This window comes from uncultured Marinobacter sp. (assembly GCF_947488835.1).
Classification (GTDB): domain Bacteria; phylum Pseudomonadota; class Gammaproteobacteria; order Pseudomonadales; family Oleiphilaceae; genus Marinobacter.
Genome location: NZ_CANLBK010000004.1, coordinates 288,358 through 346,028, shown reverse-complemented (window position 1 = coordinate 346,028; position 57,671 = coordinate 288,358). Strand labels below are relative to the sequence as shown.

The following is a 57,671-nucleotide window of genomic DNA, read 5'->3' as shown; positions in this document are numbered from 1 at the left end:
GCCAATCAGCTGCATGCCATCAGCGCGAAGCTTCTCAAGTGTTGGCTCAATAACGTCTATCTCTTCCCGGCCAAGATGGCCGCCCTCCCCTGCATGGGGATTCAAGCCACACACGAGAATTCTTGGCTTCTCGATGCCGAAAAACTTTTTCAGGTCGGCATTGAGAATGGTGGCGACTTGAGTAATCCGCTCTGGTGTAACGGCCGCAGATACGTCCTTCAGGGGTAAGTGAGTTGTTACCAACGCCACTCGCAGCTCTTCTGTGGCAAGCATCATAACCACTCGCTCGACGCCGCAAAGCTCCTGCAAGAATTCGGTATGGCCACTGAATGCAATTCCGGCTTCGTTGATGATGCCTTTGTGAACGGGCGCAGTAACCATGCCGTCAAAATCACCCGCCAAGCAACCTTTAGCAGCAACCTCGAGGGTTTCAAGTACATAGTGGCTGTTGGCAACATCCAGTTTGCCCGCCTGAAACGATGCACAGCCCTCAACATGCAACACAGATAGCTCACCCGCATCTTTTTTGGGTGCCATGCCGGGCTGCCAAGGATGCAGATTAACGTTGAGGCCCAAAAGCCGGGCCCGAGCCTCCAGCAGTGGCAGGCTGGCGACAACCACTACACCTGCGTCACACGGTGCTGCCGCCAGTTGCAAGCATAGCTCGGGGCCTATGCCGGCAGGCTCGCCCGCCGTAAGGGCCAGAACAACCTCATCGCTCATTATTCTGCAGCTTCCTGAGAATCACTGGCCTCGTCTTCCGCTGTGTCGGTTGCATACTCGCCTTTTAATTCAACAAAGGCTTCATCCCGGATTTCCCGGAGCCAGTTTTGCAGCTCAGAGTCGAATTTGCGGCGATAGATAGTCTGGCGCGCCTCCGCCTCTTTCACTTCAACACTGATGTCTTTCTGGCGACGCTCTTCAACCAAAAGGATGTGCCAACCAAACTGCGAGCGGAACGGCCCTTTGAACTCACCAACTTCGGCTTCCTGCATGGCTTGCTCAAACGCTGGCACCATTTGCCCGGGGCTTACCCAGTCAAGATTACCGCCGTCAGAACCGGACACGGGATCGTCTGAATACTGTTTTGCCAACGCGGCGAAATCAGCACCGTCCTGCAGCTGCTGAAAGAGATCCCGAATAGTGGCTTCCGCCTCCGCATCCGTTACCGCTCCAGAAGGCCGAATCAGGATATGGCGCACAAGGTTCTGCTGTATGACCTGTTTCTGGGCACCACCGCGCTTGTCCATCACCATAACCATGTGGAAGCCGCTGTTGTTCTCGAGAACCTCCGAGGGCACGCCTACTTCAAGCGCTGGCACAACCGGCGCAACCAGTGATGGTAACTGGCGCTCGGCACGCCAACCCATATCTCCGCCTTCGAGAGCGTTGGTGGCATCGGATTCCGCAACGGCCACTTCACGGAAGTCGCGACCGTTCAGTATGGCAGTGCGGAGTGCTTCGGCTTTCTCGCGGGTAGCATCTACCGCCGCATCATCAGCGGGGTTATCCAGTTCGATAAAAATATAGGCCAGTCGATATTCCGCGTCGTTCCCGCCGCCGGACTCCAGCGCCAGAAGATAGTTCTCAACCTCCCTGTCTGTTACACGAATACGGTTGCCAACCTGCCTCTGCTGAACGCGGCCTGAGAGCATTTCCTGACGAATCTGTTCCCGGGCCTGGCGGTAGCTTACGCCTTCCGCTGCCAGCTGGTCTTCAAACTCGGCCAGACTCATGCCGTTATTCTTGGCAATGTTGGCCAGGGTTTCGTTGAGCTCGTTATCACTGATGCGCATGCCCATTTTCTCTGCCATCTGCAACTGAACAGACTCGGTAATCAACTGCTCAAGAACCCGCTCCTCGAGAAGGCGACGTGGAGGTAAGCCAGTGCCTTGAGCCGACAGGCGGCCGGTAATGGTGCTGACTCGCGCTTCCAGCTCGGATTGGAGAATCACATCGTCATCCACGATGGCGACCACCTGGTCGAGCAGCTTGCGTTCAGCATGAACCGAAAAAGACAGCGCCACTGCCAACAGCATCAGCAGTGCCTGAAAACCTTGGCGAATCGTCGCCTTCATAATCACCTCATAATGAAGAAATAAGCCTGCGGATAAGGTACCGGAATGGCACAGTTGCCGTCAGGGCAAAACGAATCAGCGGGTTCCGAAACGGCGCTGCTCGCGCTCATCGAACCCATATATAGCTTCAGAGATCGACGAAGAGGACCCGCCACTGCCACCCAGGCCTTTTAGCTGAATCTGGAACAGTATACGGCTGTCCAGCTGCTGATCATCTGTCAGGTAGTTCTGGTGAACCACTTGAACACTCCAGCAGCAATTGTTGTACTCGATCCCGGCCAAAGAGCCGACGGTACGATCGAGATCCGAATCGTACACCCAGCGGCCGATCAGACTAACACGGTCTGTTGCCGGGAGAACCGCCGCAATATCAGACTGATCCAGCTCCCCTTTGCTGTAAGTATGGCCAACACTTGCCAGATACCGGTAGTCCTGCGAATGGAAGATCAGCTGGCTGCGACCCTCTTCCGTATCACCGGTTTCAGGATCCCAGAGCCCCGAAGACCGGATTTGTAAGTTCTGCAAGGGATTCAACACCACTTCTCCGGCAAGCGGCGAACGGCTGCGATCACTTCCGCCTTCACCAAACAACGTCACCTCTCGATCCTCGAAGTACTGAACCTGACCAATGCTGAAGCGAGCCCGTTCCGCGCCGGTAAGCAGATCGTTGAACCGGCTTGTCAACGCCACAGTGAGCTGGTTGGCTTCGCCTACCCGGTCGCCGCCCACAAAACGATCAGGCTGGAACAGTTGCTCAAAACGAAAGGTCTGCACTGCAGTATCAAACGACGGGATGTAGTTCTGATCTGCTTCTGCATCAGCCCAGGCGTAATACAACCGGGGCTCAAGGGTCTGGTTGTAGGGCACATCAAACAGATTAGTCTGGCGATCAAAATACAGGCCGTTGTCCCACTCCACCACAGGCACCGTACGGTCAAACCCTTCCGTTCCGGCGCTATAATCTTCCAGCTCGTAACGCGTGTAGTCCAGGCTCACTGATGGGCGACTGAAACCCCAGAGGGCGCGCATTGGCAATGCCAATTCTGGCCGTGCACGAAAGCGCTGACCATTCGCTTTGTCGAGCCCCGTCAGCGTATCGTTGTCGCGATAGAACCAGGTGTACTGGCTCTCCAGCCCGGCCTCAAACAAGCCGGCTTTGGCGGTTCCGGCATATACAACACCCGGCAGCTGAGCGTATGGCCTGTCTGCTTGGGCAATTCGGTCGCTGACGGTCTGATAGTCATTAAGGTACACATCAAAATACTGGTTTGGCCCCTGATAGCGCACGCCTCCTATACGCTGCAGGTGCGTGGCCTGATTTATTGCCAGACTGCGGTTCAGGTCGCTCAGATAGTCTTCATCACTGACCACAGAAAAATCGCCATAGCCGTTCCAGCCACTCCCAAACTCTGCCCGGGTGGAGGCATCCAACGCCCAGCGCTGGCCGGATTCGCCAGGGTTGTCATCTGCATAGGCCGAATCATTATCTATATATCCCACCTGCAAGGTAGTCTCGCCAAGCCCACTGAGATATCGGCCTTCCACCTCATTGAACAACCCGCGGCCATGGATGTACTGCGGCGTGAACGTAGCATCGTAATGGGGTGCCAGATTCAGGTAATAAGGCGTAGCAATGTACGCACCACTACCCGCGCTGGAGGAACCAAATTGCGGGTACAAAAAGCCGGTCTTGCGCCGGTCATCAATGGGGAAGCTGGCGTAGGGCCAATAAAACACCGGAACGTCCAGGACCTCGAGGCGAACGTGCTTGGCGGTTCCAAAACCTTCGGTCTGATCCAGCTCGATTTCGGAGGCCACAATCGCCCAGTCGTTTTGCTGTGGGCCGCAGGTGGTGAGCATGCCGTCGTGAATTTCTACTCGGGAATCATCCACCCGGGAAAGACTTCCGGCACTGCCTCGCATTTCCGGGCCGTGCAGCAGAAAGGTCGCCGTATTGATGTCGAAACGCCCTGAGTCCACGCTGTACTCAGCGCGCTCCCCGGTCAACAAAAACCCGTCACCACGGCTCACCAAGGGGCCTTGAATCGTTAGCCGGCCCGCACTCTGTCTGTACCGGGCCTCAGAACCAGTGACATAAAAACCACCCTGGCGCACCTGGACATCGCCCTGCAGATAGAGCTCATTGTCTATTTCATAACGGGCGTTCAAGCCGCTGGCTTGCAGGGGTGATGCTTCATCAGAGCTTTCACCAAAAACAGCGGAGCCGATTTCGCCGCCACCCGATGGCAGATAACCGCCTGAGCAAAAGGCAGGCAATGAATTCCTGACCGCATCAGGGAGCTGGCTTTTTGGGCGCCAATCCAGCTCTGCCGCAGACGGAGCGAGTTCCTCAGCAGACACTCCGGTTGCTGTCATCAGGGCAAGCCCGGCAAACAGGCTCGCAAACCGGCGTTGCAATGTGCCTTTCTGCGGCTGCAGATAGTTGTCGGACATTGGCACGGTAGCAAGGTTCCTGTTTCAGGTGCGTGAAGGAGTATGGATAGCGCAACTGGGCGCCTATACACAAACAACAGCGGCCTAGTTTACACGTGCCCCGAAGGCTTGTTAACGGAAACGGAGCCGGATAAACGAAACTCCGCTGCAAATCCGGCTTAGCCTCTTTATACTCCTTGCAAAGAAGCCGACAAGAGAGCGCATTTTATCGGCGCAATTCAGGCTAACTGACGCTATGTTTCAATGCACACTTTTCCAGGATAACAGCCCGAGCTATGGATAACCGCCTGCAGACGCTGACCGCCTGGGTCAGCCAGTTCCCCGGCTTTGAGAACGCCGAAGCCCAACCCGTTTCCGGCGACGCCAGTTTCCGGCGCTACTTTCGGGTCTGCAAAACGGATGTAAACGGCAACCAAACCCCATTTATTGTTATGGATTCGCCCCCTGAACTGGAGGACTGCGGGCCTTTCGTTCACATTGGCAGGCACTGGCGACAGTCCGGAATTACAGTTCCCCGGATATTCGAAGCCGACCCGGTGCGCGGTTTTCTTTTGCTGGAGGACTTTGGCGACCGTTTGATGCTGGGCCAGCTAACCCCGGATACCGCAAACTCTCTTTACCAGGGAGCGCTGGACGAGCTTATCCTGATCCAGCAGATTCCCGAACAACCGGACTCCCCTCTGCCAGCCTATGATACAGCACTACTGAATCGTGAAATGGCACTGTTCCGCGACTGGTTGCTGGAAGGCTATCTGGGGCTGGAGCTCGACAACATCGAGAAGTCCATGCTCGACACCACCTTTGCATTACTTCGGGAGAGCGCGCTCGCCCAGCCAGAGGTAACCGTGCACCGGGATTACCACTCCCGGAACCTGCTGGTGCGGGGGCAGAGTAGTCGCCCTGGCGTGATCGATTTTCAGGATGCCGTATCCGGCCCGGTGACTTACGACGCCGTATCGCTGCTCAAAGACTGCTATATCCGCTGGCCGGAGGAGCGTATCTGTGAGTGGCTGGAAAATTTCCGCAAACAGGCCCTTGAAGCAGGCCTGCACCGTGCAGACCAGGACACCTTCCGCCAGTGGTTCGAACTGATGGGCATGCAGCGCCATCTGAAAGCCGCGGGCATATTTGCACGCCTTGCCATGCGCGACGGCAAGACTCGCTATCTGGAGGACATTCCCCGCACTGTCGGCTACCTGCTCACCGCCAGCATGCAGCAACCTGCATTGAGGCATTTCCATGACTGGCTGGCTGCGGTAGCTGTGCCGCGAATTGAAGAGCTGATTGGCCCAGTTCCGGCTCAGGAGCATATTCAGTGAAAGCGATGATACTTGCAGCCGGCAAGGGAGAGCGTATGCGACCACTTACCCTTACGACCCCCAAACCCTTACTCAGCGCTGGCGGCAAGCCGCTCATCGAACATCATCTTGAGCATCTGAACCAAGCCGGTTTCCGGGACGTGATCATCAACCACGCCTGGCTGGGTGAGCAAATTGAATACACCCTGGGCGACGGTGAACGGTTCGGCCTGTGTCTGCATTATTCACGGGAAGGCGAACCCCTGGAAACTGCCGGCGGTATTGTCCGCGCTTTGCCGCTGCTCGAATCTACCGACACCCAGTGGTTTATGGTTATTAACGGCGACATCTGGACCGACTTTGACCTGACCCGGTTGCAGCCGCCAGCATCAGACGAGCAGTCTTCTCTCGACGCAATTCTGGTGATGACAGACAACCCGGTGCATCACCGAAAAGGCGATTTTTGCCTGAACGAGAATGGCCTGCTTTCTGAAGAGTGTGCTGGCAAAGATGGCGAGAAGCTGACCTTTACCGGCATTAGCCTCCTGCACAAAAGGCTGTTTGAGGGGCTGACTGATCAAGCGGGCAAGCTTGGGCCCGTTCTGCGGACAGCCATGGCAGAAAACAGGGTAGCCGGGCTGCACCACATTGGCAGCTGGGTTGATGTCGGAACGCCTGAGCGTTTACGGGCGCTGGATCAGCAACTGGCGGCTCAGGAGCCTTAGCCCGATGGCGACTCATTCAGCGCAACCCGCCCTGCCGCCGCGAATGGAAGCCGAATTTTCCACCCTGCTGCATAAGCTTTCAGCGTCCAGCCACCAGGCACACATCCTGATTGGCCAAACCAACCTGCCCCGCTGGTGTCGGCGCCCTCTGTTTTTTCTTCTGGGTTACATTGCGAAATCGGAGGGGCGGGTTTCGGAGCTGGACATAGAATTTGCAGAAAACCTTATTACAGCGCTAAGGCTGTCAAAGCGCCAAAGACACAAGGCCATCAGCAGCTTTCAGCACGGCAAAGCATCGGAAAGCCTGCCGCCACTTACCGGGCTGACACTCAGGCTCAGCCATCGTGCCTGGCCCACCCCTGCACTGAAGATGGCGATATGCCTGTGCCATGCCGCCCAACTCAAAGGCCGACCAGGCAAACCCCGCCGTTACCGCTGCGAGGATACGATTGACCACATTGGCATGCCGGTCAGCATCAGCGAAGACATTTTCGATAGCTACGCCAGCCGGGTATGGGGTGATATCAGCAATGCGCCGTCCACACCAGTCAACCTCGAACAGGCCTGCACCTTGCTGGGTGTTACAAAGCGAGACCCTGTGGCAACCATCAAACGCGCATACCGGAAAAAGGTGTCCGAGTGCCATCCGGACAAACTGGCGCAACAGCAACTCACCTCCACCGAACGGGCGCTGGCCAAAGAGCGGCTGCTAGCCTACCAACAGGCCTGGGACTTGATTCGGCGTCGCCTCTGATGTCGCAGCATCCGCTATTGCCGTGCATCCGGTATTAACCAGGCGGCTATCCTGCCCGCAAGCGCTTTTCCATCCCGTGGCAAAAATTCCGTGCCGGAACCCACAGCCTGCAGACTAAAACCTTGCACCCCGGCCCTCGCCAAGCTCGCCTTTCGCTCCCCTCCATCACCGGATAAAGATAACTCCAGAATACGCGGCACAGCGGCTTTCTCCAGTGTGGCCGACAGCTGCCCCGCATCGCCTGGGTAAAATTTTGGTCCCACCCAGATCAGCGCAGGGGGCGCCCCCAGCTCTGCAGCGTAGGTCACCACATGATTACTGCCCCGTCCTATACCGACCACAGCTACCAGCTCATATTCACGCGTGGTGAGTTCCGCGGCTCCGGCCGCAAGCTCATCGCGAATACGCTCCCGATAGGCTGCTTCCTGATCTCCTGGGGCTTCCACCGCCATTACGTCAATCGTGGCCGGACTGTCAGCGTCTGGGCTCTGCCCTTCCGGTTTGGCCTCGGGTGCGATCCGGGGGCGCTCCAGTATTTTCTCAAGGGCAGCTGGCGGTGCTTCCAGCCCCAGGCTAAGCACAGCCAGTTTACGATAGGTCAATTCCCGAGCCAGAGCCCCAGCCAGTCCTGACTCCGCATTCTCGCCTTCATCCGCCAGAATGATCACAGCGCCTCGTGCTGGCGTTTCCATCTCGGGCCAGAACAGCGCCAGTGTGCGAGCGCCGTCCTCAAGCTCAAGCCAGAGTGCAGAGTCTGGAAAGCGCTGGCTCAAGCCCCACTCACCCAACCCGGACGAAACAACACCCCGCGCTTCGGTCGCTGCGGATGACGGGGGCTCAGCATCGGCGCCCTGATCCTGCGCAATTGCGGGTGTACTGCCAACTGCCAGCATAACGATCAACAGGCAACCGGAAATGCGCCAGCGATACATGCCTTTACTAATTATTCTGATTCGGCGCACAGTTCCAGCTCCTCTGGCTACGAAAACACGCTCTGGTACTGTTAGACTGTCATTATTATTAATGGCTGCCAATTGTTTGCGAGAACCGTGATGAATCCTTATCTGATTGCCCCATCCATTTTGTCTGCTGATTTTGCCCGTTTAGGCGAAGAGGTGGATAACGTACTGGCCGCAGGCGCAGACGTGGTGCACTTCGACGTTATGGACAACCACTATGTGCCCAACCTGACCATTGGGCCCATGGTATGCGAAGCCCTCCGTAAACACGGTGTTACCGCACCCATCGACGTGCACCTGATGGTGTCGCCGGTGGATGATCTGATCCGCATGTTTATAGACGCCGGTGCCAGCTATATCACCTTCCACCCGGAGGCGTCCCAGCACATTGACCGCTCCCTGCAATTGATTCGAGAGGGTGGCTGCAAAGCAGGTTTGGTGTTCAACCCGGCCACGCCACTGCATCACATGGACCACGTGATGGATAAGCTCGACATGGTACTGATGATGTCGGTCAACCCGGGCTTTGGTGGTCAGAAGTTTATCCCCGGCACCCTCGACAAGCTTCGGGAAGCCCGCAAGCGCATCGACGCCAGTAATTACAACATCCGGCTGGAGATAGATGGCGGCGTAAAAGTCGACAATATCCGTGAAATTGCCGAAGCCGGCGCAGACACCTTTGTTGCAGGCTCTGCTATTTTCAACACGGACGACTACAAAGCCACCATCGACGCCATGCGTCAGGAGCTGGAGCAGGCCCGCACCACGCTGGGGCACCAGGCACAAAACCAATGAGCCTCGCAGGACTGTTTAACGCCCGCTGGCCCGGAGTTGCCCTGTTCGATCTCGACGGCACCCTGGTAGACAGCGCACCAGACCTTGCCGCAGCGGTGGACCGCACCCTTGAGCAGCTTGGGCGCAAGCCCGCCGGGCTTGAACAGGTACGCCAATGGGTGGGCCACGGCTCTCCCATACTGATGCGACGTGCCCTGGCCGGCAAAGCCGACTGGGAGCCTGCGCGCCCTGCAGATGAAGCCCTGTTTGACGATGCTCTGGCGCTATTTTATGCGAACTACCGGGAACTCAATGGCCAACATGCGGCGGTATACCCCGGTGTGAAAGCCTGCCTGGAATCCCTGAGCGAACGCAACTGCCCTATGGCCGTGGTGACCAACAAGCCAGAACAGTTTGTTGGGCCGCTATTAAAGCAGTTGGGGCTGGACCACCACTTCAAGCTGGTGATCGGTGGCGACACGCTGGATACACGGAAGCCAGACCCAGGCCCCCTGCTCCATGCCATGAAAACCTTGAACGGCAGCCGGGGGACCACCGTTATGATTGGCGACTCTGCAGCGGATGTCAGCGCCGCTCAGGCTGCCGGTATTCCCTGTGTTGCTGTCACTTATGGCTATAACTTTGGCCGTTCGGTGCAGACACTGGGTGCAGACGCCGTAGTTGATTCCCTGAGCGAGCTTTTGTAACCTCTCAGCTCTTGGACTTTAATTTTTTTCAATTCGGGAGATTCCTGCCGTGCAGGGACTGAATCTGACTGCCGCGCGAGGCACCCTTACGACCCGCGCAACACGATGGTGGCGATGGCGTACCGGCTGAAAACACTCAGCCCGGCTGATAATGAGCACCTGCTCCTTTGATGCCACCACCCGACAGGCCAAACCTACAATACTGTTTGCCTGCTCGAACGCAGATCAGATCCCAGGAAACCCGACCATGAACTCCGAGCAATTCCTCAAGTTGGCACAAGCCGGCTTCAATCGTATCCCCGTGTATCGTGAAGTACTTGCGGACATGGACACCCCATTAAGCACTTATCTCAAGCTCGCCAGCGGGCCTTACTCCTACCTGTTTGAATCGGTACAGGGCGGCGAGAAATGGGGCCGTTATTCCATCATCGGCCTGCCTTCCCGTGAAGTGCTGAAAGTCTACGACCACCGCATCGAAGTAAGCCAGAACGGCAAAGTGGTGGAACAGGCCGAAGTGGAAGACCCGCTCGCCTTTGTCGACGAATACCAGAAGCGCTTCAACGCGCCAGACCTGCCGGAGCTACCGCGTTTTAATGGCGGATTGGTAGGCTACTTCGGGTACGACACAGTGCGTTACATCGAGAAGCGCCTGCGCCAGAGCTGCCCGCCCGACAAAATTGGCACGCCGGATATTCTGTTGATGGTATCGAACGAAATTGTGGTGTTCGACAACCTGCGCGGCAAACTGCACTTGATCGTACATGTAGACCCGGCGATTGAAGGCGCCTATGCACAGGCTCAGGCCCGCATCGACGAACTGGAAAACCAGCTGCACCGCACCACCGCCAACGCGCCCCGCACGCCAGAGCACCTGCGTGGCAAAGAAGTGGACGAAAGCGATTTTGTTTCCGGCTTCTCGCAAGACAAGTTCGAAGCAGCCGTGGATAAAATCAAAGGCTACGTGCTGGACGGCGACGTGATGCAAACCGTCATTTCCCAGCGCATGTCCATCCCGTTTGAAGCCCCTCCACTGAACCTGTATCGCTCGCTTCGGGTGCTCAATCCGTCGCCGTATATGTACTTCCTCGACCTTGAGGATTTCCACATTGTTGGATCGTCACCGGAGATTCTGGCGCGGGTGGAAGACGAAGAAGTTACCGTACGACCCATTGCGGGCACCCGCAAACGTGGCGCCACCGATGCCGAAGACAAGGCACTGGAAAAAGAGCTGCTGGCCGACCCGAAAGAAATCGCCGAGCATCTGATGCTCATAGACCTGGGCCGCAACGACGCCGGCCGGGTATCCGAAACCGGCACCGTGCGCCTGACCGACAAAATGATCGTGGAGCGTTATTCACACGTGATGCACATTGTCTCTAACGTGACCGGCCGCCTCGACAAAAACACCAGTTGCCTGGACGTACTACGCGCTACCCTGCCCGCAGGCACACTGAGCGGCGCGCCAAAGATTCGGGCCATGGAAATCATTGATGAAATGGAGCCGGTAAAACGTGGCGTGTATGGCGGAGCGGTGGGCTACCTGTCGTTCAACGGCAACATGGATACAGCCATAGCAATCCGCACCGCCGTGATCAAAGACAACACCCTGCACATTCAAGCCGGCGCGGGCATTGTGGCCGATTCGGTTCCCCGCATGGAATGGAAAGAAACCATGAATAAGGGCCGGGCCATCTTCAAGGCGGTTGCCATGACCTACAACGATTACGATCACTAATATCATAAACGGAACACCTGCCGGTCGCGTGGCTTGAGACAATGACAACCAACCATCTCGAACAAACCACGTTTGCGTTTCTCGACATTGAAACCACCGGCGGGAACTCATCCCACGACCGTATTACTGAAATAGGGATCCGCTTCTGGCGCGCGGGTGAGGTTGTGGGCGAGTGGCAAACACTGCTCAATCCAGGCATGCGCATTTCCCCCTTTATCGAGCAACTGACCGGCATTTCCAACGCGATGGTCACCGATGCACCCGCGTTTGAAACCATAGCCGATACTCTCGAAGAGAAGTTGCGCGACACAGTGTTTGTTGCCCACAACGCGCGCTTCGATTATGGATTCATAAAATCGGAGTTCCGCCGGCTCGGGCGGCTTTTTTCAGCGCGGGTTCTGTGCACGGTGAAGCTGTCCCGGCGCCTGTATCCGGAGTTTCGCAGGCACAACATGGACACGCTGATTGAACGCCATGGCTTGGCACAGGTGCAGCGACACAGGGCCATGGGCGATGTTGCAGCCATGCTCGAGTTTTTCACCCACACAAGGGCGGAAAAAGGCGACACTCAAATGGAGGCGGCCATTGCCACCCTGCTGCAAAGGCCGAGCATTCCCTCACACCTGCCACCAGACACCCTGAGTGATTTGCCACGCGGCCCAGGGGTCTATCGATTTTACGGCGAAAACGACGTGCTTCTGTATGTGGGCAAGAGCACCAATATTGCCCAACGAGTGGCTTCGCATTTTTCCGGCGATCACAACACCAGCAAGGGCGTGCGTATTTCCGAAAGCTTGCGCCGGATCGAATACACCGACACCGCCGGCGAACTCGGAGCACTGTTGCTGGAACTTCGACAGATCAAAACCCTCAGCCCGCTTTTCAACCGGCGATCACGCGCAGCGAAAAACCTGGTGAGCATCGAGCTGGCACCGAACAATTCCGGTTACCTGCAGGCGCGGCTGGTGCGGGAAATAGAGCCGCATCGGCTTGCCAGTTATTACGGCCTGTTTCGAAGCAAACGCGATGCCGAGCGAGCCTTAACCGGCATTGCCACAAAAAACGAACTGTGTAACCAACTGCTGGGCCTGGAGCCCGAACGCGAAGGCCCCTGTTTTCAGCGCGCGCTAGGGCGATGCAAAGGGGCCTGCGAAGGAATTGAAGACGTAACCCGTTACAACCTGAGGGCACAGATCGCCTTTCATCAACTGCGTTTACAAACCTGGCCATGGAAAGGGCCGGTCGCTATCGTGGAGAATCGGGATGACGGGGCTCAGCCCGATATTCTGGTGATCTATAACTGGATTCACGTGACCACGGTGCATGACGAACAAGAGCTCTATGATCTCTCCCTGTCTGGCCAGTCGGTCACCTTTGACCTGGACTCCTACAAGCTACTGGTCAAAGCACTACTAGGCAGCTCCAATACCAGCCACGCCCTGATCGAGCTACCGGCCGTAGGAGCGCCGGATGTTCTTATGCCCTGAAATCAGTGGCTTAACCAGTAACTGCTACAAAGCCTGATCCACAGCTTTATTGTTGTTCTTACATCACTTGCGATCAACTGGCGCAAGTTCGTTATTCTTTTTGCAACACTGGGACATTAGCTGCATTTAGCCTTAAACACTGCCGAACTGGTCCTCTGAGGACTGTTCATGGCTGTATCATTCCGCTAATTGTCCGTAATTTGCCGTGCTTCTTCGGACAGTGGTGGCACTGAAGCAACCGCGCCGTTTTGATAAACGTTGTCGGCGATACCCAGTTTTTTTATAGCGCTGCTGAACCGTCTCCAACACGGGCTTTAAGGTGTGGTGTTTCTGAACTTCGCCGAAGACTTGGGCACCGATGATGATCTGGCGTTTCTTGTACACCGTGGCCACGCCGTTATAGCCCTGGATCTGCTCCTGATAATTGATGACGACCATGGCATCCTGGTCGTAGTTGTAGTGCTTGAAGCGAGGCCTTCCGACGGCTCCGTGTCTGTTTGCTCAATCCTATCAAACCGAGGCGCGATTTCGGGGTTTTTCTACAGCCTCAACGCTTGCAGCAGGGGCGCGACGTCAGGAGCGTCCCTTGCCTGCATTTGTTATATTCAATCATTCGTGACCTTCCTCGCGAATTTACGAATAAGGTGCTTATCGTTAACATCAGCAAATAACCGTTTTATTGCCTCATGATCAGGCTCGGAAGATTTCATGAATTTTTTGCCGTAAACGCCATACTGACAATCCTTTTGTTTATTCTCAAGATCTCGTAGTACTAAACGCACTTTCTCACATGCATCAACATATCTGAGCGCAATCCCAGGTAAGTCGCGGGTCTTTATGTTAGATATGATATACCTGTGTATCACGCGATTTCTTAACTTATACAACGAATTCAGCTCTTTGTGGTCATTGTCTTTAATGACATTATATTTAAGAGCATCATCATATATTTTTCGCTCCATCAAGCCTCGTTCATCTTCTGCTTGAAAAAGATATTTTATTGGGACCTCGTCCGTCTGATTCTTCAGTTGAATGGCGATGACTATGCTCAACCTTAGAAATGCATCAATCTGATTGGCGGAAACGGCAATCACTTCGACAAAGGAATCTGATTCTATCGCGTTATCCAGAAGGTCATACGATGCAGCCAACGCTCCTTGGAATCGATCAAACTTTTCCATATCAGAGGCTAGCTTTCGGTCTCCGGGAGGGACAATAACCACAGATTTTAAAATTTTATGAACTAAGCGGAGTTCTTTATTTATCTTTTCATCGTTATCAAGACTTGCATCATGGATATATTTACCGATCAAAGCCTGATCTGCTGAAGCCCCATAAAACATGTGAACACAGAACTCTGAATCATCCATCCTGGAAGGTCGCCATCTAAGCTCGGGCACACCGTTCGGATACTCACCTGCAAGTTTAGGTGCTATTTCCTCTAGTGGATAACAGCTAATCTGAAAGCACCCGTTAGCGTTTTCATAGGGCTGAAAGCTGTATGGGGACTTTTCCTCTTCGCCTTCCACAACAGGGTTGAGGTATTGCCACTCTGTTGGAATTTGAATCAGGAATATCCCGTTGGGCTCTGTCCAATGCTTCATTCAGCATACCTGTGAAAAATCTAACGCCAGCAATAAACGGCGCCCTGACAAGGGCGTCCGGTGGAGGCCCTTCGGGCCGGAACGAATTTGATTGCCTTGTTAACTGGCCTGATAACGAGCACGCAGCTCCGACCAAGCTGAGCCAATCATGATGCTGCTGATTACTGAGAAAAAGACGGTCAAGAGGTTGCCCGCCATTTCGAGCGCTGGAAAATCAAGCATAGCACCGTCCATGCTTGCAGCTATGGCGGCCAGAGATCCATAGAGGAGAAGCCCTACCCCACCGCATAAAAGCTTGAAGGGTTTGGCCTTGAGTAACGAAAACATTATGCCCAGCCCGCCAAGTACCCACACCCCAGCTAAAATAAAAAATATCTCAGCACTCATTTCAAATCATCTTCCTCGACTTCAACTTTTAGCCTTTGGCCGCACAGTTAACAGCTAATTATACGAACGAGTTCTTATATCACGCATTCGTAAAACTCCATTAGAACGCACGCCCAAAAACAAAACCTTCTTCAAATAAAACAGCCACTTGAGGATTTGCCACCACGGCTACCGCCGGATTTATACGCCCTTTATTAGCTACTACCGATTCCACCATGGCCGTATAATTCCACCCTTCCCGTTTCAAATTTCAACCCCTATCAGCTAGTTACCGTATTTTCCCCTGATTAGTTCTGGAGTTTTGCGAATGCGTTCGTATAACTCCGCCTCTCCAAATTCGAACCAGCGCTTCACTCCAGCAACCATATCAAAAGCTTACTAACAGCGACGCCTTTTTTCAGTAAAGCCTGAGAACTGGCTCCCAACCAATACAGTAACCTTCACCAGAGCCAACCAGCATGGTGCGAATTGCCACGCCTTCAACCACTCGCGCGTTCATCATGCCCACCAGCGAACTCAGTGTGCTAAAGCACGGCATTTTCTCTTCAGCCACAGGCTTATTAAAGGCCTCCCAGCCCGCCCGATATTGTACCCAAGGCGGGGGACTGCAATAATCCTCTGCTTGTTTGCGCCAAACCTCAGGCAAGGTGTGCTGTATATCTCCTTTTAAACAGCGCCGCCCGCATGGCGAACACATCCACTGCTAGAACATACGGTCCCGATCGCTATGCTGCTGATGATTGATAACTACGACAGCTTCACCTACAACATTGTCCAGTATTTTGCCGAGCTGGGTACCGACGTTCAGGTGTACCGGAACGATGAGATCACCATTGACGAAATCGAGGCACTGAATCCGGAACGGCTGGTGGTTTCACCCGGCCCCTGCACACCTGACGATGCGGGTATTTCCATGGAAGCGATTCGTCATTTTGCCGGCAAGCTTCCAATTCTGGGCATTTGTCTGGGCCATCAGTCCATAGGGCAGGTATTTGGCGGCGATACAATTCGCGCCGGGCGCGTGATGCATGGCAAGGTGTCCGCGGTTTATCACAAAGACTCGGGCGTTTTCCGGGGTTTGAATAACCCGCTGCAAGCCACCCGTTACCACAGCCTGGTGATTGATCAGAACACCCTGCCGGACTGCCTGGAAGTAACCGCCTGGACTCGCAACAGCGACGGCAGCATGGAAGAGATTATGGGCGTGCGCCATAAAACCCTGGCCGTTGAGGGCGTGCAGTTCCACCCGGAATCCATCATGAGCGAACAGGGCCACGAACTGCTGCGCAACTTCCTGCGAACCCAATAAGAAGGCAACAGCTAATGAACATGAAAGACGCACTGAACCGGGTTGCCGAAAACCTCGACATGTCCCGGGAAGAAATGAAAAGCGTGATGCGCATCGTGATGAACGGCGAAGCCACCGACGCCCAGATCGGCGCTCTGCTCATGGGTTTGCGGATAAAAAGTGAAACCGTCGATGAAATCACCGGCGCTGTGGAAGTCATGCGCGAGCTGGTTTCCGGCGTAACCATCAAAGCCGAGCCACTGGTTGATATCGTGGGCACCGGCGGTGACGGCGCCAACCTGTTCAACGTTTCCTCTGCCTCCGCTTTCGTTGTTGCTGCCGCTGGCGGCTTTGTTGCCAAACATGGCAACCGCGCAGTGTCCTCCAAAAGCGGCAGTGCCGACCTGATTGAACAAGCAGGCATCAACCTGAGCCTTACGCCTGAACAGGTCGCCCGCTGCGTAGAACAAATCGGCGTCGGCTTCATGTTCGCCCCAAGCCATCACGGTGCCATGAAACACGCCGTGGGCCCGCGCAAAGAAATGGGCTGCCGCACTCTGTTCAACATACTGGGCCCCATGACCAACCCGGCGGGCGTTAAACGGCAATTGGTTGGTGTATTCAGCCGAGCCCTCTGCCGCCCCATGGCCGAAGTACTGCACAAGCTGGGCTCTGAACACATTATGGTGGTGGCCTCCAAAGACGGCCTGGATGAAATCAGCCTGGCCAGCGTTACCCATGTGGCAGAACTGAAAGATGGCGAGATCACCGAATACCAGATAACCCCGGAAGACCTCGGCATAAAGAGCCAGACTCTGGTGGGGCTGTCCGTGGATACTGCAGAAGAGTCCCTGAACCTGATCAAAGCCGCCTTCGGCCGAGGCCACGATGAAATGGCCGAAAAAGCCCGCGACATGATCGCCCTGAACGCCGGCGCCGCCATTTATGTAGCCGGCCTGGCTCCGACCGCCAAAATGGGCGTGGAAATGGCTTTGGACGCAATGGGCTCTGGCCTGGCGGCCGGAAAACTCGCGGAACTGGCAGACTTTTCACACTGCTTCTGAGCCAGGAAATTCTAATGAACAAGCAAAACGACAAAACCCCCACCATCCTGCGCAAAATCGTAGAAAGAAAGTGGGAAGAAATCGACTTTCGCAAACGGCAAACGAGCCTGGAAGATCTCACGGCCATGTCCGGCGACCAGCCTGCGACAAGGGGCTTCGCCAACGCCATGCGTCAGAGAGTTGAAGCCGGCACACCAGCCGTCATTGCCGAAATCAAAAAAGCCTCCCCCAGCAAAGGCATACTGCGCGACCCATTTGAGCCCGCCAAAATCGCCGAAAGCTACGAAAAAGGCGGCGCTGCCTGCTTGTCAGTACTTACTGACCACGACTTTTTCCAGGGCCACGAAGACTATCTGATCGCTGCCCGCAATGCCTGCAGCCTGCCCGTCATCCGCAAAGACTTCATGGTCGCGCCTTATCAAGTGTACGAAGCCCGCACCATTGGTGCCGACTGCATCCTCCTCATTGCCGCCTGCCTTACCAAAGACCAGATGCAGGAACTGGAGGGTATCGCCCATGAAATTGGGCTGGATGTGCTGGTCGAAGTGCACAACAGCGAAGAAATGGATGACGCCCTGACCCTCAGTACGCCGTTGGTGGGCATCAACAACCGCAACTTGCACACCTTCGACGTGTCGCTGAACACCACCTTCGATCTGCATCAGCGCATTGGCCCTGACCGTTTGGCCATTACCGAAAGCGGCATTATGACCCGCGCAGACGTGCAGGCCATGACCGAGCGCGGTATTTACGGATTCCTCATTGGCGAGTCGTTCATGCGCGCGCCAGAGCCCGGCGAAAAGCTGCAAGAACTGTTCAGCTGATTCATCGAACCACGGCAACCCCATGACCCACTCCGGCGACCAAGCCAACGATCCGATCCTGGCCGGCCCCTATTGGCCGGCCTTTTTCCGCTATGCCCTACCCTCAGTGGCCGGATTGCTTGCGCTGACCACCGCCAGCATCGTGGATGGCATTTTCATCGGCAACTTTGCCGGTGCTGACGCGCTCGCGGCGCTAAACCTGCAAATTCCCTGGTTTACGTTAATGTTCGGGCTGGCATTGGCGCTGGCCATTGGCGGCACTGTGCGGGCCGGTCGTTATCTGGGTGAAGGGAACCGGGCTGCCGCGTCTGCTATCTTCAGCAAATGTATAACGGTAACTCTGGCGCTGGCTTTAACCGGCGCACTCGTCGGGCTGCTGTTCCACGAACCCATTTATCGATTGCTCGGGGCTTCACCCAACATCTTCTCGCTGATGTCCGAGTACTATCTGGTGATCATCTGGGTGATGGTGCTGCAGCTGGTCACCATGGTGCTGTATTACTTTGTGCGGGTAGACGGTTTTCCAGGGCTGGCCACCACGGCTCTGGTGCTGGGTGCGGCTGCCAACATCGCACTGGATGCGTTGCTGGTGGGATATCTCGATTACGGCCTGCGCGGCGCAGCCATCGCCACCGGCATAGCTCAGGTGCTGCAGCTCTCAGTGTTGGCGCTGTACTTTGCCAAGCCCGCGCGCAAACTGACGTTCCGGTTGCGGCAACAGAACTGGCGCGAAGTGATCAAAGCCTTCGCCAATGGCGTATCAGAGTGGATCAACGAGATGTCGGTCGGGCTGGTGATGTTGTTGATAAACTGGCTGCTGATGAGTTCGCAGGGGCTGGCCGGTGTAGCCGCGTTCACCGTGGTGAATTACCTGATATTCCTCAGCTTGATGATGTTTTACGGCATTTCAGACGCCATGCACGTGTTGATCAGCCACAATCTGGGGGCCGGCAACGCCGAGCGCATCCGCCGGTTCATGGGCTGCGGTGCCACGGTAATTATAACTCTGGCCCTGGCACTGGTGGGCACTATCTGGCTATTCGGCAATGATGTCGTTCGCCTGTTCCTCGACACCGCCGCAGACCCTGCCACGGCGCAGCTGGCCGATCAGTACCTGGTCATCCTCTGGCCGCTGTTCCTGGTGAACGGCATCAATGTATTGCTATCAGTGTATCTCACCGCCACCCACCAACCCCTGCCCTCCGCGGTGGTGGCCTTCTCCCGTAGCCTGGTTCTACCGGCTTTGTTACTGGTGGGCATCGCCCGCTTTGCGCCAGACTGGCCGCTGCTGTTGGCGCTGCCGATGGCGGAATGGCTGACCTTTGGCCTGGCGTTGGCGCTGTTTGTTCGTTTTCGACCTCAACGTTTGATCATGTCACCCACGGCCTGATACCAAATGTAAAAGATGTAAATAAGTTTCAATTGCGCATAATTCTCATTTAGATTTACTCTAAATTCTGACTTTGGAGTGTCGACATGGGACCGTCCGCCCGCGCGATTGCCGAACAAGCCAGCTTGCAGGCTTTTCTTCATGGCTATCTGCAAGAGATAGACCCCGGCCAGTGGCGGGAAAATACAGTTTCAACGCGCCCATCTGGTAAATGGACTTGCGAGCTGTCGCTTGAAACCCAGCGCTCCCGCCTCGCCATCGACATCCTTTACCATTCCAACCTGGGCCGCCACCGCTACGGCAAAGTGCACCAGTGGCTGAACGGTCGTTATTGCTGGGCCGAGATTGAGCCTTTTCAGGCCATGTGCTTGCTAGTACGGGAGCTCTACGCTCGTTCGGCGGGCATGGTGCCAGAGCTCCGCAAACTGCGGGAACTGGAGCTACTGCACCGGCTGACCGACAGCTACGGCGTGATGACCCGCTATATTGCCAAACGCCGGCACGACCCGCGCCTTTACCTGAACCGTTTTCTTGAGACCGAGCAATCCCTGCTGTTCGGCCACGCCAGCCATCCCACCCCAAAAAGCCGACAAGGCATGTCGGAATGGCAGCAAGACGCTTACGCCCCGGAATTGGCGGACCAGTTTCAGCTGCATTACTTCATGGCTCAAAAATCTTACGTGGTAGAAGATTCCGCAGCCGCTGTGCCAGCCAGCGCGATGGCTGAGATGCTGATTAACGGCGGCCACCCCACTCTGAACCTGCCCGACGACCACATTCTGATACCCGCCCACCCGCTGCAAGCCCAGTGGTTATTGCTACAGCCCGCTGTCCAAGCCGCCATTCAAGCTGGTGTAATTTTCCCTCTAGGGGCGCTGGGGCCGGAATTCTCTGCAACGTCTTCCGTGCGGACCTTGTACAGCGAGCAAACGGACTGGATGCTGAAGTTCTCCATTCCGGTCAAAGTGACCAACTCCTTGCGGGTTAACAAGGTTCCCGAACTTCGCGCTGGCGTAGTGATGGCACGGCTGCTGGCACAAACCGGTTTTGCCGAAAGCGAGCCTGGGTTCCGTATCCTGCAAGACCCAGCCTACTTAACGGTAGGCCTCCCCGGGCAGGCCGAAAGCGGGTTTGAAGTGATTTTCCGGGAAAACCCGTTCATTGAGGGGCAGAACCAGGATGTGATCAGCATTGCGGCCCTGACGCAAGACCCGCTACCGGGGCGCAATTCCCGATTGTTAAGCCTGATCGAAGGCCTGGCACTGAATGAAAACCGAAGCCTGGCGTCGGTCAGTCAGGACTGGTTCCAGCATTACTTCTCCTGCGCCATCGCACCCGCTCTTCGGCTCTATGACGAGCACGGTATCGCGCTGGAAGCCCACCAACAGAACAGCCTTCTTGACCTACGGGGCGGTTACCCGGACACCTATTATTACCGGGATAACCAAGGTTACTACCTGTCGGAAAGCCGTCGCGAATCACTGACCGCTCTTTGCCCGGATGTTAGCCAAACCCCGGAACTCTTCTATCGGGACGCGATGATTCGCGACCGCTTTTGCTACTACTTGATCGTGAATCAGCTGTTTTCGGTGATCGCACGCTTTGGTGTGGATGGGCTGATTTCTGAGGCGGCGCTGCTGCGGCAGTTGCGCGGTTTCCTGCAGTCAGAACTTTTGCGGCTTGATGGCCCGGCGCGCCCCTTGGTGGCCATGCTGCTCGAAGCCAGCTGCCTACCCTACAAAGGCAACCTGCTGACCCGCGTGCACGATGTTGATGAGCTGAATGCCAAATTGGAAATGGCCGTGTATACCAGCATTCCCAACCCGCTGTGCCGTCGCGCCCAAGCCGCATCTCCCAGCGAACATCGCAAGCGATCTGTTGAGGTGCACCATGGCGCTGCGTAACCCGGTTGCCGAGGCGGCCCTGACACCTGTGCGTTCGGAATCACCCAGGCAACGGGTGCTTCGGCAGTTGTTGGAAGCCTTGCTGTTTGAAGGCATTACTCCCTGCTGCAACACCGATTTCCGCAGCGAGGGCTGGCAGCGGCTGAACTTTCCGGTGGGCACTTTGCTGGCCCGCTGCCGAGGCCGGGTACGGGGGTTCAGTCGCGTTCGCCTCGACATCAAATCCCTGAGTTTCAGCCGTAAGCAACGTCCGGTGACGGTGGAATTGCCTGATCTTATTCAGGAGCTACCCGGCTCCCGTTCGCAACACCAGTTGCTACTAAAAGAACTGAACGCGACCATCGCCAACGAGGAGCAACTACGAACCAGCCATCAAACCCGCACGTTAAACGATCGGCGCACCCTGCACGGCGAAGCTCTGGACCGGGCCATTCACGAGGGGCACCCCTACCACCCTTGTTTCAAAAGCCGGCTGGGGTTCGGGGCGGACGATCTGATGCGCTACAGCCCGGAAACAAGCACCGGCTTTCGGTTACACTGGGTGGCCGTACCCCGCAAGCATCTGGTCAGCCAGCTACACACTTCAGACCTGACCTTCTGGCAGGCGGAACTGGGCGAGGAAATGGCCTTTTTGCTGCGCGCGTCCTTTCATCGAGCGGGCATTGACTGGCAAGACTATGGTGCGGTGCCGGTTCATCCCTGGCAATGGCAAAACCTCAGCTCGGGCGCCGGGGCCAAGCAGCTTGAGGCTTTTGACATCCGCGGTCTCGGGCCGCTGGGCGATCGTTATCTGCCAAGCCAATCCCTGCGCTCGCTGTTTAACCTGACTCATCTCGCCAAGGCTTGCATCAAGCTGCCGCTGGGCATACATAACACCTCATCCCGCCGGCATCTGGAGCCTCATTCGGTGCCATCGGCACCCGCCATCAGCCAATGGCTGGAAGCAATTGTTGAATCAGACCCCCGGCTGTCTCGGGATTATCCCCTGCGGCTTCTGCCAGAGTACGCCAGCCTGAGCTTCATCGCACAACCTGGCTCCCTTCCCGGGCAACATCCGCTTGAAGGAGAGCTGGCCGCCATCTGGCGCACCAGTCTGGACGCCCGGCTAAACGAGGGCGAACAAGCGGTGCCGGTGAATGCGCTGTTTCAATGGCAACCTGATGGTCAGCCGTTCATCCAGCCTTGGGTACAGCAGTACGGCCTTGAACCTTGGCTGAACGCCACACTATCGGCTCTGGTGCTGCCGGTCTGGCACATGCTGGCCGCCCACGGCGTTGGCCTGGAGGCCCACGCCCAAAACAGTCTGCTAGTGATGCGTGAAGGCTGGCCCAACGGGCTCTTGTTGCGGGATTTCCACGACAGTGTGGAGTACGCCCGGAGCTACCTCGCACCCACCACACCAGAGCCGGATCTAGGCGAACGCCAAGCCGGTTACGACCAAGCACCGGATGATCTGTATTACCGGATGACCGGCCCCGAAGCCCTGAGGGAGCTGGCTGTGGACACCCTGTTCATCTACAACCTCAGTGAATTGGCCCTGCTGCTCGAAGACGCCTACGGGTTTGCAGAAACCCGGTTCTGGGCGCAGGTGCGCAGGCTGCTGGACCAATACGCCCAACAACACCCGGAGCTTCAGCGCCGACTGGCGCAGCTTGGCTGGGACCAGCCGAGACTGAAAACCGAATCGTTATTAACCCGAAAGCTGCAGCCGAACACCGGCAACCTGAGCCATTGGGTACCCAACCCCTTGGCCATCACCCTGACCGGCTCCCCCACGCCTTTCACAGATCACCAGCAAGCGAGGCTATCGTGACCAACACTTTGTTTTACGTTGATAACACCCCATACAGCCAAGACGATTGTGACCGCATTGTGGCGCCACTGGTCGACTCGGGGCCATTCCAGAATCCGGCCAGCTGCCGCCTGGCAGTGTGCTTGCAAGACACCGCCCACTGGCTGGCCCTGTGCCTTTGGCTGAAACCACTGGGGGCCAGTGTGCTGCCCATTCATCCCGGCACGCCCCGACAAGCGGCAAAATCATTGGCAATCGACACCGGCTGCAGCCATTTTCTGTTCGGTGACAACCTGCGCGATGCCGCCCCGAAGGCTCTCGGCGCATCGGCTAATCCGAGCCAGAGCAACGGCGGCGAGTTGATTCAACTCAGCTCTGGTACTACCGGCAAACCCAAGACCATTACCCGCTCCTGGCGCGATATTGACCGAGAGCTTACCGCCTACGTTGACCACTTCACCGAAGCCCAGTCACTCACGCCCGTAGTGGCGTGCCCGGTCACCCATTCTTACGGTTTAATCTGTGGCGTGTTGGCGGCATTGGAACGGGGCGCCACACCCCATGTGGTGACCAACCTGAACCCCCGGTTCATTTTGTCCCGGCTGCGCTCAGTGCCGGAACATCTGCTTTATGCCTCCCCCACACTGGTCAGTTTGTTGATCCGGATATTGCCGCCAAGCGAGACGCTGCATACCGTAATGCTGTCCGGCGCGCCTTTGCCCGCCCCAGTATTAAATCAGCTTCGGGACCGCTGCCAACGGCTGTGCCAGCAATACGGTTGCTCAGAGGCCGGTTGTGCTGCGCTCACGGCGAACGTGACCGTGCCCGGCTTGCTGGGCACGCCCCTGCCCCATGTCTCACTGGATGCGGGCACCTCCGCAGAGCAGCCTGACGACGTGCTGATTACCATCAAGGGCAGTGGCCAACTGATTAATACCCGGGATCTGGGCTATTTCGATGCCCACGGCCAATTGCATTTTCTGGCGCGCACCGACGACACCATTAACGTGGCAGGCATCAACGTGTACCCCGGCGCGGTGGAAGACGTGTATTTGAACTATCCGGGCATACGCGAAGCAGTGGCGTACAAGCAAGCCGACAGCTTTGCTGGCGAACGGGTGTGCCTGCGTTTTGTGGCGGATTCCGAACTGGACATTGATCAGCTCAAACAATGGAGCCGTGAACACTTGTCGCCCCATCAGGTACCCGCCGTCATCGAGCAAGTGGAAACCATTCCGCGCTTGCCCAACGGCAAGGTCAGCCGCCGGCTGCTGAGCGAAGCACCCGCCAATACCCTTGCTGCGGAGGTGCCCGCATGAGCACCAACCGCCACGCTGCCATCGAGGCCGTTCTCCGGCAGCATTTGCCCAACGCGCGACTGTCTGCCTTCGCGGGCAGTGCCCGGCTAAACGCCGACTTGGCCATTGATTCCATCATGCTGCTGCAGCTAATCGTGCATCTTGAGCTGGAACACGGCCTCAACCTGCCGGAGGAAACCTTACTGACCCACCAACTGGAAACCGTGGATGACCTAGCCGGGCTGCTGGTTGCTAACGACCACAAGGAGCCGTCGCTGTGATCAAGGTGCACTGTTTTGTCAGTTGCGTGTGCGAAATCATCAAACGCACGCCCGGTGTAGACCACCGCCCGTTTTACTTCGGCGTTTGGGATGCCGATTTTTCGGTGAATGATGCCATGGAGCTGTCGTACCACTCGCCCCACACCCGCCATAACGAATTCCGAGATTGGTACAAGCTGTTGTACGGCATCAGCATTGAGCCTTGGTACAACCATGAGGCCGACAAAGAAACCAACATTCAAACGCTGGTGTCGCTGGTGGAAAACCGGCCCTCAGATCGGCAGGTGATGGTGATGCTCGATTTGTACCGGCTGCCCGAGCGGGAAAACAAGTTTCACCAGAATCCGTTTCCGCACTACGTGATGCTGGAAACCACCGACAACCCCGATGAATGGTTCATGTCTGACCCGGATTTCCGTTGGGAAGGGGTATTGCCAAAAACCCGAATTCTGGAATCAGTGCGTTCTCCGGCCGCCGCCGGTGGCTTCTATTTTGATGGTTTGAACATACGCCACACGCCAACAGAAACCGTTGCCGCTTACTTCGCGCAATGCATGAAGGCCAACCACAACCCGTTCACCGATGCTCTGCGGCGCATCCTTCACGCTCACACCGGGCCGGACGCCAGCCAGCCACTGGCAAACCTTCCCCATGCTTTCCGGGAAATTCCGGTGATGGCGATTCGCAAGTACGCCTATGAACACGCCTTCGCCTGGCTGCTCGAAGATCAGGGTAAGCAAGCGGAAGGCGCGCCCTGGTTTGAAGCGGTGTGTGAAGACATCGAACGCTTGGTGAAAACCTACACTCAGATCCAGTTCCGCGCCTTGAAGCTGGTGATGTCCGGCAATAACGACCTGCTGGCCAGCGTTGAGCAGTTGCTGGATGAACAAGACCAGCGGGAATTCGCCATCAAAGCCAGCCTGCTGGGGTTGTTCGATGACTGGCAGCGTTACCGCAACATCGGTGTGCCACGAACCGATACCGAACAAGCCCCTCTGGAGGTGCTGTGATGATTCGTTTTCACCTGTGTACCATTTCGTTCCGGCACCATCTGGTGTCGTTACCGGAGCTGGCCGACTGGGCCAAACGCAACGACTTCGACGGCATAGAACTCTGGGCCGTGCACGCGCGCCATCTGGACCGACAGCCCGCCTTGGATGGCCACTGGATAGAACGCCAAGGGTTGCGCATTCCCATGGTCAGCGATTACCTGCCGCTGGATGGCAGTGAGGCGGAAGCGCTTCGCAAAACCCGCGAGGCCTGTCGATTGGCAAAGCGTTGGCACGCAAACAAGGTGCGCACCTTTGCGGGACCATTGGGCAGCGACGAGGTTTCGCCCAGCCAGCGCCAAGCTATGACCCGGCGGTTAAAAACTCTGACCCGATGCGTGGCCGATGAAGGCTTGTCGCTGATGCTGGAAACTCACCCGGGCACATTGGCAGACACCGTGGGCTCTACCCTCGAACTGTTGAGCGACATTGACCACCCGGCCCTGGGAATTAATTTTGACGTGCTGCACGTTTGGGAATCCGGTGCGAACCCTTTGGTTGCCCTGAAGCAGCTGGAACCTTGGGTACACCATTGTCACTTCAAAAATATTCAACAACACAGCCAGCTTGGTGTGTTTGCTCCCGCCAACGTGTATTCACCGGCGGGTACCCGTGAGGGTATGGTGCCGGTCCTGGAGGGAGCGTGTGACTATCGGCCCATACTGGCGGAGCTGGGGGCTTGGCAATCGGAAGGCATCGCCATGGACGTGTCTCTGGAATGGTTCGGTGCAGACAGCTACCGGGTACTGAACAGCGATCTCCGCCAGCTACGCAAGGTGCTGGCGGAGCAATGCCCTCAGCCTCAAGCGGTCGCGGGGTTCCACTGAACCTCGGCCACCTCATCGCCGGCAAAACGGATGAGGTGGGACGCCACTACCTGCCCCAGCTCTTCTAATTCTTCTACCGTCGGGGATTGGCATTCAAGCGCCAGCGCCCCGTTTAGGGTGTTCAACCGACACTCTCCGATGGAGAAGGTGAGCAACCCGTTGGTTTCGCTCCACTCGGCTTCGATCTTGTGACTGAAATGTTTGCACAAGCGGTTAATCATACGGCTGGGATTTTCGGTGGATACGTGAGCACTCATAAACGGCATAACAATCTCCTTGGGTTCAGCGAACACTGGCGGGCAAGGGGCGGTCCGCCAGCACAATGGGTTGGCCCTGCGAGCAGCGTTCAATACGGGCTTCAATGCCGTAGGTACGTGCCAGCAAGTCTGGCGTTAACACCTGTTCCGGCGTGCCGAGTTCAGCCTGACCGCCGGGCGATATCACCAGCACCTGATCGCAATAACGCAACGCCAGGTTAAGGTCGTGGCACGCCACCAACGCCACCGAACGTTCTTGATTGGTGGCATCGCGCACGGCGTTCAGCACGTTCAATTGCCAGTGCAGATCCAGCGCACTGGTGGGTTCGTCCAGCAGCATCAAGGGTGTCTGGCGCACCAATACCTGCGCCAATCCCACCATTTGCCGCTGGCCTCCGGACATCTCTGACAGGCGCCGCAAGGCCAGTTGCCGAATACCCAGGGTGTCGAACACCTCTTCGATGGCCTGTTCGGTCTCTTCCCGGGACCAGTCGCCCCGGGCCGAGCGACAGGCACTGAACACGGTTTCGTAGGCCACCAGTGGAATGGCCTGCGGCAACGGCTGAGGCAGGTAGCCAACACGGCGGGTACGCTGATGGGATGTGAGCCCCGCCAGATTTTCCCCGGCGAAGGTCATGGTGCCGGAGATGGGCAGCAAACCCGCGATGGACTTCAGCAATGTCGACTTACCCACCGCATTCGGCCCGATCACGGCCACCAACGCACCCGCAGGTATTTCCGGCAGAGACAGATTGCTGAAAACGGCGCGGTTTCGATAGCCTGCGGTAACGGATTCCAGCTTGAGGGTCACAGTGCGACCCTCCGGCTACGGCCAATAATCAGCAGGATAAACAGCGGAATCCCTACCAGCGCGGTGACAATACCCACCGGCAACACCACACCCGGCACCAGCAATTTACTGGCAATGGATGACAGTGACAGCAACACCGCCCCGGCCAGCGCACTGCCTGGAAGCAAAAATCGATGATCTTCACCCAGCATCAGGCGAGCAATGTGGGGCGCCACCAGGCCAATAAACCCTATTTCCCCGACAAAACACATGGCTGCCGCAGTGAGCAGGCTGACGCGCATCAACACCGTCAGCCGCAGTCGCTCCACTCGAATGCCCAGGCTCCGCGCCTGTTCTTCGCCACTGCGCAGAAGCGTCATGGCCCAGGCGTTGCGCAGCGAAAACGGCAGGCATACCGCCAGCACCGCGGCGACGATCATGACTTTATCGAGACTCGCCCGAGCCAGGCTGCCCATGGTCCAGAACACGATTTGCTGCACCGATTCGGCATCTGCAACAAACTGGATCAACCCCACCACAGCGTTAATACCGAATAGCAAAGCAATGCCGAACAACACCACTGCGTGTACCGAAGCACCCAGAGAGCGCGACAGAATCAGTATCAACAGCGATGCCACAGCCGCAAACACAAATGCCGACAACGGCAACAAAATATGGGCCGCCAGCCCAAGAAAGGAAATATTAAAGGCAATCACCAGCGACGCACCAAGCGTAGCCGCCGCCCCCACACCCAGGGTAAAGGGGCTGGCAAGCGGGTTGTTCAACACCGTTTGCATCTCCGCCCCCGCGAGGCCTAAACAAGCCCCTACCACCACGGCCATCAAGGCATAAGGCAAACGAATATCCTCAATGATGACGCGGGTGCCGGCGTCGATGCTTTCAGGGTTCAACAAACCATGAACCACATCGGCCAAGCCCAGCATGGAGGGCCCACTGGCTATGTCCACCAGCAAGGCCACCACCGCCACCACTGCCAAAGCCACCAGACACACAACACGGCGCAAGACAAAACGCCGGTATTCACTTGCCAGTGTTGTGCGAGGGGCAGAGTCGCCCAATTTAGTCGTTTGCGCCGCAGACACTGAACTCATTCAGCTGGCTCCCGGGCGCGAACCCAGTAGATACCATCCAGTTCGATCGGCTGAAAGCGCTGGTAGAATTCCGCCAGTGTGGCCTCCGGGTCCAGTTCCGAAAAGGCTTCCGGGTGAAGCCAGCCGGCCAGTGCCTGCACCGCGATCACGTTCATGGGGGTATTGTAAAAGTGGTGCCAGATGGCCATGGCGCGGCCTTCTCGGATGGGCTCTACCGCTCGCAGTCCGGGTCGATCAGTGGCTTGTGCCAGTGAGGCGCGGGCTGTCGCCGTATCGATACCAGCGCCCAGCATCACGTAGCTGTAGTCGGATTCCGAGGTGGTGTATTTGCGGGAGCCGATAGCGGTCGCCACATAGTAGTCCGGCGGGTTGCTGATCAGGTATTCCAAGTTCAGCACCCCGCTGACACCGGGCACCTTACCTTCCGCCACGTTGCGCGCGCCGGCAGCCTTGAGGAAATGCCCCATCATGCCTTCCACCATGGTTTCGCAGCAGCTGTCGTGCAGCCCCAATCGACTGTGCAGAAACACCTTGGGCCAGTCGGTTTCGGGTATCTGGGCAACCACATCAGTCACCTTTGCCAGCGCCTGCCGGTAAAAACGGTTGAACGTTTGCGCCTGCTGTTGTCGCCCGAGCACCTCACCCAGAAGCGCCATGCTTTTGGGTGTATTCACCAAGGGGTTCTGGCGGAAGTCGATGAACACCACAACTACACCGGCTCGCTGCAGCTGATCAATCAACATCTTGTTCCGAGCCCCTGGGCCGTGCCCCTCCAGGCTGAAGATAGCCAGATCGGCACCCAGACCAAGCACGCTTTCCAGGCTGAAGCTGTCGGCCGAGGTGTGCCCCACCCGGGGCACATCCGCCAGTTCGGGGAAGGCTTTCAGGTACTGGGCGTAGCCGCCCGGATCGGTCATCTCGAAATCCGGCAGCATGCCGGCCAAGCGGTCGGGTAGCGCCTCTCCGTCCAGAATGGCAAGAGCAGGAATATAGCGGCTTTCGCCCAGCACAATCCGGTTCACCTCATTTGGCAACTCAACCGAACGGCCTGCCAAATCGGTAACCGTGCGGGCCGCCATAGAGAGATCAGCCCAAAAACAGAAAAGGCCGCCCACCAGGGCGGCTATGAATCGAGTGCGTAACATCAGCGACCTCAAAAACGCATGGCCAAACCAAGGCGAATATCCCGGCCGGGTGCGGGCATGCCCACAACACCTTCGTAGCCCGCAATGCTCTGATAATCCGCATTGCTGGCATGATCCAGATACTGCTTATCGCCAACATTCTTGACTGCCAGAGTCAGGCGCAGGTCTTCGTTGCCCGTTGGCAACCAGTTCACAAACAAGTCGTGCACGCCGTAACCCGGCTTGTCGATCGTGCCCACAGTGGTTTCCAGATCGTCGATTCCCTGCACGAACTGGCCCTGCCAGCCAAACTCCAAATTGTGGCTCCAGACGTAAGCCAGGTCGGTCACCCAGGTGTCACCGATGGTATTGCCCAGCAGGTTATGCTCGTAAACTGTCAAGGGTTGGCCATCAACTTCTGCGTCGTTGCTATGGAAACTCAAGCCGGCACTCAAGGCGTTCCACTGGTAACCGGTTGAAATTCGATAGCCGTCTGATTCCAGGTCGCCAATGTTCTGGTATATCGCGGGGCCAAATAGAGTATCTGCAATGGCGTCTTTCACTTCAGAGCGATACACCTCGGCGGACAAAGTGAAGTTCTCATACACGTAGTCAAAACCGACTTCCGTGTTTTTGGCTTTTTCGCCTTTCAGATCCGGATCGTTCTGCGCCCCTTCAAATTTGAACGCATCGTGTGGCATGGGCCCACGGAAGGCTTCGGCGTATCCTGCTTTCAGGGTCAGGCCTTCCAGTGCATGCCAGGCCAGGCTTGCGTTCGGACTGACAGCGTCTTCGCTGAAGGTCTGATCGTTGTTGTCACGCAGACTGTAATCGTCGTAGCGAGCACCGGTACTTAACAGGAGCTGCTGGGAGAGCCACACATCGGCTTGTAGATAAATACCGAGAACATCGCCGCTTTCTTCTTCCGCTCGCTTGTCAGCGGCATTACCGGCATTCACTTTGTCTTCCCGGTAATCGACACCGTAGGTCACACTGTGCTCACCCAGCCGACTGGTGTTACGCACGTCACCACCGATGCTGCGACTGAAGCCGAAATAGCGCCCCCAGCGATCTTCTACATTCTGTTCTACTTCTGATTCCGTTTGATACAAGGTGAACTCGGCGTCCAGCCAGGGATTACCTTCCGGCGCCACATCGTAATTAAGTGTGGTCGTATCCCTGCGGCCATCAAGGTCGTAGAGTTTATTGAAGCTGCTGACCACCCACTGGGGGCGCTGCGGGCGCTCACCCTCATCATTGCGTATTTCGTGGCTCAGGCGCAGTGTCTGGCCATTGGCGAAGTGCCCCACCAGTTTCGCCATACCAACTTGTTGGCGGGCATCGGTGCCGGGCACCTCGTCACCGTTACCGTCTTCATAACGCTCATGATCGCTCTGATTTACCGATACCAGCGTGCTCCACTGATCGCTAAGGCGTCCAAATATTGTGGTGCTGGCGCTGTAGCCTTTGGTGTTGGAGAAGGATCCCAGTTTGACCAAAGCACCGACATCTTCACCTTCACGCAGGAGATCTTCCGGGTCTTTGGTAATAAAACGGATTGCACCACCCAGAGCGCCGGCACCCGCCGTGGCTTTGCCCGCACCGGTATCCACCTCCACTCGTTTCAGCAGATCCGGGTCAACCGCGATTCGGCCGGTATGGTGAAACAGCACGCCTGCCTGAGTAGCACCATCCACGCTGACGTTCAGCAGTGGATCTTCCAAACCGCGAACGTAGACTTTCTGGGCGACGCCCACAGAGCTGCCTACACTCACTTCCGGCTCGCCAGCAAAGATATCTTCCAGGTCAGCAGAGAGAAAACGCTCAATACTTTTAGAGTCCACCACTGAGTCGGCGTCGGTCTCTGCCTCGCGATCGGCTGTTACCTGAATCGTATCCAGGGCAACGGGTTCAGCATACACAACAGGGCTGGCTACAAGTGCCAACCAAAGAGCACTGCGGCGAAAGTGTTTCGGTTGTGCAACTGTGTAAAAAACTGCCATAGCGACCAAACTCCATCATGATAATGATTCGTATTTGGCATGCATTCTCGATAACTTGTGTCGCTAAGGAAACCGGTTTTACATTTGTTACATCTGCTCTCGCTCTGTCACGTATCCATCGCTTTACAGAAAGCAGTAACCTTTGCCGTGTACGGTTTGCAGGCGGTCACTCGCCACCCCCGCCGCAACCAGCTTGCGGCGGATGCGGCTAAGATGCATGTCCAGGCTGCGGTCGTACCGATTGAACTCTTTTTCGAGCACCACTTGGTACAGGTAGGGCTTGCTCAGAGACTCTCGTTGATGCAGAACCAGAATCCAGAGCAAACGAAACTGAATGGGGGTCAGGCTCACCAGCCTCCCCTGGAAGCTTACCTGTAGTTTTTGCCGATCCAGTTGCAGCTCACCGATCAACAATGTTGATGGCTCAGCTCTTTGGTCGGTATCGCCTCGCGTTCGCCGAAGCAGCGCCTCAATTCTCAGAAACAATTCGGTAAAGCTGAAAGGCTTGGGCAAACAGTCGTCGGCGCCTTCCCTATAGCCCATAATGCGCTCATCCTCGGCATCGCACGCAGTCAGCATCATGATTGGGGTTTGACTGGTTTTACGAAGCCTTTTGAGCACTTCGAAACCCGTCATCTTTGGTAAAAGAACGTCAAGAAGGATTAAGTCGAACCGATGAGCCAGAGCGGCAACCAACGCCTGATCACCTTCATGGCTTTGTAGTACTCGATACCCGCGGGAGGACAGCTTGCTTGCCAACTGGTCCCTCAGGACCAGGTTACTTTCGGCAATCAGGATTTTTGGGTTGTTATTGGCAGGCACAGCCATTTAATGATACCGGATATCAAATGATAATGAGTATCATACGCACCGGATAAAGGTGCCTCAAGTGTCGTGTTTAATCACCTGTCTCAGGGGTCAATGCTTCCTGTAACAACGCCTGCAGATGGCTCGGCAGGTTCACCGCCAGTGCCAACGCTCGCTCATGGGCGCGTTGAGACATTTTGCCCCAGGTTCGTCGCACAATCCGGAGCCATTTTTCCCGATCATATTCCGCGTTATCCGCATAGAACTGGGCAAAATACTTCTCGAGAAACACCATGCAGGCGACGTCTTCCAGCAGTTGTGTGTCTGCGTCTTTACGCAACTCCCGCTTGGTCACAATCACCTCAACCCGCTCACATTCGCTCTCGGGGTAGCCACACTCAGCCATGATCTCAGCGGCCCTGCGCCCGTGCATGCGCCCACAGGCCTGACGCCATTCGTAGTAAGCTTTCCGGCCCTCCGGGTAATCACTGCGCGGCATTTTCCAGCGTTCGAGGTGCTGGGCACGGCAGGCTATCTGCATTCGTTCTGAAGGGTCTGGCTCCAGCTCATACAACCAGCGGGTCATATGCAAACTGTAGGCATATTCCCGTGGTATGGATTCGCCTGCTACAACTTCCTCGTTTGGGTCTGCGCGATTTGCATCATCAATCGCATCCAGAACACATTTAAGAGATGCCCTACTCATACTGTCTCCTTTTACGACATAATTACCCCTCGAGGGCTATTGCGTCGATCCTCGTATTATCTGATGATCTAAACTACTGGCAGCCGGATAAAGACCATGGTGAACATTTCAATCCCCAAAACACCGTATAGAAAGGTCCCGGCTCCATGGCGCACGGCCTATGAGCTCCCTTTCTTGTTCGACCCGATGGTTATGATGGTTATTGGATTCGTGCTCAGTGAAGCGCTGAGGCAACTCCGGAAAGACGAGTTTCTGGCCCGGCAACCGCTCAGGGAACAGGCAACCACCGACCAACTGACCGGACTACTGAATCGACGGACCATGCTCCAGCTGCTGCAGCAGGAGCACGCCAGAGCACGGCGCTACGGCGCCACATATAGCCTTATCCTTGGCGATCTGGACCGGCTCAAAGTAGTAAACGATTGCTACGGCCATAACATTGGCGACATCGTGCTTCAGGAAGCTGCGCCCAGCTTGGACCCGACTGTAACCGCAGACGATATCAAGCCTGCGCAGACGGACGAGCCTTGATGCGGTCATACCATGCCTGAAGGTGCGTGTGTTCCGGCAGGATGCGGATATTCACCACACGGGCGAAGGCTACCGTAGTGAACGCGTTGATATCAGCAGCGGTTAACCGGTCGCAGCAGAGGTATTCCTTGTCCGCGAGGTGGTTGTTCAGAAATGCCATGAATTTTCCAACACTCTTCCCGCAGTCCTCACCCCATTCCTTGATCGGGTTCATTCTGTCTTTGAAATAGCCACTGGTGTGTTGGAAGCACATGCCTGTAGGCATAAAGAAGTAAAACTCAACCCACCTTACCCACTGCTCTATGAGCGCCTTCTCGAGAGCTGTGTCCCCCAGAAGCGTTGGGGTCTCAGGGTAACTTTCTTCAAAATAACGGCAAATGGCCATGGTTTCGGCAATACAGGTGCCATCATCCAATTCCATCACCGGCACTTTCTTCATGGGGTTGCGTGCGGCATATTCTGGCGTTCGGTTTTCACCCTTCAGCAAATCAATCTCGATGAATTCGGCTTTCTCAAGCAGCCCCTTCTCTGCCATAAACATACGCACGCGGCGGGGATTCGGGGCGGTTTTTGTTTCGAAAATCTGCATTATTATCAGCTCCGTTCCATAAAAATCAGTATGGGTCATGGTTACAAGCAATCGAGAGATTGGCCCGAAAACAAGGTTGCGTCAAGCAACTGTCCAGAAACGCCACACCCCACCAAAATACGTCTTCACAAGTGCCATATTCTTGTTAAAACCTTGTAACTGAGCTCAGGACCCTTATGCTTATAGCTACGTGATAACCGAGACGAGCCGCTTTGTTTTACTCCCAGCACTGCCAGAAAACTGCAAACCAGAGAGCCTTTGCCGGTTACTCCATATCAGTAATAGAACAACCATTAAAACCACTGATACCAGAATTCACCAACCCTAAAACGGAGAAGTGACTATGCGAAAGCTTACGTCTGCTGCACTGCTATGTGCACTATCTGTGCCTGCCATGGCACAAGCCAACTGTGGCGAAGTATCCATTACCGAAATGAACTGGGCCTCCAATACAGTGGTCACCAACGTAGCCAAGTTCATCATGGAGCAGGGTTATGGCTGCGATGTAACCGTTGTACCTTCAGACACTGTGCCGGCGGTAACATCGGTTGCTGAAAACGGCGAGCCGGACATTGTGACTGAACTGTGGCTGAACTCCGCAGGCGAGGCTTACCTGCGCCTTGAAGAAGAAGGCAAGATCGAGCGGCTTGGTAAAGTACTGGATCCCGGCGGTGTAGAAGGCTGGTGGATTCCCACATACCTGGCCGATGCCCATCCTGAGCTGAAAACCATCGAAGGCATTATGGCCAATCCTGAACTGGTCGGCTCACGCTTCAACAACTGCACCGACGGCTGGGGCTGTCGAATTGTCAACGACAACTTGATCCGTGCTCTGGACCTTGAGGATTCCGGTATCAAAGTGTTCAACCACGGTTCCGGTGAAACGCTGGCGTCATCAATGGCCTCTGCCGTTCAGGATGGCGAGCCCTGGTTTGGTTACTATTGGGGCCCAACGGTGCCGCTTGGCAAGCTCGATATGACCCGAGTAGAACTCGGCGAATACAATAAAGACGTGCACCAAAAGAATCAGACGGCCGATGCAAACAATCCCAAGGTGTCCGAGTTCCCTGCAGCACCTGTTTACACCTCTGTTACCACCGATTTCAGGGATCGTGAGCCAGAAGTAGCCGAGATGTTGAGTAAAATGACGTTCAAAACGGACACCATGAGCTCACTGCTTGCCTGGATGGACACCAATAACGCTTCAGCAGAGGAAGCTGCGGTGTACTTCCTTAGTAACAATCGTGATGAGTGGTCCACCTGGCTGAACGACGAAGCCCGCAAGAAGCTTGCGGCCATTCTTTCGAACTGAGTAGCCTGCCCCGAGACCCGGACGCGGCATTAGCAAGGATGCCGCGTCCGGGCACTTATTCCAGTGAGAGCAATTGAATTTTGTAGCGCATAACTCCCCCATGCGCAGAAGAGGCTATACGAAGATGGCAACCTACGACTCCCTGTTTTCAGCACTTGGGTTAAAAGACTGGTGCGCGAAAGGTAAAGAAGACGGCCCGATGTCGATGGCTGATCTGCTCGCCAAGGCCAAGGGCAAAGATGCAGAGCCAGAATCGCTATGGGACGTACCATTCCCATCATTGGATGCGCTCAATGACTCCTGCGCCGCATTCCCTCAATCGAGGGAGCTTACAAAAGGCCTTGAGGAGGGGTTTCTCGCAGTAAAAGACAACCTTAGCCTGGTGCTTGACCCGCTAACCCAGCCCCTGAGCTGGGCGCTTGACGGTGCCCTCTACGGCATGCTCAATACGCCCTGGTGGATCGTTATTCCCATCATGCTGGCGGTCGTTTTTCTGGTCACAAAATCCTGGAAACTGGTGCTTTTTGTGGGCGTCAGCATCTGTCTTTTGGCGTTCATCGATTACTACGAATACGCTATGCAGACCCTGGCCATCATTTTCGTCTGCGCCTTTCTTTGCGTGCTGTTTGGAGTGCCCATAGGCATAGCCATGTCCCGAAGCAACACCATGGAGCGACTGACGATTCCGGTTCTGGATATGCTGCAAACCTTGCCCCCGTTCGTCTACCTGATCCCGCTGATCTTCCTGTTCAGCGTGACCGAATCCAAACTCTACGGTATCGCCATTATCCTCTACGCCATTGTGCCGGTGGTGCGGCTAACCAATCTTGGTATTCGGCTGGTCGACAAGGATGTGATCGAAGCAGCCGATGCCTTTGGCATGACACCACGGCAAAAGCTGTACAAGGTTCAGATTCCTTTGGCTCTGCCTAACATCATGGCTGGCGTAAACCAGACCATAATGATGAGCCTCGCTATGGTGGTTATCGCCTCGCTAGTGTCGGCACCTGGCCTGGGCGTTCTGGTACTTCGCGGTATCCGTAATCTGGAGCTCGGTGTTGGCCTGGTTGCCGGCCTCGGCATCGTTATCCTGGCCGTGGTACTTGACCGGGTTACCAAAGCATCTCTGGCACGCATCAATGCCACCCAAAAGCAGTGAGGACAAAACGTGGCAAATGACATAAAGATTTCCATAAAGAACCTCTACAAGATATTCGGCCCCACGCCAGACGTGGCGCTTGAGTATGTAAAACGGGGCATGAACAAGGCGGATCTTCTGGATCAGCAAAACCACGTTCTGGGTCTTAGAGATATCAACGTGGATATCTATGATGGCAAGATCACCGTGATCATGGGGCTCTCGGGTTCCGGTAAATCAACGCTGATCCGCCATCTGAACCGCCTTATTGAGCCTACCGCCGGTGAAATCCGCCTTGATGGCAAGAACGTTCTCGATTTGAATGAAGAAGAACTGCGCCAACTAAGACGCGAACAGATGTCTATGGTGTTCCAGAAATTTGCCTTGCTGCCCCACAAAACGGTGCTTGAGAACGCTGGAATGGCGCTCAACATTCGTGGTTCGAACGTCGCGGATTTCGAAGGTGAAGCTGTGAGGTGGCTTGCCAGGGTTGGGCTAGAGGGCAACGAGAACCAATTCCCCCATCAGTTGTCTGGCGGCATGCAGCAACGGGTGGGCATAGCCCGGGCGCTGGTTTCCAACTCACCCGTCATGCTTATGGACGAAGCTTTTTCTGCACTGGACCCCCTGATCCGTTCAGACATGCAGGATTTACTTCTGGAGCTTCAGAGCGAACTTCAGAAAACCATTATTTTCATCACCCACGATCTGGATGAAGCACTGAAACTGTCCGACCACCTGGTGATACTCAAAGACGGGGAAGTGGTGCAGCAAGGTGACCCCCAGGACATTCTGCTCAACCCCAACGACCCTTATATTGTCGCCTTTATAAACGATATCAATCGCGCACGGGTTCTTCGGGTGCGCTCTATCATGAGCCGCGATGTTGATGAGGATATAGATTATGCAGGTGACCTTTCCGAGAAGGACAATCTAGAAACTGTGCTTTCTCTATCTGGCGGCGATACGGATAAGGTGTTCAGGGTAGTGCGCAACGGCGAGGCTGTCGGCAGCCTGTGCATGAAAGCACTGACACGCGCGCTGGTTCCCTCAAACGGCTGACCAGCGCCACTGCAGCTTAGACTCAGTGTTCGGGGCCGATACAAAGTATTGTCCGGACCCGCCCCCTGGCCCGCATTCTGTCGGGAGGCATTAAAAATCTACGACAGTCAGGCCGGCTCAATGACATTCTTGCAGGCTACGGAGTGCCTTTGTTCTCGGTTGACTGAAACGCCGTGATTGTCTCCCCCGCGTCTGTTGTCAGCACCAACTCACCGTTGCGCCCAATAGCTGCAAGCTTCACTTTTGACAGGAGCTCCAGAAAGCGATCTTCCTGGTTCATAAGTGCCGGCGCGCAAGCCATTTTCGTTGCAAACATGTGGTCAAAGCTCACCCCTTCGGCTGTGAGTTCGTACTGCCCCCCGTAACGGTTGCACGAAGCTCTGCCGGCAACGCGGTTGTCCTCAGAAAACTCGACGGTTATACGGGAGCGATCAATAATGCCTGCGCCTGCAAGGTCTTCCACCACCCACTCAGCACCGCGGAACAGGCGATCCGGATCACCACCACAACCCTGAAATACCTCTCCATTCAACTCCAGACGAACCTGAGCCGGAAACTGGGCACCAGACATAGTGTCTTCACACAGCTGGCGGGCTACTTTCATCGTGAATTCCTGGCCTTCCAGTTCACCACGAAACTCCCGACCGTGGCGGTTTGCAACAGTTGTTTCCAGAGCAACTCGTTCGGGCTCTCCGGTGTCATAAGGGCGATTCAGCACCAGCTCCTCGCCTTCTACACGAATGTGCCAAAAAGGCTCATTTCCAGTAGCTTCAAACGGCATTTCCAGCGCACCCGCCTGCAAGCACTCGGGATAGGTCTGCCCCTTCACCGTAAAGGTAGCGCGCTCCCCTTTGCTCCAGAGTTGAGTTTGATCATCCCCGGTCGCCACATAAAGCGCGCCAGACGCGCTTTGCTTCGGTTTCAGGAGTAGCCGTTTGCCCTGGTAATCAACACCCAGTAAATCGCCATCGCCCGCACTGGCAACCGTGACATCCAATTGACCACACTGGTAGCTACCAATAGCACCCGAGGTCTTTGGCCCCGAGGCACACGCGGAAATAATAAGCCCCGTCGCGGCGACGGCAGATGCCTTCAAAAAGCGCTGCAAGTGCATAGAAAGCCCTTTGCTGTTATTTCGTGAATGAATGCCGGCATCTTAATATCTCGTATGCCTAAAAACCAATTGCCGGGGCCCGGTCACCTTTAAAAACACGCGACTTGACTGCCCCTTTTACTTTTTATCTACACAACGCGACGCTATGCTGAGCCTTCTCACTCAGGAGGCAACCCATGGCTCTCAGGCTTTATCAATTCGCTATATCCCACTACTGCGAGAAAATCCGCTGGGCACTGGATTACAAGAATCTCAGTTATGAAACCACAAACCTGTTGCCGGGACAGCACATAAAAACCATGCAAAAGCTCACCAAAGGCGCGGGCGCATCTGTGCCGGTGCTGGTGCATGATGGCGAGGTTATCCAGGGTTCCTCTGACATACTCGACTACCTCGACAAAACCTATCCTGAAAAGCCGCTTACTCCGATGGATGAGCCTGGAAAATCCGGAGTTCTGGCGTGGGAAAAGTGTCTGGATGACCTGGCGGGCCCTGCCGTGCGTTGCTACTCCTACCATCACTTTTTGCAGCGGCCGAAAATTGTGGTGCCACTACTTACCGCAGGCACACCTTTTTACAATCGCATTCTGCTTAGCCTGGCATTCAGCCGAGTAAACGAAGTTATGCGAAAGTGGATGAAGATCAACGAGAAAACTGCCGAAGAATCGAGGAAGGTACTGGAAGAATTACTGACTGAATTGGCAGAAATATACAGCCAGCAGCCGTTTCTGGCGGGTGACTCATTCTCCCGAGCAGATCTCACAGCAGCATCCCTTTTTGCGCCGCTTTTTCAGCCTGAGGCCTACCCGGTGCCCTGGCCAAAGCCGGCGCGAATTCCGAAGGAAATCAAGGGCTGGCTTACAACATGGCAGCCTCAACTACAGGTGCTTGCCAAAGTGTACAGCGATAACCGGTAACCCTTTGGCGTAAACCGCTACTCCCGGTGGCGCGATACGACTCTCTCGATTTCACAGACCCATGCCAGAATGCTGTGGAATCGAAAAGGAGGGTCTACCTGTGTCATTTACCGAAATGATGTTCGCTGTACTTGAGGAAAGCGGCCTGCTGCCACTCTGGCAAGCCGTATCCCCTTGGCTGGCGCTGGATGAACGGCAACTTATTTTTTTGGTCGCGACGCCGATTTTCATTGCGGTAGCAGCCTTTGAGTACATGAAGATCAGGCATAACCCGTTACTGATGGATACTCGCGAAGCTGTCCGGAACTTCACATTGGGCGCGGGTTACCAGACAACAGAGTTATTGTTCGCGGGCATTGTTGCGTTTCCGGTTTACGCCCTGTGCTATCACTACCGCCTGTTTGAATTGGAGCTGAATTGGCTCACAGGCGTCCTTACCTTTCTGGGCGTCGATTTCTGTTTTTACTGGATGCATCGCGCCAGCCACCGCATGCGCTGGTTTTGGGCCGCCCACGTTGTCCACCATTCATCAGAGCGCATGAATTTCTCCACGGCCATGCGCCAGAATGCCACAAATATCTTCAACGGCGGCTGGGCTTTTTATCTGCCCATGGCACTGCTCGGGTTCAATCCGGTCTGGATCGGCATCGCTTACGCGCTGTCTCTGGTGTATCAGTTTTTCGTTCACACCACACTGATCGGGGAGCTGCCTCGATGGATCGAACAGGTATTCAACACCCCTAGCCATCACCGTGTTCATCATGGCCGCAACCCGGAATATATTGACCAGAATTACGGCGGCACCCTGATCATCTGGGACCGTTTGTTCGGAACCTTTACAGCGGAAGATGCCAACATGCCGGTGGAGTATGGTATTACCCGCCCGGCGCCATCCAACAATCTGCTTGTGCTATGGACACATGAATACGTGGATCTGTTCCGCGACATGGCCCGCCCGGGTAGACTAGTCTCTCGAGTAAGCCATCTCTGGAAACCACCAGAGTGGGAACGTTCGACTCAAACAGCTTCCGGAACACAGCATGCAAGAACAGCCCCTGAGCCTGAACGGCCAGAATAGCCACACCATTACGGGCACGATTTTTTCTCCAGACACGCCCCGGTCCGTTCTGGTTATCGCCCATGGCATGGCAGAGCATGCGGGGCGTTATATCGATTTCGCCCGTTGGCTGGCCGAACGAGGTATTGCCGTTGTAACCATGAATCACAGGGGGCATGGCCTTGCATGCACTCCCGACCAGCTCGGGCACTACAGCGATACAGGTGGCTGGGAAAAGGTCGTCGACGATCTGAACCTGGTGCTACTTGACACGCGGGCGCGCTTCCCCGAAATTCCCCTTGCCCTGCTTGGGCACAGCATGGGGTCGTTTATCGCCCAGAGCTGCGCTCAGCAGTACCCGGATTCTCTGGATGTGCTAATTCTCAGCGCCACCAACCGCATTAACCGCCCCGAGTTATGGTTATCAGAATTGCTGATCAGCGGCATCCGGCGATTCCACGGCAAGCACCACCGAAGCCCTACAATTGCAAAAATGTCCTTCGGCAAGTTTAACCGCATGTTCGAGCCCAACCGAACCGACTGCGATTGGCTAAGCCGGGACACAGCCCAGGTAGACAAATACATAGCAGACCCGCTCTGCGGGTTCGAGTGCACCACAGGCCTATGGCATGATTTCATTCAAGGGATGCTAACAATCAAGCCTTCCGCGTGGCGCAAAGATCTTCCGGTTCATCTGTTTTCTGGCACAGATGACCCCGTAGGGGAAATGGGCAAAGGTGTTACCCGGCATTTTGAAGCCATTCGTCAAGCCGGCGTAAAAGATACCAGCCTTCGACTATTCGAAGGCGGCCGCCACGAGATGCTGAACGAAACCAATGTTGAAGAAGTTCGGGACCACGTGCTAGCACTGCTTGCCGGGGGAAATAAAACCGATGCCAGATAGGAACTCCCGCCTGGTTCCAAGGCTTAGGCTTAAAGCCGGCGATGCCATTGCCCTTGGGCCTGGCAAGGCGCAATTGCTTGAATTGATCCAGCAGCACCGCTCAATCTCAGCCGCCGCCCGAGCTTTAAAAATGAGTTATCGGCGAGCATGGTTGCTAGTCGATACCATGAACACCTGTTTCCAGAAACCCCTGGTGCTCACTGCCACAGGTGGCAATCAAGGTGGTGGTGCTGAGCTTTCGGAAGAGGGGCTAAAAGTACTCACGCTCTATCGGCAGTACGAAAAAGCCGTCGCGGAGCGCCCCGAACTCGCAGAACTGGCCGCCTTGCTCAGCAACAAGCCCACGCCCTGACTTTTCCATAAGAAATGCTGATTCTCTTGTATCCGACCCTCGGCAAATATACTATCCTCACCGTTATATCTGAGCGGATACAAGGAGAATGATCCATGCTCATGAAAACAAAGCTCTATCGCCAACGGGCAGCTCTATTCCTGACAATTCTTCTACCTCTGGCATCAGCCAGCACTGCCTATGCGGCTGATGTGCGCATCGCCGTGGCCGCCAACTTTACCGACACAACACGGGAACTCATTGCGGCCTTTGGTGAAGCAACCGGGCTGGAGGCGGTTGCAAGCTACGGCTCCACCGGCAAGCTTTACGCACAAATTGATAACGGCGCGCCGTTTGATGTGTTTCTTGCCGCCGACAGCCCTCGCCCGGAGTTGCTTGAGAAAAACGGCCAGGGCGTATCCGGCACACGATTCACCTATGCCCGTGGCAAGCTGGTGCTCTGGAGCCCGGTACCCGGTACCTTTGAGGATCCCAAGATCTGGCTTGAGTCTGGCGAGTTTGCCCGCCTGGCGATTGCAAATCCGAAAACAGCACCCTACGGTTTCGCTGCCCAGGAAGTTCTCACCAAACTGGGCCTTTGGGACGCTTTGCAGGATCGCCTGGTTCGCGGCGACTCGATTGCCCAAACCTTTCAGTTTGTCGCCACCACCAATGCCCAGTCCGGCTTTGTTGCTCTCTCACAGGTGCGCGCTTGGGACGACAAAGGCGGTTCGCTCTGGATGATTCCACAAGCCGACTATTCCCCCATCAACCAACAAGCTATTCTTCTGACTCGCAGCGAAAAGAACCATGCAGCCCGCCAGTGGCTTGAGTTCCTGCGCGGCGACAAAGCCCGAGGCATCATTGAAAGTTTTGGGTATGAAACCGACCATTAAAACCTAACCCGGCCAACTCCATGGACATATACTGGGAGCCAGTGTGGCTCACCTTGAAGCTTGCAGGTTTTACCACCGCCATACTTCTGGTGGTGGGAACGCCCATCGCTTGGTGGCTGGCTCGCAGTAATCACTGGGTAAGGCAACCCATTGCAGCGATTGTTGCCCTGCCCCTGGTGTTGCCGCCTACGGTTCTGGGGTTCTACCTGCTGGTGCTGATGGGTCCAAAAGGCGTGGTTGGCCAGATCACCGAGCAGTTGGGGCTTGGCTTATTGCCCTTCACCTTTGAAGGTCTGGTCATTGCATCGGTTATCTATTCCCTGCCATTTACCGTTCAGCCCCTGCAAAACGCATTCGCCTCCATTAATCAGCAACTTCTTGAAGTCGCATCCACACTTCGGGCGTCGCCCCGGGATCGCTTTTTTTCTATCGTGATTCCCTTGGCAAGGCCTGGGGTTCTGACCGCCAGCGTGCTCACCTTTGCCCACACCATCGGCGAGTTTGGCGTTGTATTGATGATCGGTGGCAACATACCCGGTGAAACCAAGGTGCTTTCGGTAGCCATTTACGACCATGTGGAATCCCTGGAGTACACCCAAGCCCACTGGTTAGCCGCGGGCATGGTTGTCTTCTCCTTTGTGGTGCTTGTAACCCTGTATTCACTGAATGGCCGACTGCAGTCCGGGCTGGTGAGATGATGAGCGCCTCAGGAATACAGGCGCGTTTCGCCTGCAACGTTGGGACATTTGAACTGAATGTCGATCTGAGTCTGCCGGGTAGCGGGCTCACCGCCCTGTTCGGGCATTCCGGCTGCGGCAAAACAACCTTGCTGCGTTGCATGGCAGGCCTGCAGCCGTCGGACGGCACCATGCGCGTGAACGGCGACGAATGGCAGAATGAAACCGGTAGCCGCCCCGTTCATCAACGGCCTCTGGCCTATGTGTTTCAGGAAACCAGCCTGTTTCCTCACCTCTCGGTAAAGCGCAACCTGATGTACGGGTACAAGCGCATTCCGCAAAGCGACCGCCAAATATCCTTCGACCAGGCGGTTGAATGGTTGGGGCTCTCGCACCTGCTTGGCCGCATGCCGGAGAAACTCTCTGGCGGGGAGCGCCAGCGTGTGGCCATTGCCCGGGCACTACTCACAAGCCCCAAGTTGTTACTGATGGATGAACCCCTGTCTGCCCTCGACCAGGCCAGCAAACAGGACATCATGCCCTACCTGGAAGCCCTGCGGGACAACCTTGCCATCCCCATGCTCTATGTGTCCCACTCCACAGCCGAAGTTGCACGACTGGCGGACCATATTGTGATGATGGATGGCGGACGGGTTGTTGCGGAGGGCCCACTGCAACAAATTATGGCTCGCACGAACCAGCCCTTTGGCCTTGAGGACGATGCCGGGGTGATTCTCGATGCCACCCTGTCGGAGCGGGATGAGCAGTGGCACCTGTGCCGTGCGGATTTTGAGGGTGGCCACCTCTGGCTCCGCGCAGATGAGAGTTTGAAAATCGGGCAGAAAGTTCGGTTACAGGTGCTTGCACGGGATGTCAGCCTGGCCCGAAGCGAGCAAACCGACCAGAGCATCCAGAATTTGCTGCCTGCGAGCGTTGATGAAATAGCCTTGGAGGTCAGCCCGGGTACATCCATTGTGCGCCTACTGGCAGGGCAAACCCCTTTTCTTTCACGCCTTACCAGCCGAGCCGTGCATACTCTGGCCATTGAGCCCGGGCAGCACGTCTGGATGCAGATCAAGTCCGTCGCCATTGTTGATTGATCAAACAGACCGGGTTATGGCCCTTTTAGCCACAGCCTCGCCGGATTCAGACACGTAAGCTTCTTTGCATACACCGTTCAACTCCTGATAACGGGCCTGCAATGATGTACAGCACTCACCGTATCACCAGTAACAACATCTCACTGCATGCCGTGACCGAAGGGAACCCTGAGGGCATACCTCTGGTTCTGGTTCACGGGTACCCGGACAATCACCGCGTATGGGACAAAGTTGTTGACGCTCTGGCGTCCGATTTCTTTCTCGTGCGCTACGACGTTCGGGGGGCCGGCCTTTCAGACAAGCCGGTTCGCACACGAGACTATCGCCTATCGCTGCTGGCGAAGGATCTTGAAGCCGTTGTGGATCAGTTATTGCCTAACCGGCGGTTTCACATACTGGCCCACGACTGGGGATCCATACAGAGTTGGGAGTCTGTGGGGTCAGGCCCTCTTCAGAAGCGCATTCTTTCCTTCACATCGATTTCCGGCCCCTGCCTCGATCATGTCGGGGCCTGGTTAAGAACACAGTCCTCAAACCTGACTGGTGGTGGGCCCATGAGAGTGGCCAAGCAATTGCTTAAATCCTGGTACGTTTTTTTGTTTCAACTGCCCGTTGTTCCGGAAGCCATCTGGAGTATGGGGCTTGATAGAAAGTGGCCCGTTTTAATGCAGAAGCGGGAGGGTGTAAAAGATGCCTGTTTCAGCGACGCGCAGAGGGATGACGGGCGTTACGGCGTGCAATTGTACCGGGCCAACTTTCTGTCCCGCCTGCTCAGGCCGCAACCAAGGTTCGCAAGGTGCCCGGTGCAACTGATTATTCTGACGCAAGACAGTTATGTGAGTGCCGACTTGTTCGGGCAGCTAAACCAATGGGCGGGCAAACTTACTCAAGTGCAATTAAACGCACCGCACTGGGCGCAGCTCGCAGAGCCAGACGCCGTTGCCAGTGCAGTACGCAGCTTTATTCGTTCTTAGCGGGTTCCGAAAACCACCATGGTTTTGCCCTTCACCCTCACAAGTCCCTGATCTTCCAGGGTTTTAAGCACTCTGCCAACCATTTCCCGGGAACAGCCTACAATGCGGCCAATTTCCTGACGGGTGATTTTGATCTGCATGCCATCCGGGTGAGTCATGGCGTCTGGCTCCTTGCACAGGTCGAGCAAGGTACGGGCAACCCGGCCAGTTACGTCCAGGAATGCCAGATCGCCCACTTTACGGGTAGTCTGGCGCAGGCGCGAAGCCATTTGCTCGCCAATAAAGTAGAGAACCCCAAGATCCTGCTGGGCAATTTCCCGGAACTTGGGGTAGCTGATTTCCGCCACCTCGCACTCGGTTTTCGCCTTCACCCAGGCGCTACGGGAATCCATATTATCGAACAGCCCCATCTCGCCAAAGAAGTCTCCGGCGTTGAGGTAGGCCATAATCATCTCGCGGCCATCATCATCTTCAATGATTACCGTGACGGAACCCTTAACGATGTAAAAGAGGGAGTCGCTTTTGTCGCCCGCGTAAATAATGGTGCTCTTGGCCGGGTAGCGGCGGCGATGGCACTGAGAAAGAAAATAGTCGAGATGTTTGGTTTTCTGCTCAACTGGCTTAATGATAGTGGCCATAGTGCGGGTAGTGCCTCCTCAAATACTGGCGGGATCCGATGTTTGTTGTTCACCCGGCTTTCCCTGCGGGTTTATTTTTTGCCAAATAACATAACAACTTATAGCAAGAAGGTCTGCTTCGGGCAACTGGAAACAGTATACCGAATGTATCAAGAGCATTCGCCATCGACTGCCACAGGCTATCGGTTATGCTAGCATCCTGTCCATTCGAAACCATCCAGGTGGGCCATCACCGCCACCGCGCTAAAGGAGCACACCCTTGATGAAAGCATCCGTCGACTGGACCGGCAACGCCAGCTTCCGAGCTACCAGTGGCACTGGCCACTCTGTGCAGCTGGATGGCCCACCCGATCACGGTGGCGAAAACCTCGGGCCCCGCCCCATGGAACTGCTGCTGATGGGCCTTGGGGGCTGTTCATCTTTTGATGTGATGAGCATTCTGAAAAAGAGCCGCCAGGATGTTACCGCCTGCCATGCCGAGCTGGAAGCCCAGCGCGCGGATGCTGTGCCCTCGGTGTTCACGAAGATTCACCTGCACTTTGTAGTAACCGGCCACAACCTGAAAGAAAGCCAAGTGAAACGCGCCGTTAGTTTGTCTGCTGAGAAGTATTGTTCTGCTTCGATCATGCTTGAAAAAGCCGGTGTGGAAATCAGCCACAGCCACGAAATCCGTACCGCAGCCCAAGCCTGACCCATAGCACTATTCAACACACAACGGGGCGTGCATAATACCGCCCTTTCTCCGCCGGCTTGAGCAAAAGGTGAACAACCGAACCCTTGCCGGTGGCGGCCTGCGCAGAGCGTGTAACGACCGCCCTGCCGTCATTCATCTCCATAGATCGGAGGGCCTGAGCATGGAATCAAAACTCCAGTTGCACGGTTTCAACAACCTGACGAAATCCCTGAGCTTCAATATCTACGACATCTGCTATGCGCAGACTGAAGAGCAGCGCGAAGGCTATATTGACTACATCGATGAGATGTATAACGCAGAGCGCCTTACCCAGATTCTGACCGATGTGGTCAAGATCATTGGCGCAAACGTGCTCAACATCGCCCGTCAGGATTACGAGCCCCATGGGGCGTCGGTGACCATGCTCATCGCCGAGCATGAACTGACCGACGGTGAAGAGCCCGACAACGAAGAGTCACCCGGCCCACTGCCCGACACCATCGTAGCTCACCTCGACAAAAGCCATGTGACGGTACACACCTACCCCGAGAGTCACCCCCACGAGGGAATCAGCACCTTCCGGGCAGACATCGATGTGTCCACCTGCGGCCTGATCTCGCCTTTGAAGGTTCTGAACTACCTGATTCACAGCTTCGATTCGGATGTGGTGACCGTTGACTATCGTGTACGTGGTTTTACCCGCGATGTAGATGGCACCAAGCATTACATTGATCACGACATCAACTCGATCCAGAACTACCTGACCGAAGATACGCAGAATGCTTATCAGATGATCGATGTGAACGTGTATCAGGAAAACCTTTTCCACACCAAAATGATGGTGAAAGAGTTCAACCTCGACAACCACGTTTTCGGTGAAAATGCCGAAGATCTTGACCCTGAGATTGCGCGCACGATTGAAGAGCGACTTCGCCGCGAAAAACTGGAGATATTCTACTCACGCAACATGGAGTAAGAGTACCCGGCAAGGCCTGGCCTCTGCCAGGCGAAGCTCTGGCAGATTCAGGCGAAGGATTTCTGTGCGATCAGGCGCTGCACCATCGGTCTTACAATAAGATCCATGGCCAGCGCCATTTTTGTGCCTGGAATAACCAGAGTGTCGTGGCGTGATAGGGTGCTGTTCTGAATCGCTTGCAGCAGGTAGGAAAAATCTACTTCTGAAGCATCCCGGAACCGGATAACAAACATGCTTTCGTCTTCGGTCGGCACATCCCGGACCACAAACGGGTTGGATGTATCCACCAGAGGGATGCGCTGGAAGTTGATATGGGTATGTGAAAACTGCGGCACTATATCGTGAACGTAGTCATCCATACGGTTGATAATGGTTGTAACCACGGCTTCCTGACTGTACCCGCGCTGATGGGTGTCCCGGTGTATTTTCTGAATCCACTCCAGATTTACGATAGGCACCACGCCAATCATCAAGTCCACGTACTGGGCAATATTGTAGGCTTCACTGACTACCGCGCCGTGTAAGCCCTCGTAAAACAGCAGATCCGTGTCTGCCTGCAAAGATCCCCAAGCCGTAAAGGTGCCGGGCTTATGGCCTTCGGCCTGAAGGTCGCGATCTTCATCGTGAACATACTGGCGATACCGGCCATTGCCCGTGTGGCTGTAGTCGTAAAACAACGCTTCCAACTTGTCGATGTGGTTGGCGGCAAGGGCAAAGTGGTTGCGCTCACCAAACTGACCCTTGGCAGCCAGTCGAGCCATCTGCTCTCGGTTATAGCGGTGAAAACTGTCGCCACTGACCATCGCCGCCGCTAGGCCCTCATTCGCAAACATACGCCGAAATATCTGGCCTGTGGTACTGGTGCCCGCACCGGACGAGCCGGTTACGGCAATAATGGGATGACGTTTTGACATGGCTGAAGTGCGCCGTCGGTTGTATAAAACTCTGGTGAATGTTGGATGTACGCCATGAAGACGTCAGGCAAGGCTGTCGAGCGAGCGAGGCTTCTCAATCACAAAGCCCTGAGCGTAATCCACGCCCAACTGTCTCAGTGTATCCAGAACGTCGCGGGATTCAACCTGGCTGGCAATCACTTCCCGGTCCATATAATGCGCCATATCTACCATGGACTGCACCATGGCGCGATCGGTTTCACTGGTACTGAGCTGGCCAGTGAAGGCACTGTCTATCTTGATCAAATCCACCGGGAGCGAGCGCATGAACTCGAACGAACTAGGCCCACTGCCGAAATTTCCGAGGCAGAATCTGCAACCAAGCTCCTTCATCTCGATAATAAAGTCTGCCACCGCCTGCACATCATTGATTGCCGAGGCTTCTGTTACTTCGAACCAGAGACGCTCGATGGGCGCGTCTTTTTCACTCAGCTTTTCATAGATATGCTCAAGCAGCGACTGATCGTTCAATGAATAACCCGAGAGGTTAATACACACTCCGCCAAGGTGGCGGGGATCAGGCGCCTGCACCCGCAGCCAATCCAGCATATGGCCAACCACCCAGCGATCTACCGCTTGCATGCGATCATACCGCTCTGCCATGCGGACAAAATCACGCCCGGTAATCAGCACCCCGGCGTCATCGTACATGCTGATCAGCACTTCGTACTGTGCGGCCATTTTGGTACGGCTGTGCAGTGGAATTATCTTCTGGCAACGCAACAGCATGCGCTCTTCGTCGAGATCACCAAGGCTGGCCACTTTCGCCGCTATCTGCTCTTGCCGCGCCTGATCGCCGGCATCCAGAGAGTACTCCGCCACCTTGCCAAGACCTTTCGTTCTGGCGCTACCTAAAGCCTGTTCAGATGCGCGCAGCCAACGCTCGGCGCTAACCAAACCTGGCAACTCCGGTACTACACCTATACAGGCAGACAACTGATAGCTGCGCTCACCATAGACAAACTCAGCCGCTTCGACAGCCAGAATAAGATTGCGGGCCGCGTCGTCAGCGTTTTCCGCTGGCACCAGCATGCCAAACTCGTTCCCCGCGAGCCTTGCCAGAGGCATTCCGTCCCCTACATGCTCTCGCAACAAATCCGCCACACGTTTGAGCGCATCGTCACCCGCCTGATAACCCGCCGTGTCATTCAACAACCGGAACTTGCGCAGATCCAGCCGGAGCAGCGAGCGCTCGTCTTCACGTCTTGCTAACTGCTGGTCAAGCATCCGTTCAAATTCACGGCGACCGAGCAGCCCTGTGAGCTCGTCGTGGGTGGAGGCCCAGGATAACTGGTCATAAACCTTACGCACCATTCGGTCGATGCTCTCATCCACCAACGGCCGCTCGTGTTGGCCATCAGGCACGATAATACCTTTGCGCATCTGGCGTGCCAGAGCTTCCAGTTCAAGTTCCACTACCCGCATACCCTGGTGGTTCACAAACACGAACCGGGTGAAACCACGAGCCACCCAGACCAGACGGATATACTGCGGCTCGTCGGGCTTTTCCTGATCCCGAAGCCAATCACCCGTGCGCAGCCTCTGGGCGCGATTTATCCAGCGCTGCAGACTGCGCTGTTCACGCTCAGACAGCGACTTTTTGAGATCTTTGACAGGTTGTGTTTTAGGCACTTCCACCATTTCCGGCGGGCTCTCAGGGCTGCGCACCAGAAACTGTTTCAGTTCATCCCGTATCTGGGACGATGGCAGGTGGTTACTGGAAATAGACGCAAGCCCATCCTGAATAACCCGGAGCAATTCGGGCAGGTTTATGGCGGAGTCGCGATCTTCTGAAAACGTCAGCAGCGAATCGACAACCGCGAGGTAGTCCTCCCAGATCTGACTGTCCGGGCCTTGGCGAATCCAGGTCAGTGACAGCAAATCCCGCCAGCCGCCATCCAACAGGCTGAGCACCGCTTTCGGTACCTTTCGGCCCGCCAGCTTCTGGCTCAACACCTCTGCTACGGCAACCTTCGATTCCGCTACTTTCTGAGCGCCTTCGGCTGCGGCAGTTACCCGTTCAACATTGCGCCGGTAAACAAGGTTCTGCCGGTCAATCAAGCCATCCAGCTCTTGCACAGTGTGCTCAAAAACGCCGGTATCCTGCTCAAACTCAGTAGTGATACGCTGGACAAGCTCATCAACCTTGCGCTGCACCACCGGGTTCAGACGACCACCCTTGACACCCAACTGGGCCAGTCGGTTCATAACGCCTCGAACCGGGCTGTTTTTGTCATCAAAAAAGGCGGGATCGCGCATCACCACTTTCAATACCGGAACCTGAAGCTGGCGCATTCGCTCTTGAGCGTATTCGCTGAGCTTCGGGCTCTCAGTAATTGAGTGAAAAAAGCGGTCTACAACATCCAGTGTACTTTGTTGTTCATCATCCAGTTTCTTGCCGCCCATCTCGCGGACTTTTTCCACCACCCGCTCGCGCAGGGGGACAACATTAGTTGCCGCCTCAACCGGCTCCGCCTGCAGTTGTTGGAGTTCGCGCTGCAATTCACCGGGGGACATAGGCTGGGCGTTGACGGGAAAAGGCGCTGGCGCAGCACTACCGCCATTGGCCCGGGTAGCTGAAAGTGTTCCCAGCAGGTTCCGCACGGTCGCAAAGGCTGTTTGAGCCGCTTGGGCATAGCCGCGGAATTCACTACCCAGCCGCGATTTTCCGGCGCCGGCATCACGGGGCACTGACGGCTCCGTGCCGGGCTGAGCCTGATTATTTTGCTGCGCAGTGTTACGCGTTGATTCCAACGGCGCAGACACAGGCTTTGGCGGGCTTTGCTCCGCTGCTGACTTACCCTCAGGACTACTGGCGGTTTGCTCACTCAGGTACTTGCTGAGATCGAGATCCGGCAGAACGCCATGGCGAATCAGAATATTGTTCAGTTCCTTATAGAGTGGTCCAAGGTGGTGCAGGACTGACTGCTCAAACACCTTCAGGCAAATTTTCTCGACTTCTCTGGACGCCTTGAGCTGAGAAAGCCCCCCATGAAAGGACTCACACACGAGCGATGGACCTAGCGGGTTGTGGTGCCCGGTCGCGTTGGCTATGCCCAGCTTGTCCAACCGAAGCTTGAGCTGTAGAAGATCCTTGCGATACTGGGTGTCGGCTTTTGTCACCATTACCCGGATAGTCAGCCAGTCTTCGAACTCTCCTTTGTCCACAACAGACAGTTCGGAACCCGGGAAGCCTTTAGGCGCAGGTTTAAGCGGTGACTCGAGACTACGAGCCATCTGATGCCAGACAACCCGTTGCCGGGCCCTAACCTGGCCCGAAAAGTCCATCAATTCGTTCGCCTGCTGATCGTTCGTAGCTTTCTGCGCCGCTGCTTTCAGAGTGTCGGCCATTTGCACAAAGCAGGCATCCATAAGCGGCTCTATGTGCTGGATAACCGCCCTCGCCGACTGGTGCAGAACAAACTGGACTCGCTCACTCGGAGCGCGTAATGACGCCCGCGCCTGGCTATCGGACCCGCCACATTGCTGCAGCATAGACGCAACGGCATCCGGATTATTGCGGGTGAAACTGACGCCCATGGCACCGTCAATGCGCCTGGCAACACTAACGTGAAGCTCATGCCGCTGTTTACCATCGGGGCCGCGGAATCGCACAGTCAGTTCAGATCGACCTGCCGTGGCAAACGCTCGGTCCAGTTTACGGGATGTCTCACCGGAGTAGCGGACAAAAAGCCCTTCCGGGCAAAAATCCGCAATCTGACACGGCCATGTCTCACCCGTGCCCAGGTCAATCTGGGCAGCAAGCTTGATAGGTTTGCGTGGGCTGCTTCGACGTTCTCTCGGATCCATGAACTACCTGATGTTGCGCAAAGCCGAGGGCGGTCGCATATTCTGCTCGCCAGCGACTAACGTCCCTGAAAAGTGGCCGCTGCCACTTGCTTCTATAAATAAATGCTGGTGCTAATTACCAATACGATAAGTGTACTATAGCGATCAGTGACGGACACATATACCGCCTAACCGTAACACCTTGGTCTATGAAACAGCTTAGTCAGATCTATACACTTTTACTACTGATAACACTACTGAGTGGTTGCACCACAGTCAGCTACTACACCCAAGCCATTCGCGGCCACCTGGCTTTAACTATAGTTGGTAAACCGGTCGACAGCCTTATCACCAGTGAAGACACGCCCCCGGAGCTCCGTGACAAACTTACCCTTTCGCGCCAGGCTCTGCAGTTTGCACGTGATCGCCTGGGGCTGTCGGCGGGCGATGCCTTCACCGACTATGTTGTTCTGGAGCACCCCTGGGTTGTGGTCAACCTTGTGGCAGTGCCCGAATTTTCCCTGCAACCTCACCAATGGTGCTATCCGGTTCTGGGCTGCCAGGCCTATCGGGGCTACTTTCACCTTGAAGATGCCCGGAAAGAAGAGCAAACCTACCGCGCCAAGGGCTACGACACGTTCATCGGCGGTGTCACCGCCTATTCGACGCTGGGCTGGTTTGACGACCCGTTGCACTCCGCTTTTACCAACCTGGAAGATGATCGCATGGTGGCCCTGATGTTTCACGAACTGGCCCACCGGGTGGTTTATATCAAAGGGGATACAGCCTTCAACGAGAGTTTCGCCACTGCAGTTGAGCTGGAGGGCCTGAGGCTCTGGCTAGACCAACGCGGCGATCCGGCAGCCTTCGTCCAAGCTTTGAATCAACTCGAGTTGCGCAACAGCACCCATGCCCTGGTGTCTGCAACAAGTGCGGAGCTGGAGCAGCTCTATCGACAACAAGATGTACTGTCGGTGAGCAGTCTGCGCGAGCGCAAACAGCAGCTCTTTGATGAGCTTAATGCGCGCTATGCGCAACTGCTAACCAGCAGACCAGGAAGCAATATTGGCCCGTTCGGCATCCCTCCGGTAGCCTTCAACAACGCCAGAATTGCTCTTTTTTCCCAATATAACCAGCACGTACCTGCCTTCCGACAGCTATTAAAAGAATCCGGTTACGATTTTCCGGAATTTTATCGCTCCGTCGAGACTCTCTCCCGAAAACCTGATGATCAGCGCCAGTTTGCGCTGAAATCACTGTCAGAGCGGTTTGAAGAAAACTTTTGAATTACGCTGTGTGTTGTAAACCGCAAGCTTTGGCCCAGGCAAAGACTGAACAGTGCTGGGCAGGAAGCCGCGCTCACGGAACCAGTGCTCGGTTTGCGTGGTGAGCACAAACAGCTTCTGGATGCCCTGGTTACGGGCATGCTTTTCCACCATTAGCAGTATGTCGTCGCCCCTGCCAGCCCGCCGATAAGCCGAATCGACCGCGAAGCACGAAAGCTCACCTGCCCCCTCTTCCGGGTAATTGTGCAGGGCGGCGCAGCCCACAATGGTGCCGTCACGCTCTGCAACAACATAGTGCTCAATATCCGTTTCCAGCATTTCCCGCGAACGCCGCACCAGAATGCCCTGCTCTTCCAACGGCTCGATCAGCCCCAGAATGCCGCCGATGTCCTCAGCCCTGGCCTGGCGGATTTGCTCATAGTGGTCGCCACTGACAAGCGTGCCTGTGCCGTCCCGGGTGAACAACTCCTCCAGCAAAGCACCATCGTTCACATAACTGATAAAATGTGCCCGCCGCACGCCTTTCACACAAGCATCGCAAGCGGCGCGCAACAGATCTGCGTCATGCCCGGTAACCGTGCCATCCGCCAACCGCTCGGGCGCCTGGCGGGCCGAGAGTTCGCGGATCAGGGAGCCGTCCTGCTCAAGCAGGCCTTGATCATCAATAAATACGATGAGTTTCTCCACCTGCAAAGCTGCGGCGACCTGACTACCCACATCTTCATAGGAAAGGTTGAAAGCGTCTCCGGTGGGCGAATAACCCATGGGCGGAAGCAAAACGATGTGTCCCTGCTCCAATTGCTTTTCAATACCGGCTACGTCCAAGCGACGCACCTTGCCGGTGTAGCCGAAATCGATGCCATCCAACACCCCAACCGGCTTTGCCGTGACAAAATTGCCACTGCTGACCCGAATGCGGGCATTGTGCATGGGCGAATTCACCAATCCCATAGACAGTTGGCTTTCAAGGTGAGCACGTAGGCCACCGGTTGCCTCCATTACCAGAGGCAAATGGTTTTCGGGAGTAATGCGAAGACTGCGGGAGAAAGATGATTCCAGACCTGCTTCATCCAGGCGTTTCTGTATCTGCGGGCGCGCGCCGTAAGCAACAACCAAGCGCACACCCAAGCTGGCAAGCAGCGTGATGTCATGGATGATATTAATAAAATTTTCGTGCTCAAATGCATCGCCAGGAATGGTCAGCACTACCGTACGGCCGCGGTGTGCATTTATATAAGGCGATGAATGGCGAAAAGAATGCAGCCAATCGTTTGGTTTCAAGTGTTATTCCCCAATCGTATTTTTACGTGATTTCCCGCGCGTCCGCATACTAGAAGAAACTTAAAGACAAAACTGCCTGATGAGTCCCTGAAGGATTTTCACCGTGGGCTCAAGCTGTGACATTTCTATAAACTCGTCGGGCTGATGCGCCTGATCGATAGAGCCCGGGCCAAGAACCAGGGCTTCCATACCGAGCTTTTGCAACCAGGGCGCTTCGGTGGCAAAAGCGACGGCGTGGGCAGTGTGGCCGGTTAGTGTTTCACAGGCTTTCACCAGTGCCGCATCTGCGGGCGTCTCAAACGGTGGCACGCCATCAAACAGCGGTTCAAATTCCATCGTTAACTCGCGCCGCTCAGCCAACGGTCTAAGCCTGTGCAGAATATCCTGACGCAGGTTTTCCATGCTCATACCGGGCAGCGGGCGCAGGTCAAAATGCAGCTCGCAGCGGGCACAAATACGGTTCGGATTGTCGCCACCGTGGATGCAGCCGAGGTTGAGGGTTGGCACCTGCACCTCGAAATTCGGATTACGGTATTGCGCCTGCCAATCGGTGCGCAGGGCCAGAAGCTCACCAAGAGCTTCGTGCATACCTTCCAGCGCATTGCGTCCAAGGCTGGGGTCAGAAGAATGGCCAGACTGGCCCTCAAACGTCAGTCGCTCCATCATGATGCCCTTGTGCATACGCACAGGCTTGAGGCTCGTGGGCTCACCAATAACCGCATAGCGGGCTTTCGGCTTACCAGCTTCAGCGAGCGCTCTGGCGCCATTCATGGAGGTTTCCTCGTCTGCTGTCGCGAGGATAATCAGGGGCTGTTTCAGGTCCGCGGCAGTAAAGGCTTTGGCGGCTTCGATAGCCAGGGGGAAAAAGCCCTTCATGTCGCAAGTGCCCAGGCCGTACCAGCGATTGTCCCTTTCTGTCAGGGTGAACGGGTCGCTTTGCCAGCGCTGATCATCGAACGGCACGGTATCCGTGTGACCGGCAAGCACCAATCCACCGGAGCCGCTGCCCAGCGTTGCAATCAGGTTATACTTGCCGGGCATGTCAGGCACCGCCAGAAGCTCAACGGCAAAGCCCAGAGCCTCCAGCCACTCGCCCAGCCGTCGCACAACTGGCTCGTTGCTGTGATCCCACTCCGCCGATGCGCTACTGATCGACGGCAGCGAAACCAGCGTGGTCAGCATGTCACGCACGCCCGGAACCGAGTCGGCCCTGTTGATCGTTTTACGACTGTCGTTATCGTCGCCAAACTGCGGCATTGTGTCTCCTCGCCCCTACTGGAGCGCTATTGTGCCTGGCCGCGTCGCCAGACCTCGAACCCTGCAATCGCGCGCAGAACGATCGGATAGGACACCTCGCCTCCAGCGACTTCACGCGCAACTTCCAATTCCTGTTCGCTAACGCTCGCCAGACGACCTTGCACCATATTCCCATTCGAGAGTGTCACCCTCACCTTGCGACCAACCCACTCAAGTGCGGTTTCAAGATCCTCCGCGTGCCAGCTGACTGCCGCTGGATTTTCACGGGGCACAAGCGGCTCAAGCGCTTCCTTGGGGAGTTCTGGCACAACAGGTTCGACCTTGCGAAGAAACACATCCGGCACCCCTGCGCCATTGTATTCTACGGCCCAGGCCAGGGAGCCATCCGAACCTTCATCCTCTGTGCGCACCGGTACGCCAAGGGCTTCACGGTTCAGTCGCACAGACGCGGTCACCTCACCACCCTCGAGCAACCACTGTTGATACAGTGCAAGTAACTGCTCACTGGGGCGCCAGCCGCGAGCGTTCAGACCAGTTTCGAAGGTTTCCAGTGCGCGCCCAGCCCACTGCGAGGTCCCCAAACCGGACTCTCGGGCACAGTAAGCCGCCACCCGGCGCATGAGCCCTCCGTCTCTGACAGTAACCTCCAGGGGCTGAGATGAGCTCGTCAAGGTTGTTTCTGGTGAGATCAGGTCAATGCGGGCACCCGGCCAGTTGAGCTCAAGGCTGCCGGTATTT

General features: G+C 55.9%; 54 protein-coding genes and 1 pseudogene (2 of these 55 only partly in view). 32 read left to right on the top strand and 23 right to left on the bottom strand.

The window, feature by feature from the left end; genetic code table 11:
- The 3 genes from pdxA to Q0824_RS15195 form a co-directional block, all read right to left on the bottom strand.
- On the bottom strand, positions 1–723 hold the 5' portion of the coding sequence (pdxA, locus tag Q0824_RS15205; protein WP_298452534.1) for a 4-hydroxythreonine-4-phosphate dehydrogenase PdxA. The gene continues 300 nt to the left of window position 1, outside the view; 723 of the gene's 1,023 nt are visible here — the first part of the coding sequence; it begins with the start codon at positions 721–723; its stop codon lies off the left edge, out of view.
- Positions 723–2,078, bottom strand: a complete 1,356-nt coding sequence (locus tag Q0824_RS15200) for a peptidylprolyl isomerase (RefSeq protein ID WP_298452531.1) — start codon at positions 2,076–2,078, stop codon at positions 723–725. Before Q0824_RS15200 ends, pdxA begins: the two co-directional genes overlap by 1 nt.
- A gap of 75 nt (positions 2,079–2,153) precedes the next feature.
- Positions 2,154–4,454, bottom strand: a complete 2,301-nt coding sequence (locus Q0824_RS15195; RefSeq protein WP_298452661.1) for an LPS-assembly protein LptD — start codon at positions 4,452–4,454, stop codon at positions 2,154–2,156.
- Between the two features lie 353 nt (positions 4,455–4,807).
- On the opposite strand from Q0824_RS15195, the gene Q0824_RS15190 reads away from it, so the two are divergent.
- From Q0824_RS15190 to Q0824_RS15180, 3 genes are read left to right on the top strand one after another with little or no spacing between them, the layout of a single operon-like run.
- Positions 4,808–5,851 carry a phosphotransferase gene (locus tag Q0824_RS15190; protein WP_298452528.1) on the top strand — a complete coding sequence of 348 codons (1,044 nt, stop codon included), beginning with the start codon at positions 4,808–4,810 and terminating at the stop codon, positions 5,849–5,851.
- On the top strand, positions 5,848–6,555 hold the full coding sequence (murU, locus tag Q0824_RS15185) for an N-acetylmuramate alpha-1-phosphate uridylyltransferase MurU (RefSeq protein WP_298452525.1): 708 nt from the start codon (positions 5,848–5,850) through the stop codon (positions 6,553–6,555). Before Q0824_RS15190 ends, murU begins: the two co-directional genes overlap by 4 nt.
- Before the next feature lie 4 nt (positions 6,556–6,559).
- Positions 6,560–7,309 carry a molecular chaperone DjlA gene (locus tag Q0824_RS15180; protein WP_298452522.1) on the top strand — a complete coding sequence of 250 codons (750 nt, stop codon included), beginning with the start codon at positions 6,560–6,562 and terminating at the stop codon, positions 7,307–7,309.
- Positions 7,310–7,323: 14 nt separating this feature from the next.
- Here Q0824_RS15180 and Q0824_RS15175 read toward each other — a convergent pair whose 3' ends face one another.
- Entirely contained in the window at positions 7,324–8,271 is a 948-nt protein-coding gene (locus Q0824_RS15175; RefSeq protein WP_298452519.1) for a DUF3530 family protein, read from the bottom strand.
- A gap of 90 nt (positions 8,272–8,361) precedes the next feature.
- Between Q0824_RS15175 and rpe the strand changes: the two genes are divergently transcribed.
- The 4 genes from rpe (at position 8,362) to Q0824_RS15155 (ending at position 12,971) form a co-directional block, all read left to right on the top strand.
- A complete protein-coding gene (gene rpe, locus Q0824_RS15170; protein ID WP_298452517.1) occupies positions 8,362–9,063 on the top strand; it encodes a ribulose-phosphate 3-epimerase in 702 nt (233 codons plus the stop codon).
- Entirely contained in the window at positions 9,060–9,749 is a 690-nt protein-coding gene (locus Q0824_RS15165; protein WP_298452513.1) for a phosphoglycolate phosphatase, read from the top strand. Before rpe ends, Q0824_RS15165 begins: the two co-directional genes overlap by 4 nt.
- 247 nt (positions 9,750–9,996) lie before the next feature.
- A complete protein-coding gene (gene trpE / locus Q0824_RS15160) occupies positions 9,997–11,484 on the top strand; it encodes an anthranilate synthase component I (protein WP_298452510.1) in 1,488 nt (495 codons plus the stop codon).
- A 41-nt stretch (positions 11,485–11,525) separates the two neighbouring features.
- Positions 11,526–12,971, top strand: coding sequence for an exonuclease domain-containing protein (locus tag Q0824_RS15155; RefSeq protein ID WP_298452508.1), 1,446 nt, complete (start codon positions 11,526–11,528; stop codon positions 12,969–12,971).
- 230 nt (positions 12,972–13,201) lie between these two features.
- Here Q0824_RS15155 and Q0824_RS15150 read toward each other — a convergent pair.
- The 4 genes and pseudogenes from Q0824_RS15150 to Q0824_RS15135 all read right to left on the bottom strand — a co-directional run.
- Positions 13,202–13,382, bottom strand: a pseudogene (locus Q0824_RS15150) (IS1182 family transposase); the annotation flags it as partial.
- Between the two features lie 194 nt (positions 13,383–13,576).
- Entirely contained in the window at positions 13,577–14,575 is a 999-nt protein-coding gene (locus tag Q0824_RS15145) for a hypothetical protein (protein ID WP_298452504.1), read from the bottom strand.
- Between the two features lie 99 nt (positions 14,576–14,674).
- Positions 14,675–14,962 carry a hypothetical protein gene (locus Q0824_RS15140; protein WP_298452501.1) on the bottom strand — a complete coding sequence of 96 codons (288 nt, stop codon included), beginning with the start codon at positions 14,960–14,962 and terminating at the stop codon, positions 14,675–14,677.
- A gap of 397 nt (positions 14,963–15,359) precedes the next feature.
- Positions 15,360–15,608: a hypothetical protein gene (locus tag Q0824_RS15135; protein WP_298452498.1), complete on the bottom strand. Its 249-nt coding sequence runs from the start codon at positions 15,606–15,608 to the stop codon at positions 15,360–15,362.
- A gap of 81 nt (positions 15,609–15,689) precedes the next feature.
- Between Q0824_RS15135 and Q0824_RS15130 the strand changes: the two genes are divergently transcribed.
- The 10 genes from Q0824_RS15130 (at position 15,690) to Q0824_RS15085 (ending at position 26,679) form a co-directional block, all read left to right on the top strand.
- Positions 15,690–16,271, top strand: coding sequence for an aminodeoxychorismate/anthranilate synthase component II (locus Q0824_RS15130; RefSeq protein WP_298452495.1), 582 nt, complete (start codon positions 15,690–15,692; stop codon positions 16,269–16,271).
- A 14-nt stretch (positions 16,272–16,285) separates the two neighbouring features.
- The gene (trpD, locus tag Q0824_RS15125; protein ID WP_298452492.1) at positions 16,286–17,314 is read left to right on the top strand and encodes an anthranilate phosphoribosyltransferase; all 1,029 of its coding nucleotides are present in this window, start codon (positions 16,286–16,288) and stop codon (positions 17,312–17,314) included.
- Positions 17,315–17,328: 14 nt separating this feature from the next.
- The gene (gene trpC, locus Q0824_RS15120; protein WP_298452489.1) at positions 17,329–18,138 is read left to right on the top strand and encodes an indole-3-glycerol phosphate synthase TrpC; all 810 of its coding nucleotides are present in this window, start codon (positions 17,329–17,331) and stop codon (positions 18,136–18,138) included.
- 22 nt (positions 18,139–18,160) lie between these two features.
- On the top strand, positions 18,161–19,528 hold the full coding sequence (locus tag Q0824_RS15115; protein ID WP_298452485.1) for an MATE family efflux transporter: 1,368 nt from the start codon (positions 18,161–18,163) through the stop codon (positions 19,526–19,528).
- A gap of 86 nt (positions 19,529–19,614) precedes the next feature.
- A complete protein-coding gene (locus tag Q0824_RS15110; RefSeq protein ID WP_298452481.1) occupies positions 19,615–21,432 on the top strand; it encodes an IucA/IucC family protein in 1,818 nt (605 codons plus the stop codon).
- A complete protein-coding gene (locus Q0824_RS15105; protein ID WP_298452478.1) occupies positions 21,419–23,245 on the top strand; it encodes an IucA/IucC family protein in 1,827 nt (608 codons plus the stop codon). The genes Q0824_RS15110 and Q0824_RS15105 overlap by 14 nt, the downstream gene beginning before the upstream one ends.
- The gene (locus tag Q0824_RS15100; protein ID WP_298452476.1) at positions 23,242–24,543 is read left to right on the top strand and encodes an AMP-binding protein; all 1,302 of its coding nucleotides are present in this window, start codon (positions 23,242–23,244) and stop codon (positions 24,541–24,543) included. The genes Q0824_RS15105 and Q0824_RS15100 overlap by 4 nt, the downstream gene beginning before the upstream one ends.
- Positions 24,540–24,803 (top strand): phosphopantetheine-binding protein, encoded by a 264-nt coding sequence (locus tag Q0824_RS15095; RefSeq protein ID WP_298452474.1) that lies wholly within the window; start codon positions 24,540–24,542, stop codon positions 24,801–24,803. Before Q0824_RS15100 ends, Q0824_RS15095 begins: the two co-directional genes overlap by 4 nt.
- A complete protein-coding gene (locus tag Q0824_RS15090; protein WP_298452472.1) occupies positions 24,800–25,813 on the top strand; it encodes a DUF6005 family protein in 1,014 nt (337 codons plus the stop codon). Before Q0824_RS15095 ends, Q0824_RS15090 begins: the two co-directional genes overlap by 4 nt.
- Positions 25,813–26,679: a sugar phosphate isomerase/epimerase gene (locus tag Q0824_RS15085; RefSeq protein ID WP_298452470.1), complete on the top strand. Its 867-nt coding sequence runs from the start codon at positions 25,813–25,815 to the stop codon at positions 26,677–26,679. Before Q0824_RS15090 ends, Q0824_RS15085 begins: the two co-directional genes overlap by 1 nt.
- On the opposite strand, the gene Q0824_RS15080 is transcribed toward Q0824_RS15085, so the two are convergent.
- From Q0824_RS15080 to Q0824_RS15050, 7 genes are all read right to left on the bottom strand, one after another.
- Positions 26,655–26,945, bottom strand: coding sequence for a DUF2218 domain-containing protein (locus tag Q0824_RS15080; RefSeq protein WP_298452468.1), 291 nt, complete (start codon positions 26,943–26,945; stop codon positions 26,655–26,657). The genes Q0824_RS15085 and Q0824_RS15080 overlap by 25 nt on opposite strands.
- A gap of 16 nt (positions 26,946–26,961) precedes the next feature.
- The gene (locus Q0824_RS15075) at positions 26,962–27,747 is read right to left on the bottom strand and encodes an ABC transporter ATP-binding protein (RefSeq protein ID WP_298452466.1); all 786 of its coding nucleotides are present in this window, start codon (positions 27,745–27,747) and stop codon (positions 26,962–26,964) included.
- Positions 27,744–28,838, bottom strand: a complete 1,095-nt coding sequence (locus Q0824_RS15070; protein WP_298452464.1) for an iron ABC transporter permease — start codon at positions 28,836–28,838, stop codon at positions 27,744–27,746. The genes Q0824_RS15075 and Q0824_RS15070 overlap by 4 nt, the downstream gene beginning before the upstream one ends.
- Positions 28,835–29,983, bottom strand: a complete 1,149-nt coding sequence (locus Q0824_RS15065; RefSeq protein WP_298452462.1) for an ABC transporter substrate-binding protein — start codon at positions 29,981–29,983, stop codon at positions 28,835–28,837. Before Q0824_RS15065 ends, Q0824_RS15070 begins: the two co-directional genes overlap by 4 nt.
- Positions 29,984–29,991: 8 nt before the next feature.
- Positions 29,992–31,965, bottom strand: coding sequence for a TonB-dependent receptor (locus Q0824_RS15060; RefSeq protein WP_298452459.1), 1,974 nt, complete (start codon positions 31,963–31,965; stop codon positions 29,992–29,994).
- Between the two features lie 123 nt (positions 31,966–32,088).
- A complete protein-coding gene (locus Q0824_RS15055; RefSeq protein WP_298452457.1) occupies positions 32,089–32,793 on the bottom strand; it encodes a response regulator transcription factor in 705 nt (234 codons plus the stop codon).
- 70 nt (positions 32,794–32,863) lie between these two features.
- The gene (locus Q0824_RS15050) at positions 32,864–33,478 is read right to left on the bottom strand and encodes a DUF4202 domain-containing protein (protein WP_298452454.1); all 615 of its coding nucleotides are present in this window, start codon (positions 33,476–33,478) and stop codon (positions 32,864–32,866) included.
- A gap of 96 nt (positions 33,479–33,574) precedes the next feature.
- Between Q0824_RS15050 and Q0824_RS15045 the strand changes: the two genes are divergently transcribed.
- Entirely contained in the window at positions 33,575–34,009 is a 435-nt protein-coding gene (locus Q0824_RS15045; RefSeq protein WP_298452452.1) for a diguanylate cyclase, read from the top strand.
- Here the strand turns inward: Q0824_RS15045 and Q0824_RS15040 are convergent.
- Positions 33,981–34,598, bottom strand: a complete 618-nt coding sequence (locus Q0824_RS15040; RefSeq protein WP_298452450.1) for a glutathione S-transferase family protein — start codon at positions 34,596–34,598, stop codon at positions 33,981–33,983. The two genes, Q0824_RS15045 and Q0824_RS15040, sit on opposite strands and share 29 nt — an antisense overlap.
- 343 nt (positions 34,599–34,941) lie before the next feature.
- On the opposite strand from Q0824_RS15040, the gene Q0824_RS15035 reads away from it, so the two are divergent.
- The 3 genes from Q0824_RS15035 to Q0824_RS15025 all read left to right on the top strand — a co-directional run bounded on the left by Q0824_RS15035 (position 34,942) and on the right by Q0824_RS15025 (position 38,110).
- Positions 34,942–35,910, top strand: a complete 969-nt coding sequence (locus Q0824_RS15035; protein WP_298452447.1) for an ABC transporter substrate-binding protein — start codon at positions 34,942–34,944, stop codon at positions 35,908–35,910.
- A gap of 124 nt (positions 35,911–36,034) precedes the next feature.
- Positions 36,035–37,069 (top strand): ABC transporter permease subunit, encoded by a 1,035-nt coding sequence (locus Q0824_RS15030; protein WP_298452445.1) that lies wholly within the window; start codon positions 36,035–36,037, stop codon positions 37,067–37,069.
- A gap of 9 nt (positions 37,070–37,078) precedes the next feature.
- A complete protein-coding gene (locus Q0824_RS15025; protein WP_298452442.1) occupies positions 37,079–38,110 on the top strand; it encodes a betaine/proline/choline family ABC transporter ATP-binding protein in 1,032 nt (343 codons plus the stop codon).
- A gap of 136 nt (positions 38,111–38,246) precedes the next feature.
- On the opposite strand, the gene Q0824_RS15020 is transcribed toward Q0824_RS15025, so the two are convergent.
- Positions 38,247–39,224 carry an META domain-containing protein gene (locus Q0824_RS15020; protein WP_298452440.1) on the bottom strand — a complete coding sequence of 326 codons (978 nt, stop codon included), beginning with the start codon at positions 39,222–39,224 and terminating at the stop codon, positions 38,247–38,249.
- Between the two features lie 176 nt (positions 39,225–39,400).
- Between Q0824_RS15020 and Q0824_RS15015 the strand changes: the two genes are divergently transcribed.
- The 8 genes from Q0824_RS15015 (at position 39,401) to Q0824_RS14980 (ending at position 46,080) form a co-directional block, all read left to right on the top strand.
- Positions 39,401–40,141, top strand: a complete 741-nt coding sequence (locus tag Q0824_RS15015; RefSeq protein ID WP_298452437.1) for a glutathione S-transferase family protein — start codon at positions 39,401–39,403, stop codon at positions 40,139–40,141.
- Between the two features lie 100 nt (positions 40,142–40,241).
- Complete coding sequence (locus Q0824_RS15010) at positions 40,242–41,219, top strand: sterol desaturase family protein (RefSeq protein WP_298452435.1); 978 nt, start codon at positions 40,242–40,244, stop codon at positions 41,217–41,219.
- A complete protein-coding gene (locus tag Q0824_RS15005; RefSeq protein ID WP_298452432.1) occupies positions 41,182–42,102 on the top strand; it encodes an alpha/beta hydrolase in 921 nt (306 codons plus the stop codon). The genes Q0824_RS15010 and Q0824_RS15005 overlap by 38 nt, the downstream gene beginning before the upstream one ends.
- Entirely contained in the window at positions 42,092–42,454 is a 363-nt protein-coding gene (locus tag Q0824_RS15000; protein WP_298452429.1) for a LysR family transcriptional regulator, read from the top strand. Before Q0824_RS15005 ends, Q0824_RS15000 begins: the two co-directional genes overlap by 11 nt.
- Before the next feature lie 101 nt (positions 42,455–42,555).
- Complete coding sequence (gene modA / locus Q0824_RS14995) at positions 42,556–43,329, top strand: molybdate ABC transporter substrate-binding protein (protein ID WP_298452658.1); 774 nt, start codon at positions 42,556–42,558, stop codon at positions 43,327–43,329.
- Between the two features lie 20 nt (positions 43,330–43,349).
- On the top strand, positions 43,350–44,027 hold the full coding sequence (gene modB, locus Q0824_RS14990; RefSeq protein WP_298452426.1) for a molybdate ABC transporter permease subunit: 678 nt from the start codon (positions 43,350–43,352) through the stop codon (positions 44,025–44,027).
- Positions 44,027–45,106 (top strand): molybdenum ABC transporter ATP-binding protein, encoded by a 1,080-nt coding sequence (modC, locus tag Q0824_RS14985; protein WP_298452423.1) that lies wholly within the window; start codon positions 44,027–44,029, stop codon positions 45,104–45,106. The genes modB and modC overlap by 1 nt, the downstream gene beginning before the upstream one ends.
- A 101-nt stretch (positions 45,107–45,207) precedes the next feature.
- The gene (locus tag Q0824_RS14980; protein ID WP_298452420.1) at positions 45,208–46,080 is read left to right on the top strand and encodes an alpha/beta fold hydrolase; all 873 of its coding nucleotides are present in this window, start codon (positions 45,208–45,210) and stop codon (positions 46,078–46,080) included.
- Here Q0824_RS14980 and crp read toward each other — a convergent pair.
- Positions 46,077–46,718, bottom strand: a complete 642-nt coding sequence (gene crp, locus Q0824_RS14975; RefSeq protein ID WP_100638015.1) for a cAMP-activated global transcriptional regulator CRP — start codon at positions 46,716–46,718, stop codon at positions 46,077–46,079. The genes Q0824_RS14980 and crp overlap by 4 nt on opposite strands.
- A 262-nt stretch (positions 46,719–46,980) precedes the next feature.
- On the opposite strand from crp, the gene Q0824_RS14970 reads away from it, so the two are divergent.
- Both Q0824_RS14970 and speD read left to right on the top strand, forming a co-directional pair.
- Positions 46,981–47,409 (top strand): OsmC family protein, encoded by a 429-nt coding sequence (locus tag Q0824_RS14970; protein ID WP_298452415.1) that lies wholly within the window; start codon positions 46,981–46,983, stop codon positions 47,407–47,409.
- Positions 47,410–47,572: 163 nt separating this feature from the next.
- Complete coding sequence (speD, locus tag Q0824_RS14965) at positions 47,573–48,367, top strand: adenosylmethionine decarboxylase (RefSeq protein ID WP_298452412.1); 795 nt, start codon at positions 47,573–47,575, stop codon at positions 48,365–48,367.
- Positions 48,368–48,414: 47 nt separating this feature from the next.
- Here speD and Q0824_RS14960 read toward each other — a convergent pair whose 3' ends face one another.
- Complete coding sequence (locus tag Q0824_RS14960; protein WP_298452410.1) at positions 48,415–49,281, bottom strand: phosphoribulokinase; 867 nt, start codon at positions 49,279–49,281, stop codon at positions 48,415–48,417.
- 63 nt (positions 49,282–49,344) lie between these two features.
- The gene (locus Q0824_RS14955; protein WP_298452407.1) at positions 49,345–53,130 is read right to left on the bottom strand and encodes a DUF1631 family protein; all 3,786 of its coding nucleotides are present in this window, start codon (positions 53,128–53,130) and stop codon (positions 49,345–49,347) included.
- A 188-nt stretch (positions 53,131–53,318) separates the two neighbouring features.
- Here Q0824_RS14955 and Q0824_RS14950 point away from each other — a divergent pair, with 188 nt between their 5' ends.
- On the top strand, positions 53,319–54,395 hold the full coding sequence (locus tag Q0824_RS14950; RefSeq protein WP_298452404.1) for an aminopeptidase: 1,077 nt from the start codon (positions 53,319–53,321) through the stop codon (positions 54,393–54,395).
- On the opposite strand, the gene argA is transcribed toward Q0824_RS14950, so the two are convergent.
- The 3 genes in view from argA to Q0824_RS14935 are tightly spaced (at most 60 nt apart) and all read right to left on the bottom strand, a layout consistent with a single transcriptional unit that may run on beyond the window.
- Positions 54,369–55,676: an amino-acid N-acetyltransferase gene (gene argA, locus Q0824_RS14945; RefSeq protein WP_298452401.1), complete on the bottom strand. Its 1,308-nt coding sequence runs from the start codon at positions 55,674–55,676 to the stop codon at positions 54,369–54,371. The two genes, Q0824_RS14950 and argA, sit on opposite strands and share 27 nt — an antisense overlap.
- 60 nt (positions 55,677–55,736) lie before the next feature.
- Positions 55,737–56,933 (bottom strand): acetylornithine deacetylase, encoded by a 1,197-nt coding sequence (gene argE / locus Q0824_RS14940; protein ID WP_298452398.1) that lies wholly within the window; start codon positions 56,931–56,933, stop codon positions 55,737–55,739.
- Between the two features lie 26 nt (positions 56,934–56,959).
- Positions 56,960–57,671: the 3' portion of an acetylornithine deacetylase gene (locus tag Q0824_RS14935; protein WP_298452395.1), read on the bottom strand. It continues 542 nt past the right edge of the window; only the last 712 of its 1,254 coding nucleotides appear in the window; the start codon falls outside the window, past its right edge; its stop codon occupies positions 56,960–56,962.

What these genes read in the sequence shown, in the direction of transcription:
- Q0824_RS15050 (WP_298452454.1), bottom strand. Translation starts at nt 33,478, where the DNA reads ATGAGTAGGGCATCTCTTAAATGTGTTCTGGATGCGATTGATGATGCA.
- Q0824_RS15200 (WP_298452531.1), bottom strand. Translation starts at nt 2,078, where the DNA reads ATGAAGGCGACGATTCGCCAAGGTTTTCAGGCACTGCTGATGCTGTTG.
- trpD (WP_298452492.1), top strand. Translation starts at nt 16,286, where the DNA reads ATGAACATGAAAGACGCACTGAACCGGGTTGCCGAAAACCTCGACATG.
- Q0824_RS15055 (WP_298452457.1), bottom strand. Translation starts at nt 32,793, where the DNA reads ATGGCTGTGCCTGCCAATAACAACCCAAAAATCCTGATTGCCGAAAGT.
- trpE (WP_298452510.1), top strand. Translation starts at nt 9,997, where the DNA reads ATGAACTCCGAGCAATTCCTCAAGTTGGCACAAGCCGGCTTCAATCGT.
- Q0824_RS15130 (WP_298452495.1), top strand. Translation starts at nt 15,690, where the DNA reads ATGCTGCTGATGATTGATAACTACGACAGCTTCACCTACAACATTGTC.
- Q0824_RS15000 (WP_298452429.1), top strand. Translation starts at nt 42,092, where the DNA reads ATGCCAGATAGGAACTCCCGCCTGGTTCCAAGGCTTAGGCTTAAAGCC.
- Q0824_RS15080 (WP_298452468.1), bottom strand. Translation starts at nt 26,945, where the DNA reads ATGCCGTTTATGAGTGCTCACGTATCCACCGAAAATCCCAGCCGTATG.
- Q0824_RS15030 (WP_298452445.1), top strand. Translation starts at nt 36,035, where the DNA reads ATGGCAACCTACGACTCCCTGTTTTCAGCACTTGGGTTAAAAGACTGG.
- Q0824_RS15040 (WP_298452450.1), bottom strand. Translation starts at nt 34,598, where the DNA reads ATGCAGATTTTCGAAACAAAAACCGCCCCGAATCCCCGCCGCGTGCGT.
- Q0824_RS15140 (WP_298452501.1), bottom strand. Translation starts at nt 14,962, where the DNA reads ATGAGTGCTGAGATATTTTTTATTTTAGCTGGGGTGTGGGTACTTGGC.
- modB (WP_298452426.1), top strand. Translation starts at nt 43,350, where the DNA reads ATGGACATATACTGGGAGCCAGTGTGGCTCACCTTGAAGCTTGCAGGT.
- argE (WP_298452398.1), bottom strand. Translation starts at nt 56,933, where the DNA reads ATGCCGCAGTTTGGCGACGATAACGACAGTCGTAAAACGATCAACAGG.
- Q0824_RS15110 (WP_298452481.1), top strand. Translation starts at nt 19,615, where the DNA reads ATGGGACCGTCCGCCCGCGCGATTGCCGAACAAGCCAGCTTGCAGGCT.
- modA (WP_298452658.1), top strand. Translation starts at nt 42,556, where the DNA reads ATGAAAACAAAGCTCTATCGCCAACGGGCAGCTCTATTCCTGACAATT.
- Q0824_RS15085 (WP_298452470.1), top strand. Translation starts at nt 25,813, where the DNA reads ATGATTCGTTTTCACCTGTGTACCATTTCGTTCCGGCACCATCTGGTG.
- trpC (WP_298452489.1), top strand. Translation starts at nt 17,329, where the DNA reads ATGAACAAGCAAAACGACAAAACCCCCACCATCCTGCGCAAAATCGTA.
- Q0824_RS15190 (WP_298452528.1), top strand. Translation starts at nt 4,808, where the DNA reads ATGGATAACCGCCTGCAGACGCTGACCGCCTGGGTCAGCCAGTTCCCC.
- Q0824_RS15045 (WP_298452452.1), top strand. Translation starts at nt 33,575, where the DNA reads ATGGTGAACATTTCAATCCCCAAAACACCGTATAGAAAGGTCCCGGCT.
- Q0824_RS15015 (WP_298452437.1), top strand. Translation starts at nt 39,401, where the DNA reads ATGGCTCTCAGGCTTTATCAATTCGCTATATCCCACTACTGCGAGAAA.
- crp (WP_100638015.1), bottom strand. Translation starts at nt 46,718, where the DNA reads ATGGCCACTATCATTAAGCCAGTTGAGCAGAAAACCAAACATCTCGAC.
- Q0824_RS15195 (WP_298452661.1), bottom strand. Translation starts at nt 4,454, where the DNA reads ATGACAGCAACCGGAGTGTCTGCTGAGGAACTCGCTCCGTCTGCGGCA.
- Q0824_RS15095 (WP_298452474.1), top strand. Translation starts at nt 24,540, where the DNA reads ATGAGCACCAACCGCCACGCTGCCATCGAGGCCGTTCTCCGGCAGCAT.
- Q0824_RS14970 (WP_298452415.1), top strand. Translation starts at nt 46,981, where the DNA reads ATGAAAGCATCCGTCGACTGGACCGGCAACGCCAGCTTCCGAGCTACC.
- Q0824_RS15105 (WP_298452478.1), top strand. Translation starts at nt 21,419, where the DNA reads ATGGCGCTGCGTAACCCGGTTGCCGAGGCGGCCCTGACACCTGTGCGT.
- Q0824_RS15035 (WP_298452447.1), top strand. Translation starts at nt 34,942, where the DNA reads ATGCGAAAGCTTACGTCTGCTGCACTGCTATGTGCACTATCTGTGCCT.
- Q0824_RS15005 (WP_298452432.1), top strand. Translation starts at nt 41,182, where the DNA reads ATGCAAGAACAGCCCCTGAGCCTGAACGGCCAGAATAGCCACACCATT.
- Q0824_RS15180 (WP_298452522.1), top strand. Translation starts at nt 6,560, where the DNA reads ATGGCGACTCATTCAGCGCAACCCGCCCTGCCGCCGCGAATGGAAGCC.
- speD (WP_298452412.1), top strand. Translation starts at nt 47,573, where the DNA reads ATGGAATCAAAACTCCAGTTGCACGGTTTCAACAACCTGACGAAATCC.
- Q0824_RS15070 (WP_298452464.1), bottom strand. Translation starts at nt 28,838, where the DNA reads ATGAGTTCAGTGTCTGCGGCGCAAACGACTAAATTGGGCGACTCTGCC.
- Q0824_RS15155 (WP_298452508.1), top strand. Translation starts at nt 11,526, where the DNA reads ATGACAACCAACCATCTCGAACAAACCACGTTTGCGTTTCTCGACATT.
- modC (WP_298452423.1), top strand. Translation starts at nt 44,027, where the DNA reads ATGAGCGCCTCAGGAATACAGGCGCGTTTCGCCTGCAACGTTGGGACA.
- Q0824_RS15165 (WP_298452513.1), top strand. Translation starts at nt 9,060, where the DNA reads ATGAGCCTCGCAGGACTGTTTAACGCCCGCTGGCCCGGAGTTGCCCTG.
- Q0824_RS15020 (WP_298452440.1), bottom strand. Translation starts at nt 39,224, where the DNA reads ATGCACTTGCAGCGCTTTTTGAAGGCATCTGCCGTCGCCGCGACGGGG.
- Q0824_RS15145 (WP_298452504.1), bottom strand. Translation starts at nt 14,575, where the DNA reads ATGAAGCATTGGACAGAGCCCAACGGGATATTCCTGATTCAAATTCCA.
- rpe (WP_298452517.1), top strand. Translation starts at nt 8,362, where the DNA reads ATGAATCCTTATCTGATTGCCCCATCCATTTTGTCTGCTGATTTTGCC.
- Q0824_RS14960 (WP_298452410.1), bottom strand. Translation starts at nt 49,281, where the DNA reads ATGTCAAAACGTCATCCCATTATTGCCGTAACCGGCTCGTCCGGTGCG.
- Q0824_RS15115 (WP_298452485.1), top strand. Translation starts at nt 18,161, where the DNA reads ATGACCCACTCCGGCGACCAAGCCAACGATCCGATCCTGGCCGGCCCC.
- Q0824_RS14950 (WP_298452404.1), top strand. Translation starts at nt 53,319, where the DNA reads ATGAAACAGCTTAGTCAGATCTATACACTTTTACTACTGATAACACTA.
- Q0824_RS14955 (WP_298452407.1), bottom strand. Translation starts at nt 53,130, where the DNA reads ATGGATCCGAGAGAACGTCGAAGCAGCCCACGCAAACCTATCAAGCTT.
- Q0824_RS15065 (WP_298452462.1), bottom strand. Translation starts at nt 29,983, where the DNA reads ATGTTACGCACTCGATTCATAGCCGCCCTGGTGGGCGGCCTTTTCTGT.
- Q0824_RS15060 (WP_298452459.1), bottom strand. Translation starts at nt 31,965, where the DNA reads ATGGCAGTTTTTTACACAGTTGCACAACCGAAACACTTTCGCCGCAGT.
- Q0824_RS14980 (WP_298452420.1), top strand. Translation starts at nt 45,208, where the DNA reads ATGATGTACAGCACTCACCGTATCACCAGTAACAACATCTCACTGCAT.